This window comes from Pseudoalteromonas sp. KAN5, from assembly GCF_022846535.1.
GTDB lineage: Bacteria > Pseudomonadota > Gammaproteobacteria > Enterobacterales > Alteromonadaceae > Pseudoalteromonas > Pseudoalteromonas haloplanktis.
On sequence record NZ_AP025589.1, the window covers coordinates 1,903,161 to 1,960,831 of the forward strand.

At 41.2% G+C, this 57,671-nt stretch carries 50 protein-coding genes, 14 tRNA genes and 2 pseudogenes (2 of these 66 cut by a window edge); 26 read left to right on the top strand and 40 right to left on the bottom strand.

The window, feature by feature from the left end; genetic code table 11:
* The 5 genes in view from rsxC to nth are tightly spaced (at most 37 nt apart) and all read left to right on the top strand, a layout consistent with a single transcriptional unit that may run on beyond the window.
* Positions 1 to 919, top strand: the 3' portion of a protein-coding gene (gene rsxC, locus KAN5_RS08385) for an electron transport complex subunit RsxC (RefSeq protein ID WP_244390901.1). 1,634 nt of this gene lie to the left of the window's left edge; 919 of the gene's 2,553 nt are visible here — the last part of the coding sequence; its start codon lies off the left edge, out of view; it ends in the stop codon at positions 917 to 919.
* Positions 919 to 1,977, top strand: coding sequence for an electron transport complex subunit RsxD (rsxD, locus tag KAN5_RS08390; protein WP_244390902.1), 1,059 nt, complete (start codon positions 919 to 921; stop codon positions 1,975 to 1,977). Before rsxC ends, rsxD begins: the two co-directional genes overlap by 1 nt.
* Positions 1,974 to 2,609, top strand: a complete 636-nt coding sequence (rsxG, locus tag KAN5_RS08395) for an electron transport complex subunit RsxG (RefSeq protein ID WP_016707859.1) — start codon at positions 1,974 to 1,976, stop codon at positions 2,607 to 2,609. Before rsxD ends, rsxG begins: the two co-directional genes overlap by 4 nt.
* Positions 2,606 to 3,304 carry an electron transport complex subunit E gene (locus tag KAN5_RS08400; RefSeq protein ID WP_016707860.1) on the top strand — a complete coding sequence of 233 codons (699 nt, stop codon included), beginning with the start codon at positions 2,606 to 2,608 and terminating at the stop codon, positions 3,302 to 3,304. The genes rsxG and KAN5_RS08400 overlap by 4 nt, the downstream gene beginning before the upstream one ends.
* 37 nt (positions 3,305 to 3,341) lie before the next feature.
* Positions 3,342 to 3,974: an endonuclease III gene (nth, locus tag KAN5_RS08405; RefSeq protein WP_244390903.1), complete on the top strand. Its 633-nt coding sequence runs from the start codon at positions 3,342 to 3,344 to the stop codon at positions 3,972 to 3,974.
* Positions 3,975 to 4,304: 330 nt separating this feature from the next.
* Here the strand turns inward: nth and KAN5_RS08410 are convergent, their stop codons facing one another.
* On the bottom strand, positions 4,305 to 5,036 hold the full coding sequence (locus KAN5_RS08410; RefSeq protein WP_244390904.1) for an LA2681 family HEPN domain-containing protein: 732 nt from the start codon (positions 5,034 to 5,036) through the stop codon (positions 4,305 to 4,307).
* Positions 5,037 to 5,265: 229 nt separating this feature from the next.
* Here KAN5_RS08410 and istA point away from each other — a divergent pair, with 229 nt between their 5' ends.
* On the top strand, positions 5,266 to 6,816 hold the full coding sequence (gene istA, locus KAN5_RS08415) for an IS21 family transposase (RefSeq protein ID WP_029216306.1): 1,551 nt from the start codon (positions 5,266 to 5,268) through the stop codon (positions 6,814 to 6,816).
* A gap of 11 nt (positions 6,817 to 6,827) precedes the next feature.
* Positions 6,828 to 7,583, top strand: a complete 756-nt coding sequence (istB, locus tag KAN5_RS08420; RefSeq protein ID WP_016710687.1) for an IS21-like element helper ATPase IstB — start codon at positions 6,828 to 6,830, stop codon at positions 7,581 to 7,583.
* Between the two features lie 28 nt (positions 7,584 to 7,611).
* On the opposite strand, the gene KAN5_RS08425 is transcribed toward istB, so the two are convergent.
* From KAN5_RS08425 to KAN5_RS08435, 3 genes are all read right to left on the bottom strand, one after another.
* Positions 7,612 to 8,637, bottom strand: coding sequence for an LA2681 family HEPN domain-containing protein (locus tag KAN5_RS08425; RefSeq protein WP_244390905.1), 1,026 nt, complete (start codon positions 8,635 to 8,637; stop codon positions 7,612 to 7,614).
* A 370-nt stretch (positions 8,638 to 9,007) separates the two neighbouring features.
* On the bottom strand, positions 9,008 to 10,450 hold the full coding sequence (locus KAN5_RS08430) for a DUF4041 domain-containing protein (RefSeq protein WP_244390906.1): 1,443 nt from the start codon (positions 10,448 to 10,450) through the stop codon (positions 9,008 to 9,010).
* Positions 10,451 to 10,453: 3 nt separating this feature from the next.
* Positions 10,454 to 10,768 (bottom strand): hypothetical protein, encoded by a 315-nt coding sequence (locus tag KAN5_RS08435; protein WP_138534034.1) that lies wholly within the window; start codon positions 10,766 to 10,768, stop codon positions 10,454 to 10,456.
* A gap of 334 nt (positions 10,769 to 11,102) precedes the next feature.
* Between KAN5_RS08435 and KAN5_RS08440 the strand changes: the two are divergent.
* The 4 genes and pseudogenes from KAN5_RS08440 to gloA all read left to right on the top strand — a co-directional run.
* Positions 11,103 to 11,380 (top strand): annotated as a pseudogene (locus tag KAN5_RS08440) (hypothetical protein); the annotation flags it as partial.
* A gap of 96 nt (positions 11,381 to 11,476) precedes the next feature.
* Positions 11,477 to 13,387 (top strand): aminotransferase class V-fold PLP-dependent enzyme, encoded by a 1,911-nt coding sequence (locus KAN5_RS08445; protein ID WP_016707863.1) that lies wholly within the window; start codon positions 11,477 to 11,479, stop codon positions 13,385 to 13,387.
* Between the two features lie 121 nt (positions 13,388 to 13,508).
* Positions 13,509 to 14,537: a serine hydrolase domain-containing protein gene (locus tag KAN5_RS08450; RefSeq protein ID WP_244390907.1), complete on the top strand. Its 1,029-nt coding sequence runs from the start codon at positions 13,509 to 13,511 to the stop codon at positions 14,535 to 14,537.
* Positions 14,538 to 14,598: 61 nt separating this feature from the next.
* Complete coding sequence (gene gloA, locus KAN5_RS08455; protein ID WP_016707865.1) at positions 14,599 to 14,997, top strand: lactoylglutathione lyase; 399 nt, start codon at positions 14,599 to 14,601, stop codon at positions 14,995 to 14,997.
* A 57-nt stretch (positions 14,998 to 15,054) separates the two neighbouring features.
* Here the strand turns inward: gloA and KAN5_RS08460 are convergent, their stop codons facing one another.
* The 4 genes from KAN5_RS08460 to KAN5_RS08475 form a co-directional block, all read right to left on the bottom strand.
* Positions 15,055 to 16,203 (bottom strand): ABC transporter permease, encoded by a 1,149-nt coding sequence (locus KAN5_RS08460; RefSeq protein WP_244390908.1) that lies wholly within the window; start codon positions 16,201 to 16,203, stop codon positions 15,055 to 15,057.
* Positions 16,200 to 17,126, bottom strand: a complete 927-nt coding sequence (locus tag KAN5_RS08465) for an ABC transporter ATP-binding protein (RefSeq protein ID WP_244390909.1) — start codon at positions 17,124 to 17,126, stop codon at positions 16,200 to 16,202. The genes KAN5_RS08460 and KAN5_RS08465 overlap by 4 nt, the downstream gene beginning before the upstream one ends.
* Complete coding sequence (locus KAN5_RS08470) at positions 17,123 to 18,073, bottom strand: HlyD family efflux transporter periplasmic adaptor subunit (RefSeq protein ID WP_016707868.1); 951 nt, start codon at positions 18,071 to 18,073, stop codon at positions 17,123 to 17,125. The genes KAN5_RS08465 and KAN5_RS08470 overlap by 4 nt, the downstream gene beginning before the upstream one ends.
* A gap of 113 nt (positions 18,074 to 18,186) precedes the next feature.
* Positions 18,187 to 21,060 (bottom strand): pitrilysin family protein, encoded by a 2,874-nt coding sequence (locus tag KAN5_RS08475; protein ID WP_244390910.1) that lies wholly within the window; start codon positions 21,058 to 21,060, stop codon positions 18,187 to 18,189.
* A 98-nt stretch (positions 21,061 to 21,158) separates the two neighbouring features.
* Here KAN5_RS08475 and KAN5_RS17560 point away from each other — a divergent pair, with 98 nt between their 5' ends.
* Positions 21,159 to 21,347, top strand: a complete 189-nt coding sequence (locus KAN5_RS17560; protein WP_347881515.1) for a hypothetical protein — start codon at positions 21,159 to 21,161, stop codon at positions 21,345 to 21,347.
* 148 nt (positions 21,348 to 21,495) lie between these two features.
* Here the strand turns inward: KAN5_RS17560 and KAN5_RS08480 are convergent.
* The 7 genes from KAN5_RS08480 to KAN5_RS08510 all read right to left on the bottom strand — a co-directional run bounded on the left by KAN5_RS08480 (position 21,496) and on the right by KAN5_RS08510 (position 22,580).
* Positions 21,496 to 21,571, bottom strand: a tRNA-Glu gene (locus KAN5_RS08480).
* 93 nt (positions 21,572 to 21,664) lie between these two features.
* Positions 21,665 to 21,740: transfer RNA gene (locus KAN5_RS08485), tRNA-Glu, on the bottom strand.
* Between the two features lie 93 nt (positions 21,741 to 21,833).
* Positions 21,834 to 21,909 (bottom strand) — tRNA-Glu (locus tag KAN5_RS08490).
* A 93-nt stretch (positions 21,910 to 22,002) separates the two neighbouring features.
* Positions 22,003 to 22,078, bottom strand: a tRNA-Glu gene (locus tag KAN5_RS08495).
* A gap of 93 nt (positions 22,079 to 22,171) precedes the next feature.
* Positions 22,172 to 22,247, bottom strand: a tRNA-Glu gene (locus tag KAN5_RS08500).
* 142 nt (positions 22,248 to 22,389) lie between these two features.
* A tRNA-Glu gene (locus KAN5_RS08505) sits at positions 22,390 to 22,465 on the bottom strand.
* 39 nt (positions 22,466 to 22,504) lie between these two features.
* Positions 22,505 to 22,580, bottom strand: a tRNA-Ala gene (locus KAN5_RS08510).
* A gap of 767 nt (positions 22,581 to 23,347) precedes the next feature.
* Here KAN5_RS08510 and KAN5_RS08515 point away from each other — a divergent pair.
* From KAN5_RS08515 to KAN5_RS08550, 8 genes are all read left to right on the top strand, one after another.
* A tRNA-Val gene (locus tag KAN5_RS08515) sits at positions 23,348 to 23,423 on the top strand.
* A gap of 37 nt (positions 23,424 to 23,460) precedes the next feature.
* Positions 23,461 to 23,536 (top strand) — tRNA-Val (locus KAN5_RS08520).
* A 38-nt stretch (positions 23,537 to 23,574) separates the two neighbouring features.
* A tRNA-Val gene (locus KAN5_RS08525) sits at positions 23,575 to 23,650 on the top strand.
* A 150-nt stretch (positions 23,651 to 23,800) separates the two neighbouring features.
* Positions 23,801 to 23,876, top strand: a tRNA-Val gene (locus tag KAN5_RS08530).
* A 38-nt stretch (positions 23,877 to 23,914) separates the two neighbouring features.
* Positions 23,915 to 23,990 (top strand) — tRNA-Val (locus tag KAN5_RS08535).
* A gap of 386 nt (positions 23,991 to 24,376) precedes the next feature.
* Positions 24,377 to 24,452, top strand: a tRNA-Val gene (locus KAN5_RS08540).
* Positions 24,453 to 24,490: 38 nt separating this feature from the next.
* A tRNA-Val gene (locus KAN5_RS08545) sits at positions 24,491 to 24,566 on the top strand.
* A 561-nt stretch (positions 24,567 to 25,127) separates the two neighbouring features.
* Entirely contained in the window at positions 25,128 to 26,798 is a 1,671-nt protein-coding gene (locus tag KAN5_RS08550; protein WP_016707871.1) for a tetratricopeptide repeat-containing response regulator, read from the top strand.
* Positions 26,799 to 26,840: 42 nt separating this feature from the next.
* Here KAN5_RS08550 and msrB read toward each other — a convergent pair whose 3' ends face one another.
* The 9 genes from msrB to KAN5_RS08595 form a co-directional block, all read right to left on the bottom strand.
* On the bottom strand, positions 26,841 to 27,281 hold the full coding sequence (msrB, locus tag KAN5_RS08555) for a peptide-methionine (R)-S-oxide reductase MsrB (protein ID WP_016707872.1): 441 nt from the start codon (positions 27,279 to 27,281) through the stop codon (positions 26,841 to 26,843).
* An 8-nt stretch (positions 27,282 to 27,289) separates the two neighbouring features.
* Positions 27,290 to 27,799 (bottom strand): peptide-methionine (S)-S-oxide reductase, encoded by a 510-nt coding sequence (locus KAN5_RS08560; protein ID WP_016707873.1) that lies wholly within the window; start codon positions 27,797 to 27,799, stop codon positions 27,290 to 27,292.
* A gap of 61 nt (positions 27,800 to 27,860) precedes the next feature.
* Complete coding sequence (locus KAN5_RS08565; RefSeq protein ID WP_016707874.1) at positions 27,861 to 28,301, bottom strand: hypothetical protein; 441 nt, start codon at positions 28,299 to 28,301, stop codon at positions 27,861 to 27,863.
* Between the two features lie 25 nt (positions 28,302 to 28,326).
* The gene (locus tag KAN5_RS08570; protein WP_016707875.1) at positions 28,327 to 28,824 is read right to left on the bottom strand and encodes a DUF2919 domain-containing protein; all 498 of its coding nucleotides are present in this window, start codon (positions 28,822 to 28,824) and stop codon (positions 28,327 to 28,329) included.
* Positions 28,821 to 29,165, bottom strand: a complete 345-nt coding sequence (locus tag KAN5_RS08575) for a DUF3392 family protein (RefSeq protein WP_016707876.1) — start codon at positions 29,163 to 29,165, stop codon at positions 28,821 to 28,823. The genes KAN5_RS08570 and KAN5_RS08575 overlap by 4 nt, the downstream gene beginning before the upstream one ends.
* On the bottom strand, positions 29,158 to 31,179 hold the full coding sequence (gene ligA, locus KAN5_RS08580; protein WP_029216072.1) for an NAD-dependent DNA ligase LigA: 2,022 nt from the start codon (positions 31,177 to 31,179) through the stop codon (positions 29,158 to 29,160). Before ligA ends, KAN5_RS08575 begins: the two co-directional genes overlap by 8 nt.
* A gap of 96 nt (positions 31,180 to 31,275) precedes the next feature.
* Positions 31,276 to 32,040, bottom strand: coding sequence for a cell division protein ZipA (gene zipA, locus KAN5_RS08585; protein ID WP_016707878.1), 765 nt, complete (start codon positions 32,038 to 32,040; stop codon positions 31,276 to 31,278).
* Positions 32,041 to 32,080: 40 nt separating this feature from the next.
* On the bottom strand, positions 32,081 to 35,476 hold the full coding sequence (locus KAN5_RS08590; protein WP_244390911.1) for an AAA family ATPase: 3,396 nt from the start codon (positions 35,474 to 35,476) through the stop codon (positions 32,081 to 32,083).
* Positions 35,477 to 35,543: 67 nt separating this feature from the next.
* Complete coding sequence (locus KAN5_RS08595; protein ID WP_138555439.1) at positions 35,544 to 36,275, bottom strand: RNA methyltransferase; 732 nt, start codon at positions 36,273 to 36,275, stop codon at positions 35,544 to 35,546.
* Positions 36,276 to 36,445: 170 nt separating this feature from the next.
* Between KAN5_RS08595 and KAN5_RS08600 the strand changes: the two genes are divergently transcribed.
* The 3 genes from KAN5_RS08600 to KAN5_RS08610 are packed head-to-tail and all read left to right on the top strand — an operon-like array spanning position 36,446 to position 38,871.
* Positions 36,446 to 37,543 carry a YjgN family protein gene (locus KAN5_RS08600; protein WP_244390912.1) on the top strand — a complete coding sequence of 366 codons (1,098 nt, stop codon included), beginning with the start codon at positions 36,446 to 36,448 and terminating at the stop codon, positions 37,541 to 37,543.
* Positions 37,544 to 38,581: a M48 family metallopeptidase gene (locus KAN5_RS08605; RefSeq protein WP_244390913.1), complete on the top strand. Its 1,038-nt coding sequence runs from the start codon at positions 37,544 to 37,546 to the stop codon at positions 38,579 to 38,581.
* Positions 38,578 to 38,871, top strand: coding sequence for a hypothetical protein (locus KAN5_RS08610; protein ID WP_016707883.1), 294 nt, complete (start codon positions 38,578 to 38,580; stop codon positions 38,869 to 38,871). The genes KAN5_RS08605 and KAN5_RS08610 overlap by 4 nt, the downstream gene beginning before the upstream one ends.
* Before the next feature lie 62 nt (positions 38,872 to 38,933).
* Here KAN5_RS08610 and speB read toward each other — a convergent pair.
* The 3 genes and pseudogenes from speB to KAN5_RS08625 form a co-directional block, all read right to left on the bottom strand.
* Positions 38,934 to 39,858 (bottom strand): annotated as a pseudogene (gene speB / locus KAN5_RS08615) (agmatinase).
* 1 nt (position 39,859) lies between these two features.
* A complete protein-coding gene (gene speA, locus KAN5_RS08620) occupies positions 39,860 to 41,773 on the bottom strand; it encodes a biosynthetic arginine decarboxylase (RefSeq protein ID WP_016707886.1) in 1,914 nt (637 codons plus the stop codon).
* Positions 41,774 to 41,968: 195 nt separating this feature from the next.
* Positions 41,969 to 42,430 (bottom strand): GNAT family N-acetyltransferase, encoded by a 462-nt coding sequence (locus tag KAN5_RS08625; RefSeq protein WP_016707887.1) that lies wholly within the window; start codon positions 42,428 to 42,430, stop codon positions 41,969 to 41,971.
* A 246-nt stretch (positions 42,431 to 42,676) separates the two neighbouring features.
* Here KAN5_RS08625 and KAN5_RS08630 point away from each other — a divergent pair, with 246 nt between their 5' ends.
* The gene (locus KAN5_RS08630) at positions 42,677 to 44,068 is read left to right on the top strand and encodes a hypothetical protein (protein WP_016707888.1); all 1,392 of its coding nucleotides are present in this window, start codon (positions 42,677 to 42,679) and stop codon (positions 44,066 to 44,068) included.
* Here the strand turns inward: KAN5_RS08630 and KAN5_RS08635 are convergent.
* On the bottom strand, positions 44,059 to 44,679 hold the full coding sequence (locus KAN5_RS08635; protein ID WP_244390914.1) for a sulfotransferase: 621 nt from the start codon (positions 44,677 to 44,679) through the stop codon (positions 44,059 to 44,061). The genes KAN5_RS08630 and KAN5_RS08635 overlap by 10 nt on opposite strands.
* A 536-nt stretch (positions 44,680 to 45,215) precedes the next feature.
* Here KAN5_RS08635 and cysZ point away from each other — a divergent pair.
* The gene (gene cysZ, locus KAN5_RS08640) at positions 45,216 to 45,944 is read left to right on the top strand and encodes a sulfate transporter CysZ (RefSeq protein ID WP_244390915.1); all 729 of its coding nucleotides are present in this window, start codon (positions 45,216 to 45,218) and stop codon (positions 45,942 to 45,944) included.
* Positions 45,945 to 46,006: 62 nt separating this feature from the next.
* On the opposite strand, the gene rlmM is transcribed toward cysZ, so the two are convergent.
* From rlmM to hemA, 12 genes are all read right to left on the bottom strand, one after another.
* Positions 46,007 to 47,092: a 23S rRNA (cytidine(2498)-2'-O)-methyltransferase RlmM gene (rlmM, locus tag KAN5_RS08645; protein ID WP_244390916.1), complete on the bottom strand. Its 1,086-nt coding sequence runs from the start codon at positions 47,090 to 47,092 to the stop codon at positions 46,007 to 46,009.
* Positions 47,093 to 47,130: 38 nt separating this feature from the next.
* Complete coding sequence (locus KAN5_RS08650) at positions 47,131 to 47,499, bottom strand: DUF423 domain-containing protein (protein WP_016707892.1); 369 nt, start codon at positions 47,497 to 47,499, stop codon at positions 47,131 to 47,133.
* A gap of 11 nt (positions 47,500 to 47,510) precedes the next feature.
* Entirely contained in the window at positions 47,511 to 48,143 is a 633-nt protein-coding gene (locus KAN5_RS08655; RefSeq protein WP_244389546.1) for an alpha/beta family hydrolase, read from the bottom strand.
* Between the two features lie 3 nt (positions 48,144 to 48,146).
* On the bottom strand, positions 48,147 to 49,043 hold the full coding sequence (locus tag KAN5_RS08660; protein WP_016707894.1) for a transcriptional regulator GcvA: 897 nt from the start codon (positions 49,041 to 49,043) through the stop codon (positions 48,147 to 48,149).
* Between the two features lie 101 nt (positions 49,044 to 49,144).
* Positions 49,145 to 49,999: a 3-deoxy-8-phosphooctulonate synthase gene (gene kdsA / locus KAN5_RS08665; protein WP_016707895.1), complete on the bottom strand. Its 855-nt coding sequence runs from the start codon at positions 49,997 to 49,999 to the stop codon at positions 49,145 to 49,147.
* A 10-nt stretch (positions 50,000 to 50,009) separates the two neighbouring features.
* Positions 50,010 to 51,263, bottom strand: a complete 1,254-nt coding sequence (locus tag KAN5_RS08670) for a DUF819 family protein (RefSeq protein WP_016707896.1) — start codon at positions 51,261 to 51,263, stop codon at positions 50,010 to 50,012.
* A gap of 17 nt (positions 51,264 to 51,280) precedes the next feature.
* A complete protein-coding gene (locus tag KAN5_RS08675) occupies positions 51,281 to 52,108 on the bottom strand; it encodes a tetratricopeptide repeat protein (protein WP_016707897.1) in 828 nt (275 codons plus the stop codon).
* 123 nt (positions 52,109 to 52,231) lie between these two features.
* The gene (locus KAN5_RS08680; protein ID WP_244389548.1) at positions 52,232 to 52,606 is read right to left on the bottom strand and encodes a SirB2 family protein; all 375 of its coding nucleotides are present in this window, start codon (positions 52,604 to 52,606) and stop codon (positions 52,232 to 52,234) included.
* Between the two features lie 34 nt (positions 52,607 to 52,640).
* On the bottom strand, positions 52,641 to 54,179 hold the full coding sequence (locus KAN5_RS08685; RefSeq protein WP_036980702.1) for a response regulator: 1,539 nt from the start codon (positions 54,177 to 54,179) through the stop codon (positions 52,641 to 52,643).
* Between the two features lie 53 nt (positions 54,180 to 54,232).
* A complete protein-coding gene (gene prmC, locus KAN5_RS08690; RefSeq protein WP_138555431.1) occupies positions 54,233 to 55,075 on the bottom strand; it encodes a peptide chain release factor N(5)-glutamine methyltransferase in 843 nt (280 codons plus the stop codon).
* Between the two features lie 2 nt (positions 55,076 to 55,077).
* The gene (gene prfA / locus KAN5_RS08695; protein ID WP_016707901.1) at positions 55,078 to 56,163 is read right to left on the bottom strand and encodes a peptide chain release factor 1; all 1,086 of its coding nucleotides are present in this window, start codon (positions 56,161 to 56,163) and stop codon (positions 55,078 to 55,080) included.
* A gap of 7 nt (positions 56,164 to 56,170) precedes the next feature.
* The gene (gene hemA, locus KAN5_RS08700) at positions 56,171 to 57,427 is read right to left on the bottom strand and encodes a glutamyl-tRNA reductase (RefSeq protein ID WP_029216073.1); all 1,257 of its coding nucleotides are present in this window, start codon (positions 57,425 to 57,427) and stop codon (positions 56,171 to 56,173) included.
* A gap of 83 nt (positions 57,428 to 57,510) precedes the next feature.
* On the opposite strand from hemA, the gene lolB reads away from it, so the two are divergent.
* Positions 57,511 to 57,671 carry the start of a lipoprotein insertase outer membrane protein LolB gene (lolB, locus tag KAN5_RS08705; protein ID WP_029216074.1) on the top strand. Its footprint extends 427 nt past the window's final position, so 161 of the gene's 588 nt are visible here — the first part of the coding sequence; the start codon lies at positions 57,511 to 57,513; its stop codon lies off the right edge, out of view.

Below are 57,671 nucleotides of genomic sequence, written 5' to 3' on the forward strand. Positions count from 1 at the left end.
GCGCAAGGAGCAAGCTCGTAAGTATAAAGAGCAAAAAGCGGCAGCATCGACCACTGACGGTGATAAAGCAGCCCCTGCCGATGATAAAAAAGCCGCCGTAGCGGCAGCCATTGCGCGTGCTAAAGCTAAAAAGGCAGCCTCCTCTACTACGGACAGCGAAACAGCTGCGCCAGCTGATGATAAAAAAGCCGCCGTAGCAGCGGCCATTGCGCGTGCTAAAGCCAAAAAAGCAGCAAAAGCCGAACAAGCTGATTCACTAGAGGTTGACCAAACACAAAGCGAAACAGCTGCGCCAGCTGACGATAAAAAAGCCGCCGTGGCAGCGGCCATTGCGCGTGCTAAAGCCAAAAAAGCAGCAAAAGCCGAACAAGCTGATTCACTAGAGGCTGACCAAACACAAAGCGAAACAGCTGCGCCAGCTGACGATAAAAAAGCTGCCGTGGCAGCGGCCATTGCTCGCGCTAAAGCCAAAAAAGCAGCAAAAGCCGAACAAGCTGATTCACTAGAGGCTGACCAAACACAAAGCGAAACAGCTGCGCCTGCTGACGATAAAAAAGCTGCCGTGGCAGCGGCCATTGCGCGTGCTAAAGCCAAAAAAGCAGCAAAAGCCGAACAAGCTGATTCACTAGAGGCTGACCAAACCCAAAGCGAAACAGCTGCGCCTGCTGACGATAAAAAAGCCGCCGTAGCAGCGGCCATTGCGCGTGCTAAAGCTAAAAAAGCAGCAAAAGCCGAACAAGTATCTAGCGTAGAAAAAGACAATGCTGTAGATGAAACTGCACCTACAACTAAAAACCAAGAGCCAGGCACTGAAGCTCAACCAGAGCAAACAGCGCAAGATAAGAAAAAGGCCGCAGTTGCTGCTGCAATTGCCCGAGCAAAAGCCAAGAAACTACAACAAGAAGGAAGTGATAAGTAATGAAGCTTACGATGGCCTGCTCGCCGCATAGTCACAGCCATAAATCACTGAGCAAATTGATGCAAACAGTGATCTTAGCCTGTATTCCTGGACTTATCGCGCAACTGTATTTTTTTGGAACGGGCGTATTAATTCAGCTGATTTTAGCCTTGCTCACAGCCAGTATTAGTGAAGCTGTTATCATGCGTATTCGCAAGCGCCCAGTGTGGCCTACACTAAGTGATGGTAGCGCTTGGCTTACAGCCGTATTGTTAGCACTGAGCATTCCACCGTTGGCACCATGGTGGATTATTGTGATTGGTAGCTTTTTTGCCATTGTAATTGTTAAACAGCTCTATGGTGGACTTGGCTTTAACTTATTTAACCCTGCAATGGCTGCGTATGTATTGTTGCTAATTTCATTCCCAGTACAAATGACGACTTGGATGCCGGTCAATGATCTTCTCGCTAATTCTATTAGCTTTAATCAGCAACTAAGCGTTATTTTTAATGGTTTTACCAGCGCAGGCTTTAGTGTTGATCAACTAAGAGTCGGTGTAGATGGCGTAACAATGGCAACGCCGCTAGATACCATTAAAACAGATATCGCCCATGGTTTAACTATCACTGAAAGTATGCAAGCCGCTATTTTTAATAGTTGGTTAGGCCAAGGTTGGGGCTGGGTTAATCTTGGCTTTTTAATCGGCGGCTTATACTTGATTAAAGCAAAAGTTATAAACTGGCATATCCCAGTAGGCGTCATTGCATCCATTGCTGTATGTAGCGCAGTGGGTTATATCGCAGCACCGGGGACTGAACCTGGCGTTGTATTTCACTTGTTTAGCGGCGCCACTATGCTTGGGGCATTCTTTATAGCGACTGATCCTGTTTCTGCAGCCACGACTAACCGCGGCCGATTAATTTACGGCGCATTAATTGGCTTATTAGTGTATTTAATTCGTACATTTGGCGGCTACCCAGATGCAATGGCCTTTGCGGTATTGTTGCTTAACATGGCTGTGCCACTAATTGACTACTACACCCAACCACGTACTTATGGCCATGGGGTAAACAAATGATCATTTCATCAATGACCAAAAACGGCGGTATTTTAGCCCTGTTTGCACTGATCACTACCGGCGCAGTGGGAGTCATTCATACTCTAACTGCAGATAACATTGCAGAGCAAGAGCGCAAACAGCTGTCGCTACAATTGCAAGATGTGTTGGACCCTCATTTTTACGATAATACCCTTTATCAAGATTGCGCCATCATCGATGATCCGTTAATCGGTGATCAGCCACAAACAATTTATCGGGCGCGAAAAGATGGCCAGCCTGTCGCTTTGGTTATACGCCACGTCACGCCAAAAGGTTACAGTGGTGATATCGAGTTATTAACTGCGGTATTTGCAAACGCAGATGTGGCCGGTGTGCGTGTTACTAAACACGAAGAAACGCCAGGACTTGGTGACAAAGTGGAAATAAAAAAATCGTTGTGGATCACCTCATTTAAAGGTCAAACACTACACAGTGAAGACGATCAACGCTGGGCCGTTAAAAAAGATGGCGGCAGTTTTGATCAATTCACTGGCGCTACTATTACGCCACGTGCTGTGGTTGGTTCAGTAAAACAAGCTGTGCTATTCTCAAAAAATAATTTCGATGCGGTATTTAATGCAAGTAATGCATGCCAAGTAGGTGAATCATGAGCCAATTAAAAGAGTTATTTAACGAAGGGATGTGGAAAAACAACCCTGCCCTCGTACAATTACTTGGTTTGTGTCCGCTGTTAGCTGTCACCTCAACGGTTACCAACGCAATGGGACTTGGCCTTGCAACATTACTGGTATTAGTTGGCTCAAACGTGACTATTTCTGCAGTGCGAAACTTCGTACCAAAAGACATTCGCATACCTGTATTTGTAATGTTTATCGCAGGCTTCGTAACCATAGTACAACTACTAATGAATGCCTATACATTTGGCTTATATCAATCACTGGGGATTTTTATTCCGCTGATAGTAACTAACTGTGCCATTATCGGCCGCGCCGAAGCTTATGCCTCTAAAAACCCTGTTCATTTATCAGCGTTTGACGGCTTAATGATGGGCTCAGGCTTTATGGTGGTACTTGTTATACTTGGCGCAATGCGCGAACTAATAGGTCAAGGCACCTTATTTGATGGCGCCGATTTACTACTAGGCCCATGGGCATCAGTGTTACGAATTGAAGTATTTAGTTTTGATAACCAATTTTTACTCGCGATTTTACCACCGGGCGCATTTTTAGGTTTAGGATTACTAATAGCCGCTAAAAATGTCATCGACGCACAAATAAAAGCAAAGCAAGTAGCACCACCTGTGGCCGAAAAAGGCCCGCGAGCAAGGGTCACCAGTTTAACTTAAGGGGAAGCGCACAGTATTTACTGTGCGTTTAAGTTGCATGAATAAAGAAAAACGTTACGAAATACTCTCTCGCCTGCGCGAGCAAAATCCGCATCCTGAAACTGAGCTTGAATATTCAAGCCCGTTTGAGCTACTAGTAGCGGTAACACTATCAGCACAAGCCACCGATGTAGGTGTTAATAAAGCCACCCGTAAGCTCTTTCCCGTAGCCAATACGCCACAAGCCATTTTAGACTTAGGCCACGATACGCTGCGCGATTACATTAAAACCATCGGTTTGTTTAACTCTAAAGCCGCCAATGTGTACAAAATGTGCCAGATTTTAGTAGATAAACACAACAGCGAAGTTCCTGAAAACCGCGAAGCCTTAGAAGCCCTCCCTGGCGTTGGCCGTAAAACTGCAAACGTCGTACTCAACACCGCCTTCGGCTGGCCGACAATCGCGGTAGACACCCATATTGACCGCGTCTCCAATCGCACTAAATTTGCCATGGGTAAAAATGTTGTTGAAGTAGAAAAGAAGCTCGAAAAAGTAGTGCCTAAAGAATTTAAAGTCGATGTACACCATTGGCTCATTTTACATGGTCGTTATGTTTGTACAGCCCGCAAACCAAAATGTGGCAGTTGTATAATTGAAGACTTGTGTGAGTTTAAAGATAAAGTAGAGTAAGTTAGTGACTACTTTGAGCAATAAGCGGAAGTTCGCGAAACACGTTTTTGGACAAAAATGAGTTAGAGCCGAAGGACGGCTTTGTGCCAACTGCTGCCATTCAACAATAACTTAACAACATAAATTCAATTGTGAGAACGGACGTTAAACTAATTTTTGGAAAGAAATGTTTTAGAACAAGCGCTTCAATGTCTAAAATACCAATAGCGAACCTAATGGACATTACTCAAATCAACCAAGCTTAATATTGTGCTAAGTCCGATACGACTCAGCACACAGAACTAAAAATGTTGAATACAAAACTAAAAGCTGGAGAAGAGATATAACTCCTTATCTCAAAGGTATATCACGAGGTAAAGCGATACCTTCTTGATGTTCCTTTTTCATCTCTGAATCTAAATTGATTGCTAATGATAGATACATTATGGAGTTTCTGACTAACTTTATTAATGAAAATAGTCGAACTTCAAGGTCATCAACCGTTATATGAAGTGTATGAGAAGAAAGCTTTTGTTTTTCATATCGTTGAGAGTTTAAGCCCGCAAGTTTATCTTCAAGCTTTTTTTGCTTAGCCCTATTTTTTTGTTCTAAATCCTTGTTTTTCGACCTTCGAGCGTTTGCAATTTTCTGGTTTATTTCGTCTAACTTGGTTTCCAGTTCTGAATAACCACTATTGAAGCGCTCAGTTGATAGCTTATTTACGATATCGAAGTTAGTTATCAAGTGGTATGACTCTGCGTCAACAACAACCAAAGAGCGATGTTCCATAGCGTTTCTAATTTCGCTAAATTTTTCAGCACTCGGATTAATCCATTTTGAGACTGATTCAAACCCTTTTACATCTCTCAATTCTTGTAGGATAAAGAAAAGAGCATTGATGAAGTGGTTTTGACCACCTTCCAACTTCTCGTTTGGCTTCCAACTTTTACTATTGAGCTTTTGGAATAGCTTATCAATGTAGATCTTATTGTCTTTTGATATGTCATTCAAATCAAAGAAGCGGTGAATGAAATAAGCAATTTTATCGAAAAGGGAATATAGGATTTTGAATGCAGATTTCAAATGACTGACTTTTGCATATTCTCCCTAGCTTTGATCACCCAATGGCATTAACTTTGATCGCTTATTCTCATTAAGCTTTGATCACGAAAATTACTTGATAATGATCACTTTTGTGTTCTTAATAATTTTGCCGATCAAAGCTTAATGCCACTCGTTACCGAGTTCACGTTTTATCATTTTTGTAGGTATGTTAAACCGTTATCTAAATCGTTTGATGAGGATAACAATCATGTCAACAAGACCTATATCTATGAGTAAATTACAGGCTATTTTACGGCTGAAATATTCAGCTAAATTATCCCATCGAGAGATTGCCAGAAGCTTAAATATCTCCCCTGGTACCGTCGCTAATTACGTTAAAAAAGCCAATGAGTTAGGCTTAAACCAATGGCCGTTACCTGAAGATAAGCAACACGGTGCTTTTCTTAATACAAAAATCAGGGACTTCTCAACCCGTCAAAAAAGATACCCAACACCTGATTGGCTCGCTATCAACAGGGATTTAAAGCAGCATAAACATTTAACGTTGCAGTTAGTATTCGATGAATTACTTGAGAAAATCGGTGAGCCTTATTACAGCTACAGCCACTTCTGCCGCGCCTACCGGGAATGGTTGGGAAAACAACGGTTATCGATGCGTCAACATCATAAAGGTGGTGAAAAGCTGTTTGTGGATTATTGTGGCCCCACATTGACCATCACATGCCCTACAACGCAGAAGACACGGACTGCTCAAGTGTTTGTTGCCGTACTCGGCGCATCAAATTATACCTATGCTGAAGCAACGTATAGCCAACAACTTGAAGATTGGGTGATGAGTCATGCCCGTTGCTTTGCGTTTTTAGGCGGTGTACCAGCGCTTGTTATTCCCGATAATCTCAGAAGTGCTGTCAGTAAACCCTGTCGCTACGAGCCAGATTTAAACCCCACGTATCATCAATTAGCTGAGTATTTTAACGTCGCTGTCATACCTGCTAGACCTTATAAACCCAAAGATAAATCGAAGGCTGAAGTCGGTGTACAAATTGTTGAGCGTTGGATCATGGCACGTCTGCGTAACCAAACCTTCTACAGCTTAGCGCACCTAAATCAAGAAATAGCAAAGCTACTTGATGTAATGAACAATAAGGTTATGAAGCAATATCAACAGTCACGTAAACAGCTATTTGATAGGGTGGATAAAAGCGCATTAAAGCCATTGCCAGAAAAGCCCTATCACTATACACAAATTAAAACGGTGCGAGTACACATTGATTATCATGTTGAAATAGAAAAACATTATTACAGTGTGCCGTATCAATGGGTTAAGAAACAATTACGCGCACATATAACCAATCAGCTAGTACAGCTTTATCATGACGATACCTTAATCGCACAGCATCCGCGCTCACACCGTTTAGGTGGGCATACAACACAGTCTCATCATATGCCTCTGGCGCATCAAAAACAGCATGAGCAGTCACCGATAAATTTACGCTCATGGGCATTAAGTATCGGGGAGTATACCCACCAAGTTATTGAGTTACAGCTCAGTGGACGGCGTCACCCCGAGCATGCTTATCGCGCCTGTTTAGGGGTGTTGAGTTTAGCTAAAATCTATTCAAAAGAGCGGCTTGAGCAAGCGTGTTATCGCGCAATCGTGATGAATACGACCACACTCAAATCAATAAAGCAGATGCTGAAGAAAGGGTTGGATCAACAACCGTTACCCACACAGCAAACAGAGCCAGAAAAGCCAATTACACACAGCAACATACGTGGTACAGATTATTACCATTAAGGAATGAAAACATGATAGATACCATTAACCAGCAACTTCAACTACTCAAGTTATCGGGTATAAAGCAAGCACTCAAGCAGCAGCTTGAACAGCCAAATCTATATCAAGAACAAAGCTTTATAGAGCGCATCAGTTTATTGCTAACACATGAAATTGACTCGCGTGAGCAAAGAAAAATCGACCGACTCGTACGCCACGCTAAATTCCGCTTACCGGCTCAGTTAAATCAACTGATTTACTCGCCGACACGCAATATAGAAAAAGCACAGATACGTAACTTAAGCCAAAATAGCTGGCTGAACTTACACCAAAATATCTTAATCACTGGCGCAACAGGCTGTGGAAAAACCTACCTCGCATGTGCATTAGGGCATGAACACTGTTTGCAAGGAAAAAGTGTTTACTATATTCGATTGAAAGAACTACTTGAAAGCCTGTTTCTAGCACAAGCAGATGGCAGTTACCGGAAATTACTGGCGAAGCTAATAAAGTATGATCTACTGATTTTAGACGACTGGGGTCTTGAACCACTGAGTGCGCAACAACGAGGTGACTTACTCGAATTAATCGATGCGCGGTATGGATATAAATCACACATAATTATAAGCCAGCTCCCGCAGGAAAACTGGCATGAGATGATAGGAGAATCAACTCACGCTGACGCCATTTTAGATAGGCTAATTCATGGTTCGATTAAGTTGAACTTAAAAGGAGAATCGATACGAAAACAACTAAATAAATTGACTGATGATGATCAGTTAAGCTAATTTAAAAATGGCTCTACAAAATGATAAATCAGGTGATCAAAGCTGATGAGAATCGGTGATCAAAGTCATGAGAATACGCAACTTTCAAATTATCAATCGCACCACAACGAGTATCTACGTGCTGAAAGGTCTTGTTAGAGTAATGAATTTCATCATTTTCAATAGACATTGCTTGATACATTAAGTATCTCGCATAACAGTAATCATTTTTAATCTCATCGTAGTTTCCGTGATAAGTCAGTTCATCAGTTTCACTGAGTAAATCATTGAAGCGTTGAGTAAATGAAGATAAACCAAGTACATCTTGATAAACTATCTCAGACTTACATACATCATTTAAATCGTTGATAAATAGCCGATTATCAGCACACCATGATAAGTATTTCTTCTGTTTGTTAGATTCAAATTGCTCTTTAAATTCATCAAAATAGTTAAATGAATCATTTTCATAATTTTCGTGATACCAGCTTCTAAAATGATGAAGCCGTCCACCCTCATCAATTGGGATACGCTGTTCTGGTTCAAGCAACTCCTCAAAAGGTTTGAGTTCTTCTAACAGTTTCGCAGCAGTATAGTAATGATATTCTCTATGTCCTGAGTCATAGATAGAATCTGCTATAAACAGTTCATTTCGAGCCTTTGCAACGTAGGCAATCGGATTATTGTCTAATCGTATTGCTTCATCATAAAGTTCAATACAACATAATGCTCGCCCTTGTGAAGAAAGGTGATTGGCTAAGTTTGTACAGATCATTGATTTTAACCTTATGGTATTAGGTGAAACCTCAACGCTGTTTATCATTGCTAATGCTTTTCGATAGCAAACAGCTACTTTTACTATCTCTTGTGAGTACCACTTGGACGTTCGAGGGTGATATAAGGCAGAATAACAATTAGCCAATGCGTAATAGTATTGAGCTTCATAAAGTGCTGAATCGAACTGGTACTCATGTGCTTCGTGCTCATCTACGTAGACTTGCAGTTTTACTAAATCACCTGATAGCAGCAGGTCATCTGCTTTTAGTAAAAACTCTACCAACTGTTCATACTTCATCCTAAACCCTTACCTAAAATATCAGCTCTCATATTGCACCTTAACTTAATGAATTTCATCTTAAATTTTCAATAATCCGTCCAACTTTTCATTCTTTTCTTTTGGTATAAAAAGTAAATGAAACATAGCTTTACCTATTCTAAATGCACTAATAACATATAAATATTCTAAGGTTGAACAACTAAGCAGTGTGCAACGCTACAAAAACTTACCACTGCACTTAAGGCTCTTTATAGATTTCTTAATGGAATTTACTGAAACATAAACTGGACACTTCACTTTGGCCGAAGTTTAACGTTGCTAGCACGCAGTGGGGCAATGGTGAGCCAGCGCTGAACTGGCTGACTCGAAGGTGGAAAAAACTATTAAATCATGCGGCATCACTAAGACGGAGGCTTTCGTAATAGTCTTCCGCCAGAGCGGTCATTTTGAACTCAGCATCTACTCCAGCGATTTTCTCAACGGCATCTTTAATTTCCTCTAGATCGACACTGAAGAACTCCTTACGAAGGTTAATTGCATTAACACGTTGAGAATGGAATTCACGATGCAAAGCTGTTTCGAGTGCAGGTGCATCATCAGTATAAATCATGGCATGTACGTCAAATGGGAATGGTACACTGGCATCACCAAGCTCTTTAACTCTGTCCATTGGCTCAAGCCTGCGTGTTAAGCCTATCTTGTAAACATCTTCTCCAAAGGAACCAATGTTACTTATCACGTACACATGGCCCTTACGAGTTTGTTCCGCCATACTCTTGGCACGTTCTTCTTTGGCTTCAGCTTCGGCTAATTGCTGCTCTAGAATGGCTATTCTTTGTTCCATTTCACTACGTTCTTGTTCATTAGCTTGAGCAAGCTCTTGCTGAGCTTTATCAAGAAGGCTTCGATACATTTTTTCTTCTTTCTCAGCTTCAGCAATAGCTTTTTCAAACTCCTTTATTGCTCTCTGCTCTTCACGAATTTGCTCTTTGATGAGCTTCTGCTCGGCAATTTCTTCCTGCTTCTTCAGGGTATATTGATACTGAAGCTTACATTCTTCAAATTTTAGTTCGATGTAGTCAATATCAAAGCCACACTCCATTGTCGCAGCTGACTTTTCTAGATTGTTTGCTAGTTTCTCAATTCGCTCCAGCGTACGACCAAATGAGCTTGGAGAAACCTTGCCAATAAGCATGTCACATTCAATATTGAACGCAGTTAGCATTAGCTTAACTTGACCATTGAGGATTTTTTTATTCAAAGACTTATCATTAGAAATAACGGTCGTTTCTGGGAAGGTGACTGCGGTCTTAGCTTTAATCATGTCTTTTTGTTGCTGCCGTATGTCTTTGATCTCTTCAGAATAGCGAGTTGATGTTTCGTAGAGATATTGTGGCATTTCAAAATGGCCATGAGCAGTATATTCATCGAGTCGTGAATACAAGTCTATCCCACCCATTAGCTCGTTCAGATCCTGTTCGCTCTTTTCAATATTGGCATTAAGTTCATTTAGAGCGTTTTGGGCTGCGTCAAGAGACTGTTGCTGCTCTAGAATACTAACTTTAAGAGAGTCATCTTGTCCTTTCAAAGCTTGTAGGTCGGCAGTTTCAGCGTTAATTTTGGAAAGCGCCTGCTTTGCTATCTCAGTAGTTTTCTGTAGTGATTCATTTGCTTTCTTTAATGTCTCGTGCTCTACTTTGGCTTTCGTTAACGCTTCATCAATTGACTTGTACTGTCCAACTTTTTTATCCGCAGAGCGTTTCGCCACTATATAGGTCAGCAAAACTGCTAACAAAGATATGCCTGCTAATATTAGTAAATTACTATCCATTGTTTACTTTAAAACCTCTTGTATGAATTGTTTTCTAAGGGCGGCTCGTTCTTCGCAGCGGTCTTGGTACTCTTCATTTGCATTTGATAGCGCATTTTTAAATGCTTGCTTTGCTGCGGATTGTTGCTGTCTTACTTGCCGCTGTAGTTCTCGCTGAGCTTCACGCACACCTCTTTCATGCTCTCTAAGTGCTTGAGCTTCAGCACGTTGCCGAGCTTTCTCTCTACGCTGAGCTTCGCGGGTGGCTTGTTTGTTGGCTCTATCTATAGCTTTAACAACCTTTATAGCCGTCCTTAAACCATTTCCTCGTCTGGCCAATGCATTTCTCCTTTAAGCAAATCAGAATTATGCTTCCGATGCTAGCACAACAAAATTGTAAGGGTTACATTGAAATCAAATAGATTGCATAAAGTCTATAGCTACGAGAGCACTAAGGTTTAAAATATCTATGTTTCTCAAGGCAGATTAGCCCCCTTGATTTGGGTTAGAAAAAATATTCCAAATGATAGTATGGAGAGTAATGGCTCATACAGTCGCTGACTCATTTTGGGGCAGAAGTGAGTTAGAGCCGACTATATATGGCACAAATCAGCCTAGCCTTGTGCAATTAGACACATTTTAAATCTACCTTTATTACCCTCCGGTTAGCCCTGTAGCAGTAGACACTCACATCGACCGCATATCAAATCGTACCAAATTTGCGATAGGAAAAATGTGGTTGCGGTTGAACAAAAACTTGAAAAAGTGATCCCTAAAGTATTTAAAGTGACGTGCATCACTGGCTTATTCTTCACGGCGTTATACCTGTGTGGCGCGTAAGCCAAAATGCATAGTTGTATTATTAAAGGTTTATGTGAGTTTAAGGATAAAGCTGCTCAGATAAATATCAAAACCTGTCGAGTATACTTAACAAGCGCGTTCGTGAAATAGCGCATTTAATCAAACATTTTCAAACTATTAATTTCACAAGTGTCAATCCTTTAGTTATGCTGTTGAGCATCATGAAATTTTATTGCGGGAATTCCTATGCTACCTTTACTTCGTATCTTGTTGATTGAGCAAGACCCTACCACCTTACAAGAGCTTTCGACTAATCTGTCGAAAACGATCCCTAATTTTGAGCGCAATGATATTCATATCGATATTATTGAACGCCTCGAGCTCAAGCAAGCGCTGGAGTCTGTAGAGGAAGATGGTGATATTCAAGCTGTGGTACTCAGTTGGGATCTAAGTAACAAAGTTGGTGAACGCACGTATAGTCGCTTTATTGAGCAATTAAAGGGGATCCGTCTTGAGTTGCCGGTTTATGTTATCGGTGACGACACCAAAGGCCTAGAAATAGTTAACGAGTCTGAGGAGATTGAGTCATTCTTTTTTAAAGATGAAGTGATTTCTGACCCAGAAGCGATTTTAGGTTATATGATCAACGACTTTGATGACCGCTCAGAAACCCCGTTTTGGACTGCATATCGTCGTTATGTTGGCGAATCGAACGATTCATGGCATACACCAGGTCACAGCGGTGGCTCTAGTTTTAGAAACTCCCCTTATATTAAAGATTTTTATCAATTTTATGGCCGTAATGTATTTGTTGGCGACTTGTCGGTTTCGGTCGATTCGTTAGGCTCATTGTCAGATAGCACCAATACCATTGGCCGTGCGCAAGAGTCAGCAGCGGCGACGTTTGAAGTCAAGCATACCTATTTCGTAACTAACGGCTCATCAACTTCAAATAAAATCATCTTACAGACGCTGCTGCGCAAGGGCGATAAAGTGATCATCGACCGCAATTGCCATAAGTCTGTACATTATGGCATCTTGCAATCTGCTAGTTTCCCTATTTATTTGTCGAGTATTTTAAATCCTAAATATGGCATCTTTGCGCCACCGTCGTTGGCCGACATTAAACAAGCGATTGAACAAAATACCGATGCGAAGCTGCTAGTTTTAACTGGTTGTACTTACGATGGCCTACTTAGCGACTTAAAACAAGTAGTAGAATTTGCCCATCAACACGGTATTAAAGTGTTTATCGACGAAGCTTGGTTTGCTTACTCTCTTTTTCACCCCAGCCTCCGCCATTATTCAGCCATTCATGCTGGCGCTGATTATGTCACGCATTCAGCGCATAAGGTGGTCTCAGCGTTCTCTCAGGCGTCTTATATTCATGTTAACGACCCTGATTTCGATGCCGATTTCTTTCGCGAAATTTACAGTATCTACGCCAGTACATCACCAAAGTATCAGCTTATCGCGTCTCTAGACGTGTGCCAAAAGCAGTTGGAGATGGAAGGCTATAAGCTACTCAATGCCTTGTTAAACCATGTAGCAGAGTTTAAACAACAAATGGCCTCGCTCAAGCATATTAAAGTACTTGGTAAGCAAGACTTTATGAATATATTTCCACACTTTAGTGGCGATAACATGGGCCACGATCCGCTTAAAATTCTCATCGACATCAGTGAATTACCTTATTCGTTAAAAGATATTCATAAATTCCTGCTCGATGAAATTGGCTTAGAAATAGAAAAATACACGCATAGCACCATTTTAGTTCTACTGACACTTGGCGGGACGCGTTCGAAGATCATTCGTCTGTATAACGCGCTTAAGAAACTCGATAGCGGTAAAGTGAAATTAGCAACATCAATGAGGCGCTCTCGCTTACCAGAGAATTTACCAGCCATAGATTTGGCTTGTATTCCAAGTGATGCGTTTTATGGCGAGCGTGAATCGGTGCCTATTAGCAAAAGCAACAACCGCATCTGTGCCGGTTTAGTGACGCCCTACCCTCCGGGCATTCCACTGTTGGTTCCAGGCCAACATATCACTGAAGAACACATTGAGTATCTAAAAGAGTTAGCTGGACAAGGCTTGACGATTCAAGGCAGTTTTGATGGTGAGATCTATGTACTTAAGGGCAAGGTTAAAAAGTAAAGCGATTCAATAATGACAATAGCAGCAATGTCCATGGCATTGCTGCTAAGCGTGTAATTGCGCGAGTTATATTTAAAGGTTAGGTTACTAAAACGTTGAGGACTAAACAGGAAGTGCAGTAATGCAACTAAAAAATAAAAAAGCACTCACATTAATGCGCATTGCGGCACTAATTATCACCTTCTCAAGTATATACTTTTTTGCGCCTTGGAAATTTGCTTTATATTACTTATCCCCTTTACCTGCAACCGTTCAAGCGCAGACGATTGAAGCTATCGAGCAAGGGGTTGATGGCATTATTGTGTATGTTCATAAGCAAGGACAACAACCGGAGTATTTTGCGCAGGGTTGGCATAATCGAGAGCAAAAAATACCCGCTTACCCTAGTGCACTTTTTAAAATTGGCAGTATCCGAAAGTTATATGATGCAGCGGCTTTAACTAAGCTTACCGCCGCTGGACGTATTGATGTGGATAAAACACTGGCCGATTACATGCCGTCGTTAATTGGCCGTGTTGAAAACGCAGATAAAATAACATTGCGAATGATGGTAAAGCATCGCAGTGGTATTCCCAATTATACAGACACAGATAACTTTGATTGGTCAATTACATACCCTGATCCGCTGGCATTAGTACTCGATAGACCCGCTGACTTTAGCCCGAATACTGATTACGGCTATTCAAATACGAATTATTTGTTGCTCAGAAGGATCATGTCTAATGTACTAGGTTATGATCATAACCTATTTATTAAAGATGAAATTTTAACGCCACTGGGCCTAACGCATACGTTTTCATCAGTGCATGAAATCAATTTAGCAGATTTGATGAGTGGCTATTATGTAGGTTATAAAAATGATTTTAAAGCACTCGATCAAGGCTATGTGGCAACAGCACACGATGTGGGTGACTTTATTATTGCTTTAAACAAAGGCACTTTTTTCAACGCACAAGAGCAAGCTTTATATGCTTCACTTTACGAATATGAGCACACTGGTTGGGTGTTAGGTTATTCAAGCATCGCTCGCTTTTACAAGGATATCGACACAGTTGTAGTGCAGTTTATAAATACTAACGGTAATGATACTGTGATGCTCACCGAAATAATTTATAATCGGATTATTGATATTTTAACAGCGCAGCAATAGTCACAAAGTAGCTGCGCTCTTAAGAATTATGTGAATTTAAAGCAAAATCAAGGGGATTTAAATGCGTTTACTACACACCATGCTACGGGTTGCTGATCTAGATAAATCAATTGCGTTTTACACGCAAGTACTGGGCATGAAAGAGCTACGCCGCGCGGACAACGAAGAATACCGTTACACACTCGCCTTTGTAGGCTACGGCGATGAAAAAGACAGCACGGTATTAGAGCTGACTTACAACTGGGATACCAACAGCTACGATTTAGGCAATGCTTATGGTCATATTGCTATTGAGTTTGATGATATCTATAAAGCCTGTGCAGATATCAAAGCCGCAGGGGGCAATGTTAGCCGTGAGCCCGGCCCTGTAAAAGGCGGCACCACAGAAATCGCCTTTGTAAAAGATCCCGATGGCTATGCAATTGAACTGATCCAGAAAAAAGACAACAACCAGTTTTAACTGCATGAGACTGTAATGATGAAAGGTGCCTAAACCAAGGCACTTTTTTGAAATGACTTAATCTAATGTTTTCTTAAAGCGCATTGCTGCTACCAGCAGCCCGATTACTGTAAAAGCAAATAACCACAGTAAATCCATAGCCATATTTAGAAGCTCAACATCTCTGAGTACAATACCACGAATTAGTCGCATAAAGTGCGTTGCAGGTAAACACTGCGCAATCCACTGCGCAGCAATCGGCATTCCCTCATAAGGAAACATAAAACCAGATAACAAAATTGACGGTAATAAAATAAATACGGTCATTTGCATTGCTTGTAATTGGTTTTTAGCGATTGTTGAAAGCACTAAACCAAGTACTAAACTGGCACAAATAAAAAGCAAAGTAGCTAGGGCTAGCGCGGCTAAATTCCCCCCAAATGGAATGTTAAACAGTATGTGCCCCATACCTAAAATAATAAACAACTGCACAAAACCAATAAATACATAAGGGATCACTTTTCCTAGCATCAGTTCTAATGAGCTCAAGGGCAATGTAATTAATAACTCCATATTACCGCGTTCTTGTTCTCGCACTATCGCTGCAGAGGTGAACATTATCATGGTCATCGTTAATAAAACTGCGACTAAACCGGGAACAATATTAACAGCAGTTCGTTGTTCAGGGTTATAAAATAAGGTTACTTCAAACGTCGGGAAAGTACGATTGGCGGGTTTATCTAAAAGCTCGTTTAATGGCATCATTCGTAGTGCCTTGATACTTGATGCGATTACCGTATCCGAGCCATCAACAAGCCACTGCGCTATTGGCCGAGTTACTGTTTCACTTACTGACTCTGGTAAGCCAAGCCCAACGCTTGGGTGTTGTACTAAGCGATTATCAACATCTTTAGGAATAAACAAAACGGCCCGTACCTTCGCACTGGCTATCGCTCGTTGTGCCTGTTCCAAGCTAGTAAATTGCTGCGTAAAATTCACCACATTAGTGGCTTGCACAGTTTGTATCAATACTCGGCTTAACGCGGTTTGACTGTGATCTACAACTCCCACAGGAATATCTTTCACATTGGTATTTATGGCATAGCCGAATAACATTAATTGAATAAGCGGGATCATCACCACCATGCCAAACGTCATTTTATCGCGTTTTAGTTGCAATAACTCTTTGTTGAATATAGCAAATACCCGCCATAGTGAAGCCCTCATTGTCTACCCTGCCCGGTGCAGGTGACAAACACATCTTCTAAACTGGGTCGTACCTGATGAAGTTGCCAATCTCTGTTAACAAATTTTTGAGTACGCAGAAACTCTAATGGCTGCGAAATATCTTTACGCACTAATACTCTTAATTGTGCGCCTAATTGTGTAGCAGAAAGTACTTCGGGTAAGTTTGCTAAGTCACTTTTCAACTGCCGCGTTTGTGCACCCGACACTTCAATGACATGTGCATCCATGTCTGCCATAAGTTGCTTTGGTGTACCATCAGCACGTTTTACGCCAGCTTCCAGAATGGCCAGTTTATGGCAACGCTCTGCTTCGTCCATATAATGCGTGGTGACTAAAATGGTGGTGCCTGTACTACTCAAATCAAACAATGTTTCCCAAAAATCACGACGGTTTTGTGGGTCAACTGCTGATGTAGGTTCATCTAAAAATAGAATTTGCGGCTTATTCATCACCGCAGCCGCTAACGATAAGCGTTGCCGCTGCCCACCACTCATACTCGCTGCTAGTTGCGTGGCCCGTTCATCTAAGCCATATAAATGTAACAGTTCATCAATGCGAGTACGACGCTCTGCACTAGAGAATGAGTATAAGCTGGCGATAAAATTTAAATTTTCATACACGGTAAGATCGCCGTATAAAGAAAACTTTTGGGTCATATAACCAAGTTTAGTTCGTAATTGCTCTGCATCACGGGGGAGTTGTAAACCCAGTACTTCAATGTGTCCATTTGTCGGTTGTAGTAACCCTGTAAGCATGCGTATTGCGGTTGTTTTACCACAGCCATTAGGGCCTAAAAAGCCATATATCTGGCCTTTTTCAACTGCAAGATCTAATTGGTCGATTGCTTTTAGATCACCAAAGTATTTGTCGAGTTGTGTCGCTTTGATCACGCACTGCGTCATGGCAAAATCACTTGCGCAGGTACACCACTTGCAAGCTCGACTGCCGACTTATCTAATTGCACTTCGGCTAAATACATCAAGCGTGCACGTTCTTCTTGGTTCAGTGCATAATACGGCGTAAAAGCGGGCTCACTTGAGATCCACGTTAACTCACCTGTGAACTGTTGGTTAAGACCATCAACCGTTACGCTCAGTGCCATCCCTTTTTTTAATTTAACCCTGTATGGTTCAGGTATATACACCCGCGCATAAGGCGCGCCCGATGCTAATACAATTGCCACTGGGCTACCTTTGGTTACTCGCTCACCAATATTCCACGGTAAATTATCTAAATAACCATCACGAGTGGCAGTAATTGTTAAATCATCAAGTTGCTTTTGTTGTGCTTTTAGTTCAGCAATACTGGCTTGCAGTTGCGCTTTTGCTATTTGAATATCTTCAATGCGGGCACCATTGGCCAGTTCGTTTAACTGCTGTTGTGCACTTTCTAAATTAGCTGAGTTTTCATCTTTGTTGGCGATAGCTCTGTCCAACGTTTCTTGACTGGCAAGCTTATCTTTAACGAGTAATTTAGCGCGTTGAAAATTCGCTTCACTTTGCGTTAGTGCAGCTTTGGCTGCCGCTACTTTAGCATTGGCTGCAGCAACTTCTTCTACCCGCGCGCCATTGAGTACTTTATCGAGATTTGCTTGTGCTTGTTGTCGTTGTGCATCTGCTTTATCAACCAAAGCTTGCTGTAATACTGAATCAAATTGCGCAATCACTTGGCCTTGTTTGACAACTTGCCCACTGATAACAGGTAACGCAATTAATACTTCACTGCTTGTTGCTGGGTGGATCACTCGCTCACGTTCTAAAGTGCCTAAGGCAATATTTGAGTCTTGATCATTACAGGCTGATAAAAATAATAGACTGATTAATAAAAGTAACAAACGATGGAGTAACATGATAATTCCCTTAACATTGTAAACTAACTATAGATTAATGTGCGTTCAACCTCCATCAGAGAAAAGACTAAATTTAGGTTTTAAGCGGCTGTTAAGCCGCTTAAAACTGCTGCTTAAAGTGTGTAATCAACTACTTTCATACCTAACTTTTCAAGCTCGGGTTTAAGTGATTTTGCATCACCTACTACTACATATACCATGTCTTTGGTATTGAGGTGCTTTGCAGCCAAGGCGTTAATTTCTTCTTTACTGATTGTACTGACTATTTCATTGCGCTCTTTGACAAAACTAGGCTGTAAATCATGTTCAAGGATTTGCGCTAAAAAGCTTAGCTTGGCATTTGGTGTTTCGTATTTTAACGCATCTTTTTGGTTAATTGCTTTACGCATGAAGCTTAGTTCATCATCGCTTATTCCATTTTGCGCATAGTTATTTAGCTCTTTGGTAAATTCAACAATAGACGCGGCGGTAGAATCCGCACGCACAGCTGCTGATGCGGTAAAGCCACCAGAAGTTGCATCTCCCCAAAAACTGGTGCGTGCTCCGTATGTGTAACCTTTGTCTTCACGCAGGTTTAAATTTATACGGCTGTTAAAGTTACCACCTAATGCGAAGTTCATTAAGTTTGCTTTAAAGAACTCACCGGTAATATCTTCTATCATATCGCGCTTACCGATACGGATTTCTGATTGCGGCGCATCTGGTTTATCTACAAGGTAGATGACATTACTTGCGACCTTTGGTTCTTCAAAATGGGCTGAAGGCGCTGGCGCTTTACCTTCCCAGTTATCAAGGGTTGCGGCTACTTTTGCTTGTAGTGCTTGCTGTTCTAAATCAGACACTACAATAACTTCACTGCCTTGCGGTTTAAAGTTTGAGTTATAAAAACCTTTCACATCATCTAGGCTGATCGCTTCGATACTGGCAAGAGTTCCCCCATTTGGTAGTGCTGCAATACTATCGCCATACAATAATTGACTGTAAGCATTACTCGCCAAATACCCAGCATCTTTTAGAGCATGCTGGATATTTTGAATACTTTGTTGTTTATTACGGTTAAAGTCTTCTTCACTGAAAGCCGGGTTAAAGAGTTTTTCTTCAACCAATGCCAATGTCGCATCAAGGTTTTTAGTTAAACTTGATACAAAGATATTAGTATGTGTGCTGTTTGCAGAAATGCGAATATTGCTGCCTAATTTTTCAAGCGCGCCACTCATTTGTTCTGTGGTGTAGTTTTGCGTTGATTCACTGAGCATCGCTGCGGTTGTAGCAGCTAACCCCACTTTTTCAGCTTGTTCACTGTATTGCCCACCAGGCACTTTGATTAATATGGACGTAGTAGGTGTTTCGATACTTTGGGTTCCAAGCACAGCAATACCGTTTGCTGTTGTTGTCTGCCACAATGTAGGTACTTCTACAGCAGGGTTAACACCCGCTGTAGGCTGTTTACTGCGGTCAAAAGTATCAACAGCTTTACGAGCAACTAAATCATCAGCACTGGTTGTTGAAGGGCCACCAAAGTCATGCGAAATGGGTGTGAAGTTATCTTCTGCCGCAATCAGCTGACGTTGGCCCTCAGGCACAACACTCATTATCACTGCCGCTTTGCCTTTCACATATTGATTAAATACACGCATCACATCTGCTTTCGTAACACTATTGTAGCGCGCAAGATCATCCTGAATAAAATTAGGGTTACCTGTAAAAGTTTCAAATGCAGCTAACTGAGAAACTTTCCCTGCTACACTTTGTAAGCCAAAAATAGCGCCTGACTCAATTTTAGCTTTGACTTTATCTAAGTCATCTTGTGTTACGCCACGTTGCTCAAACTCAGTAAACGAATCTCGAACAATTTTTTCAATGTCTGCTAGGGTTTTCCCTGAGGCAGGGTTCGGTAAGGCATAAATACTTAATGAGCACGCCAGCTCACGACACGGATGACTAACACCCGCTTGAACTGCAAGCTGTGTTTTAACCAAGTTTTTATAAAGTAATGAGTTATTACCACCACCAATGATCTCAGCGAGGATATCAAGTGGTGCTTCATCTGCAGCACGTGCATAAGTAGTTGGAAAATTCATACTTAGCAGAGGCAAATGAACTTTATCTTCCATTGAAATATAACGGTCAGCCTCAAGGGTCACTGCAACTTTTTCGGCATCAACAACTTCTGGCCCACGTGGGATGGGGGCAAAGTATTTACTTACTAATGGTAAGACATCTTCAGCGTTAATGTCGCCACCAATAGTGATCGTTGCATTGTTTGGACCATACCAGCGTAAAAAGAATGCTTTTAAATCATTTACATTTACGCGATTTAAATCATCCATAAACCCAATCACTGGCCAAGAGTATGGGTGACCATCTGGGTAAAGTGCCTGAGACACTCGCTCGTTTAAGCGGCCATATGGGCGGTTATCAACTCGCTGACCACGTTCATTTTTAACTGTTTCACGTTGTACTTCAAATTTTTCTTGGGTTACTGCATCGAGTAAAAAGCCCATACGGTCAGCTTCTAACCACAACATTTTTTCTAGTTGGTTTACCGGCACAGTTTCAAAGTAATTAGTGCGGTCTGAATTAGTAGTTCCATTGAGTGTTCCACCCGCTTCAGTAATAATTTTAAAGTGCTCTTCATCAGCAACATTTTCTGAGCCTTGAAACATCATGTGTTCAAAAAAGTGGGCAAAACCAGATTTACCTAGTTCTTCACGGGCAGATCCAACATGATATGTGACATCTACATGCACTAAAGGGTCTGAGTGGTCTTCATGCACAATAACGGTAAGGCCGTTATCTAATTGATATTTTTTATAGGGGATACTGATCTCAGCAGCATTCGCCGCAACTGATTCAATTAAAGTAATACCTGGATAGGCAGACTGTACCGCACTCGCTTTTTCGTTGGTATTATTTACTGAGCTATTACTACAAGCAGCTAAACCTGTTGTCAGTAGTACCGCAACGGCTATTTTTGTTAATTTCATTTTATCATCCATTTTTTAATAACCCATTGAGTTTATGGCTTTATTAAAAATGGAACAAGCGCAGCAAAATAAACAATTGCAGCAATTTGTAACTAAGTGTGAACGGTCAGCGGTCAGCGGTCAGCGGTCAGCGGTCAGCGGTCAGCGGTCAGCGGTCAGCGGTCAGCGGTCAGCGGTCAGCGGTCAGCGGTCAGCGGTCAGCGGTCAGCGGTCAGCGGTCAGCGGTCAGCGGTCAGCGGTCAGCGGTCAGCGGTCAGAAAATTTTAACTTATCTTGGATTACAGTAAAGATTTAGATGTGATTATTTTATAAATAATGAAGATAACTATGAAATGTTATTTAGCACTGTTAATTTTTAAGAGTTAGCACTCTTGATAACATGCGAATAGAAAGTCCGGCATTACACTGCTTTATACATTACTTAAAATAAGTAAGTGGCGTCCCCAAGGGGATTCGAACCCCTGTTACCGCCGTGAAAGGGCGGTGTCCTAGGCCTCTAGACGATGGGGACACAGAAATGTGTCACTAGGACAACTGAATAGTTAAACTCGATTCAGACGAGCTTCTTAATAACACTGCACTTTCCTATTAAAAAATAAGTAAGTGGCGTCCCCAAGGGGATTCGAACCCCTGTTACCGCCGTGAAAGGGCGGTGTCCTAGGCCTCTAGACGATGGGGACACAGAAATGTGTCACTAGGACAACTGAATAGTTAAACTCGATTCAGACGAGCTTCTTAATAACACTGCACTTTCCTATTAAAAAATAAGTAAGTGGCGTCCCCAAGGGGATTCGAACCCCTGTTACCGCCGTGAAAGGGCGGTGTCCTAGGCCTCTAGACGATGGGGACACAGAAATGTGTCACTAGGACAACTGAATAGTTAAACTCGATTCAGACGAGCTTCTTAATAACACTGCACTTTCCTATTAAAAAATAAGTAAGTGGCGTCCCCAAGGGGATTCGAACCCCTGTTACCGCCGTGAAAGGGCGGTGTCCTAGGCCTCTAGACGATGGGGACACAGAAATGTGTCACTAGGACAACTGAATAGTTAAACTCGATTCAGACGAGCTTCTTAATAACACTGCACTTTCCTATTAAAAAATAAGTAAGTGGCGTCCCCAAGGGGATTCGAACCCCTGTTACCGCCGTGAAAGGGCGGTGTCCTAGGCCTCTAGACGATGGGGACACAGAAATGTGTCACTAGGACAATTGATTAGTTAGACTCACATCCTGAGCTGTTAAGGTAATTGCGATTAATACAAATTAAGACTCGAGCCTAATTTGTTCGCTATTTTCTCGGTTAAACCGCCTTTAACTAAAAAGTTAAGTGGCGTCCCCAAGGGGATTCGAACCCCTGTTACCGCCGTGAAAGGGCGGTGTCCTAGGCCTCTAGACGATGGGGACACAGAAAACTGCTACCCTAGGACAAACACTTAAACAAATTGGTGGAGCTATGCGGGATCGAACCGCAGACCTCTTCGCTGCCAGCGAAGCGCTCTCCCAGCTGAGCTATAGCCCCAACTTATTATTTTGCTAAACAGTTACGCAGTTAAAGCGTGCTGTGTATCGCTGAGTGCGGGGCGCATTCTATGCAGCCACCCAAATAATGTCAACATTTTTTTCAGTAACTTTATTCAAATGGTTTATTTTTCAGCAAACTGAATAACGAATAAACCACACTGTTTAAAATACGCGCAAAGCCACTGTTTCGAAACAGAATTTGAAGCTAAAACGGAAAAACAAAGTTACCTTGATTGTTTAAGCTGCTCTGATCAGCAGAGTAATATGTTATACATTTATATGCAAAATAAAGTGACTGTGTTTTTGTACTTTTTAGCCATTAAGTGTCAGGCAATTATTAGAGAATATAAATAAAGGATAGCTTCCCTACCCTAATACGTTTTAGTTAATGTTGTTTCTTATTTTCTTTTATGAGTAAACAGAACTGCCAAAATGCTTTCAGTAATATTCGCCAGCCCAGATTAAGCATAAACAGCTTTAATACGCTTCTAGTTAACAACTAAGAAAGCTAATGCTCAAAAACACAGGAACTCAGCAGAGAACTATTTTCACACAGAGATTGAAATAGCACGTCATAAAATACATAAACTGATTTTACTTATGTAATAAACACAGTGAATTGACTATAAAACAATCTCAATACAGGTTCGTTGATTATAAAAGCTGCATCTAAAACATTTTTACTCATTCAAGTGTTGACACATTTACAACTCTATCTATAATAGCGCCCCACAACAACGCAGCAATGAGTTGTTATTCAGATGTGGGTGATTAGCTCAGTTGGGAGAGCATCGCCCTTACAAGGCGAGGGTCACTGGTTCAAGTCCAGTATCACCCACCACTTTAATTTAAAGTGTTACGCATCTGATATTCTATCCGGGTCGTTAGCTCAGTTGGGAGAGCATCGCCCTTACAAGGCGAGGGTCACTGGTTCAAGTCCAGTACGACCCACCATTCTTAGAATGGTGAGAATATAATATAAGTTTATATGTGGGTGATTAGCTCAGTTGGGAGAGCATCGCCCTTACAAGGCGAGGGTCACTGGTTCAAGTCCAGTATCACCCACCACATATAAAATCTATTATATTAATTGTAATATGGGTCACGAACTCAGTTACAAAAAAGAGAGCATCACCGCTATTTACAAGTAACGGCGAGGGTCACTGGTTAAAGTCCAGTACTATTATTTTTAATAGTCACGTTTTAAAGTTGTAATATGGGTCGTTAGCTCAGTTGGGAGAGCATCGCCCTTACAAGGCGAGGGTCACTGGTTCAAGTCCAGTACGACCCACCATTCTTAGAATGGTGAGAATATAATATAAGTTTATATGTGGGTGATTAGCTCAGTTGGGAGAGCATCGCCCTTACAAGGCGAGGGTCACTGGTTCAAGTCCAGTATCACCCACCACATATAAAATCTATTATATTAACTGTAATATGGGTCACGAACTCAGTTACAAGAAAAGAGAGCATCACCGCTATTTACAAACGGCGAGGTTCACTGGTTAAAGTCCAGTACTATTTTTTAATAGTCACGTTTTAAAGTTGTAATATGGGTCGTTAGCTCAGTTGCAAGAAAAGAGAGCATCACCGCTATTTACAAGTAACGGCGAGGGTCACTGGTTAAAGTCCAGTACTATTATTTTTAATAGTCACGTTTTAAAGTTGTAATATGGGTCGTTAGCTCAGTTGCAAGAAAAGAGAGCATCACCGCTATTTACAAGTAACGGCGAGGGTCACTGGTTAAAGTCCAGTACTATTATTTTTAATAGTCACGTTTTAAAGTTGTAATATGGGTCGTTAGCTCAGTTGGGAGAGCATCGCCCTTACAAGGCGAGGGTCACTGGTTCAAGTCCAGTACGACCCACCATTCTTAGAATGGTGAGAATATAATATAAGTTTATATGTGGGTGATTAGCTCAGTTGGGAGAGCATCGCCCTTACAAGGCGAGGGTCACTGGTTCAAGTCCAGTATCACCCACCACATATAAATCCTTTCGTAAAATCAGTCCGTTAGCTTAGTTACTAAAAAAAGCATCACCGCCATTTACAAGTAAGCGCGAAGGTCACTGATTCAAGTCCAGTATTACCCACCACATATAAATCCTTTCGTAAAATCAGTCCGTTAGCTTAGTTACTAAAAAAAGCATCACCGCCATTTACAAGTAAGGGCGAAGGTCACCGGTTCAAGTCCAGTATCACCCACCACATATAAATCCTTTCGTAAAATCAGTTCGTTAGCTTAGTTACTAAAAAAGAGCATCACCGCCATTTACAAGTAAGGGCGAAGGTCACTGGTTCAAGTCCAGTATCACTCACCACATATAAAACACCTTAATAATCCTATTAATAGTAGAACTTCTAAACTCGCAAACTCTTTACAAACATCAACCTATTTAAATATTTTCTTTAATAGATAATTATAGCAATCACATTTTATTGATGATCGAATTAAATTTGGTTGCGGTATTAAATTTTAAATTCCCTTGTCAGCGACTAGACTGTTTATTATAGTCTCTGATACGTTCATGTGGTCACAAGTCTAATGCCAGCAAAGATTTTTTCTAATGCCAAAATATTAATAGTGGAAGAGCAACCTCTTGCCCAAAGCTATATGAAACAATCGCTCGAAAAACTAGGCTTTCGGCAGTTACGCTTTGCTGAGCATGCTAATTCAGCTAAAGAGCAGTGTCTCACAGAACAATTTGACCTCATTGTGTGCTCGTTTAATCTGAGTAAAAATCAAGATGGCTATCAGCTATATGAAGAGCTACGGGTAAAACGCCTAATAAAACATTCTACCGGCTTTATTTTCATTTCTGCTGAAACTAGCGGCTCGCTTGTTCATAGCGTTTTAGAGCTGCAGCCTGACGACTTTTTAGTCAAACCTTTTACAGTATATGATCTCAAGACACGTATAGAACGAATTTTACTACGTAAGAATAACCTCCAAACAATATACAACTTCATTGACGATGGTAATGACTCAAAAGCATTAAAAGAGATCAACACTGCGCTTGATAAAAAAGGCAATGCTTATAGTGCGATCTTATTACGTTTAAAAGGCGATGCCCTACTTCGCTTAAAACGTGCTGATGTTGCAAAGGATTTTTTTAAGTCCGTATTAGATATTCAGAAGTTCGCTTGGGCCAAAGTTGGATTAGTGGAAGCGTTAATTGCAAATAATGAGCACATTCTTGCACAAAGAATGCTCAAGACAATGCTGCAGCGTCATGAAACACGATTAGTTGCACTGGATTTACTTGGTAAGTTAGAAATCAAACTGAATCAATTTGAGTTAGCTCAAGATTTTTTAAGCCAAGCAGTTGATATTGCACCACGAAATATAGAGCGTCAAAAGTCACTGAGCCATGTTTCCTTGATCAACCACGACTATGAAAAGAATTATATTACGCGAAAAGACATCGCTAATTTTGCTAAGCACTCAATCCACGATCACCCTGATGTGTATTTAAATGCAGCGCGTGCAGGTATTGACTTTGCTCTTACAACAGATCAAAGCGACCAAATTCAACGTATTTCTAGACAAACAAATAAATATTTAACAGACTTAAAAAGCCAGTTTCCTAATAGCCATAATCAAGCACAGATTGATGTTTTAAATGCCCGCCTGCACTACCTAAAGGACGAGCATCAAAAAGCCAAAATGCTGATCGAACAGCTTGATGATGACGATAATCATATTCGCTCGGTGGATGGCGCACTTGATAAAGCAAAAGCATTTCATGAGCTGGGGTTTCATCATAAAGCGCAATCACTGTTCAGCCAGATTATCAGCCATTGTGAGCGTCACCCAACGGTCAGTGATCCTATCTATTTACGGTATATTCAACAGCAACAAAGCGAGCGCCGCGATATAAAAATGGGGCCGAAAGAACTAAACAACCATGCTGTGACTCAGTTTAATCGTGGCCAATTAAATACCGCGCTTGAAGCCTTTACTCAAGCATTTAGGATCATGCCTCGTAACCCCAGCATTGCATTAAATTTATTACAATGTCTATTTGATAGTAACAAGCAAAATGGCCACACATTAAATCTAGTAATGGCAAAAAAATGCTATGCGCTTCTCAATTCAACATCATTAGATAATGAGCAACAGCAACGCTTCAATAAAATAGTTATGCAAGCGACAGCAATGGGACTGACGCTTGCCAGTTTAGAAGAGCCAGATAAAAAAAATAAACAATTATAATAACGTTAGCTAAATTTAGTTACTTTGTATGAGTAATTTAAGTTACAGCTTTTGCAATGATACAGCGTTAATACAATACCGTAAGCCACTTGGCATTGGGCCATCAGGGAATACATGCCCCAAATGCGCATCACACACATTGCACACCGTTTCTATTCGTTGCATGCCGTGGCTTTTATCACTGTTATACGCGATTGAATTAACTTGCGCAGGTTGAGTAAACGATGGCCAACCAGTGCCACTGTCAAACTTCTCATCGCCATCAAACAGTAAGTTATCACAGCATATACAGGCGTACTTACCTGGTTCAAACAAAGTGCAGCTGTCAGAGCTGTGCGGACGCTCAGTGCCTTTATTGCGAGTAACATAAAAAGCTTCTTCGCTTAATTGTTCTCGCCATTGTTGCTCTGTTTTGACGACTTTGCGGCTCGGCTCTGGGTTGCCATTTGTGGCAAAGTTTAAAATATCATTCCAATTCAACATAACTGACCTCATTGACTAAGATGGGCTAATTTACTGTAATCTACATTATCACGGTATCGCGCTAATAGCATTGCGAGCTTAGGGTTTATTCGCACTTCACAAAAGGGTTTGTTTGGGTTTGAAAAATAATAATTCTGATACTGACTTGGTGAGTGTTTAAACTCCCCTGCGCTGAACACTTGCGTGATCAAAGGAGCAAGATAATCAGCCTGCTTTAAATTTAAGCCCTGTAACGCAGCATCATATTGCTCGTCGCTATAAACATAAATAGCCGAACGGTACTTATTACGCATACTGTGAGTACTGGTCGCGCTGTGGGTATCAATGTGAATAGCGATTAAATCAATCAGACTGATTTTTTCTGGATCAAAGTAAAGCCTTATTGCTTCGCTAAATTGACTACCTTGCTCTGTCGTTTTAAACCAGCCTTGCTCCACCTTAACAACCCCTTTTAGTGCACTAAAAATCGCCTCCGTACACCAATGACAGCTACCACCAAGGCCAACTTGCTGCTGCATGCTATACCTCCTACGGTTTTATTGTTGAACTAACTAATACCGTGGTAATCAAGGTTTAATTTCATACGATGGTAATTGACAGCTTTTCATGTTCTGTAAAAAGGCTATTAAAGTAATCTAAAAGTTCAGCTTGAGAAGCAGGTAAGCCTATCGTGCATTGCTGCTGTTCGCTGGAAAAAATAGTGCATTGGTCATCCCGACACTGTATTTTCTCAATACTATCAATTACCAACCACTGTGGGCCATGAACCCTGTCGAAAAATCCTGACAAAGTAAACAATAAAAGGTGCTGTTGCTCTCGCTGAATAAATTTATCTAAAGGATTACGTGCTTTAAAGAGTAGCGTAAGGCGATAACAACATGAACTAAATACAAACAGCCATAAAGCAATTAAAAATATGAACCAAGCCTGTTGTAATAACTCAGTAAATACACTCAACAATACTAATACTACACCAAAGCAACCGACGATCAGCGCCAATCGTTTATTAATTGCTTGCATTGCAGCTCCTCTTAATTTGCATTTGTTAATGGCGTTTATTATCAGTTTCTGGATCAGGCCAATCATTAAAAAATACCGTTAGATAACGGCTTTTCGCTAAATACAGTAACACCCACAATACAGTCACCATCTGTAAGGCTAAAAACATCGAAAATTGATAATAACTATGCGCCGCTTGAATAACTAACCAGCTTAAATCTATTGCAGCGCAAACCAATAATGGCCAGCGCATAAAACGCCATATTCGCGCAAAGCGTGCCGCACTAGCGGCATTTTTTTGCGGCCTACGCAGACAAAACACCACTGCCGGAATAATCGCGATTGCACCGATGGCCAAAGCACTGAAAAAATCACTCTTCGATCGAAATACCAACGACATCAAATCAAGCTCAGGACGGCGGCTAAGTGCCGCAATGATCCAAATAAAATATGCTCGCAGCAAAATCAACAAACTCAAATGAAATGCTATCGGTGTACGGTATGTGCCGTATTTATCCCAATACTCAGGTCCATACCTTTTCATAGCTGATTTTTCCTATCAGCTAAAATACCGAGTAGGATAAATGCAGTGATCGTGGTAACTGCAAGCCAACGCGTGCCAAAAAGCATCAGTAACTGACTAATTAACGGTGTCACAAATACCACTAATAAGCCAAAGCCGAACCCAGTTACCAATACAAAAGCAGCCACCCTCATAATAAAATGACGCCTTGCTACAAATCGTTTCGTGGTTTTAATGATCTCATTGGCATACAGAGACACAATACAAACCACCAACAATAAAGCAATATTATACAAGTACGGTTTTAGCCACTGACCGAAAGTCAGTGCTAAGTCCTGAAAAAGTGTAATAACACTATCCATTATGTTGCGCCAGTAACGCGATTAAATCATCTTCGCTTAGTATATTAATTCCTAAGTCTTGCGCTTTCGTTAACTTAGAGCCTGCTTTTTCACCCGCAATTAAGGCGTCTGTTTTTGCAGAGACACTGCCAGAGACTTTTGCGCCTAATTGTTGTAAGCGAGCTTTAGCATCATTACGGTTAAGCTCGTTTAAAGTGCCAGTTAACACATAGGTTAAGCCCGCAAGTGGCTGTGAGTCTTCACTTGGAGGAGTTAACTCAGGCCAATGGATCCCCTGCTCAACTAATGCATTTACAACGTCTAAATTATGTTGTTCAGCAAAAAAACCACGAACATGCTTGGCAACAATTTCACCCACATCACTGACTTCAACTAACGCTTCTGTGGTTGCCGTGGTGACCTTTTCTAGGGTCAAAAAGTGATTGGCTAGGTTTTGTGCCGTCGCTTCACCAACTTCTCGAATACCTAAAGAGTATAAAAACTTAGCTAATGTTGTTTGTTTCGCATCATCAAGTGCTGCAACTAAATTTTTTGCAGATTTTGGCCCCATACGTTCAAGTGACTCAAAATGCCCTTGCTTAAGAATAAATAAGTCTGCTGGGGTTTTAATAAGCTCTCTGTCCACCAGCTGCTCAACAATTTTATCGCCAAGGCCATCTATGTCGAGTGCTTTTCGTGAGGCAAAATGCTTAATTGCTTCTTTGCGTTGTGCTTGACATACCAAGCCACCTGTACAACGCGCAACAGCTTCACCTTCGATGCGCTCAACATGGGAGTCACAAATTGGACACGTAGCCGGAAACTCTATTTCCTTCGCATCTGCTGGGCGGCGCTCTACTACCACTTGAGTAATCTGCGGGATCACATCACCAGCCCGGCGGATGATCACCGTGTCGCCAATTTTAACCCCTAAACGGTCTATTTCATCACGATTATGCAAGGTTGCATTCGATACTGTAACCCCACCAACAAACACCGGTTCTAAACGGGCAACGGGTGTAATTGCCCCTGTGCGGCCTACTTGAAATTCAACATCAAGTAACTGAGTGATCTCTTCTTGAGCTGGGAACTTATACGCAATAGCCCAGCGCGGCGCACGTGCCACAAAGCCTAAACGTTCTTGCATGGCTTTGTTGTTAATTTTGATCACCACACCATCGATTTCATATTTCAGCGCACTGCGTCGCTCAAGAATGTCATGATAGTAATCTAAAGCAGCCTGCTGCCCTTCTACTAATTTAGTTTCTGGACAAAGTGGTAACCCCCAATCTGTGAGCTTAGCCAATTGCTGATAATGATCACTTGGCAACTCTCCATTGGTAACAACACCAATACTGTAGGCATAAAACATCAGCGGACGTTTAGCGGTAATTTTTGAATCTAATTGACGTAAACTACCTGCAGCGGCATTGCGGGGGTTAACAAACACTTTCTCACCACGCTTTGCAGCCTCAGCATTAAGTTTTTCAAACCCCGCGCTATCCATAAATACTTCACCACGGATTTCAATTTCCTCGGGAAAATCATCACCGCGTAACTTTAATGGCACATTACGAATTGTTTTTACGTTAGTGGTAATATTCTCACCGGTGTGACCATCACCGCGAGTTGCGGCCTGCACAAGCACACCATTGCGGTATAAAATAGAGACCGCTAAACCATCAAGCTTTGGTTCGCAGCAAAATGTCAGCTCGTTATTGTCCATCAAGCGCTCTTTAATACGACGGTTAAAAGCGCTGAATTCTTCTTCACTAAAAGCGTTATCTAACGACAACATAGGAACTTGGTGTGTAACTTGCTCAAATTTGGCAAGCGCAGCTCCACCTACTTTCTGGGTGGGAGAGTCGGCGCTCATGTACTGGGGATTATCAGTCTCAAGTACACTTAATTCCCGTAACAGGCGATCATATTCGGCGTCTGGAATACTCGGTTTATCAAGCACATAATAATTGTGATTATGATCTTCTAATTGCTGACGAAGTTGCGTAATTTGCGCTAACACTAAAGTGGACATACTGACCTCAAAAAACATAAAAAAAGCCACTTTAACGAGTCATCATTAAGTGGCTTATAAAACTCTTAACTAATTAATTTTATACATAGCAAATGATTAAACTGAGAAACGTCTCACTTTTTCAACATACTCGCGCACGCTATCAACCGTCATTGCTTCACGCTGTGAATCTAAAATAGTGGCGCCAAATTCATCCGCTAACTTTTTAGCTGCACTGTGTAACATATTAAATGCTGCAAGGCCGTCACCATCACACGGTAAGGTCATAAATAAGCTGATCCCAGCAGTACTAAATTGTTCCATATTATCAATATCAAACGTGCCTGGGTTGTACATGTTAACTAAGCGAAATAACACAGGTCCGTGGCCGGCTGGATCTAAGTGACGATTAAAAAAACCTTCTTCAGAATATTTAAAGCCAAGGGTGTTAACAGCTGGCAATAATTTACTGCCTTCCATATTTAAGCCTTCCGGCATTTGAATATGCACGATGATAAAATCACTGGCTGCAGGCTGTTCAGGCTCTTGCTCAGGCTCAGTAATGACCTCATCCTGAGGCTCTGCAGGGGCAACTACTGCCTCCTCCGGCTCTGGCGCTGTAAATGAATTAGCCTGGGGCTGCTTGTCTTCTGCGCTAAAGCTTAAATCGCCAAACTGCGGTTCGTCACGCTCAGCATGAGAGACTGGCTCAGGTGCACTTTGACGCTCAATAGGTGCTTGATGATCCGCAGGCTCAACCCGTTCGTCATTTGTCGCAGTGGGTGCATCTTTCTTACGCACTGACCATAGGCCATGTATTAATAATCCACCAATGACTACTACACTGATAATGATTAAAACCCATCTTAATTGTTCGGCCATCCCCTCACCTTTTATTATCTATTTACTCAAATATTAATAATTATGCGTGTGCCATTTGCACCGCTTGTTCTATATCTACAGCAACCATACGCGAAACGCCTGGCTCAGCCATTGTTACACCCGTCAATCTACCAGCCATTTCCATGGCAATTTTATTATGACTGATATAAATAAATTGCACCGATTGTGACATTTCCTCAACTAATCGGCAAAACCGTCCAACATTCGCATCATCCAATGGCGCATCTACTTCATCCAGCATACAGAACGGAGCTGGATTGAGCCTGAATATTGAAAACACTAATGATAATGCGGTCAGCGCTTTTTCTCCACCACTTAAAAGGTGAATTGTTGAATTTTTCTTGCCCGGTGGGCGTGCCATTATACTAACACCACTTTCTAATAAGTCATCACTGGTTAATTCTAGGTATGCACTGCCGCCACCAAATACTTTTGGGAACAACTGAGCAAAGTCGCGGTTAACTTGATCAAACGTTGCTTTAAAACGCGTTTTAGTTTCACGGTCAATCTTGCCAATTGCCCCCTCAAGAGTCATCAAGGCTTGAGTTAAATCTTCAACTTGGGCATCTAAATACTGACTTCGCTGCTGCGCTTGTTCAAACTCATCAATTGCCGCTAAATTTACAGCCCCCAACTCAGCTAAATTCTGCGTCACTTTATTAAGCTGACCTTGATGTGTACTTATGTTGGCATTGTCAGGAAGGCGCGCCAATACCTCTTTCAAGTTTTGCTGTAATTCATCAAGCGGCTCAAGCGCTGCTTGTGCTTTCACTAATAAGCTTTGCTCCTCAAGGGCATGTTGTTGTAATTGCTCTTGCAATAACACCATTTCCGCCTGTGATGCTTTTAGCGTTGATTGCTTATCAGCAAGTGCTGTTTTAGCCTCACTCAATGCAGTTTGCAAATTTTTGAGCTTAATGTCACTTTGTTGGTTTTGCTCTAACAATACTATGATTTGCTCTGCCACTTCTTCTAACGGCATAACAAGCTCTTCTATTTGTGCTGTTAATTCCAGCACAGCCTCATGAGCCGATTCACACGCAGTAATAGCATGTTGTAGCTTAGTGTCACTAAGTTGGCATTCACTACGCGCCTTTTGTTCACTCAGTGTCGCTTGATGAGCCTGTGTTTTATAACGCTCTAACTGTGTATTGGCTTGTCGAAATTGCTCATCACTTTGTTGTTGCCGCAATTGTGCAGCATCGCGATTAGCCGTGATTTCGTCGCGTTGCTTTGCCAGCTGTTCGATATGCTGCTGTTGAGCTGTTAGCTTATCTTCAAGGTTAGCGTATTCAACATTTAACTGTGTAAGTTTGTTTTGTAACTTGTGCTGTTGATGTTGAAATTGCTGTAACTGCTCTTTCAACATATCGCGACGAGTACTGCCAGAAGCCACTTGTTGAGCAAGCTGATGAACCGCAGCTTTTAATGTTTCACTTTGTGTATTAAGCTCTTCACATACTTGCTGCTGCGCTGTTACTGAGGTGTTTTGTATCGTAAGCTCGCTATTGATCTGCGCAGTTAACTGTGTCGCCTCAAGTAACTGCTTATGCTTTACAAGCAATGAATTATCAGCAGTTTTATCCGCTTGCTGCTGCCAGTTTCGGCCATGAATATTACCATCACTATCTATCACAGCCAGCCAGTATTGATCGGCTAAATCATCACCACTGAGGCGCTCTCTATAAGCAATTCTATGTAATAAATCAGGGTAAATTCCTTGCTCTATAAATGTGGCCAGTGAACCTTGAGGTGCGACATCAACAGTGGGCCATATTCCATTAGCAGTGGCCGCAGCGGTTACATTTAACTGTTCAAGCCCTTGCAGTGCCTGCTCAACTAAATGTTCATAGCCACTGCGCACAACTAACTGCGCTAATAAATTACCTTCGGCGTGCGCTTTCGTATCCCCAAGCATTGAATTCAAGCCCGCTATTTTAGCCTTCGTTTCGTTGAGCTGCTGAGTAAGTGTTTGCTGAGTATCTTTATAGCTACGCAAGGTCGCTTGAGCATCCTGCGCGCTGTTATGTACTTTATTTAGCGCGGTTTGTTTTGCTGCAAGCTCCTGAGTTAACGACTGCATTAGTTGCTGTTGTTGTGATACTTGCTCAGCAATTGGATTATCGGCAAGCTCTGCTAACTCGCTAGCCAACGCGGTTTGCTGATCTTCAATATAATGCTGATTTTGCGTGTAGTGTTCAGCAATATTCTGTTGCTGGCTATAGTGCGCGTTTATCGTTTGAAACTGTTCGTTAATAGCTTGCCAATCAGCGATTGCTTGCTCTTTTTCTGCCTGTAACTGAGTAACCGTTTCTGTCATTTCAGCAACCTGCTCTGTACAAATTATGGTATGTTCAATTGCCTCTTGTAAGGTATTTTGTTGCTCATTAGCGTAATCTTTTTGCTGCTGTTGTAGTTGCTGATTTTGCAGTTGCAATTGCTGTTGTTTAAGCAAATTGTGATTAAACGCTTGTTGTTGCTGTTTTAAACTAATTTGTTGTTGCTCAGCGCGAGTAAGTTCAGTGTGCGTTTTATGTTGGGTTTGCTGCGCATCATTGAGCTTTTCCAGCTGATGTTGAACTTGGTTTTCAAGACTTGCCAGTACATCATCATGACCTGAATGGGCGAGCTTAAAAAAGCTAATTTGCTCATTTAACTGGGTCATTTGATCGGCTTTTGCAACTTGCTGTTGATGCAGTTTCTGCCATTTTAATACAGCTAACTGACCTTTAAGAGTTCGCTCTTGCGCTTTTAGCTCTCGGTATTTTTTTGCCTCTACCGACTGTACCGCCAACTTATCAACTTGGGCTTGTAATTCTTTACGTACATCAAGTAAACGCTCAAGGTTTTCGCGAGTGCTTTTAATTCGAGTTTGCGTTTCACGGCGACGCTCTTTGTATTTTGAAACCCCCGCGGCTTCTTCCAAAAATACGCGTAAATCAGCTGGTTTGCTTTCAATCAAGCGTGAGATCATGCCCTGCTCGATAATCGCGTAACTACGCGGACCAAGGCCAGTGCCTAAAAATATATCCGTAATATCGCGCTTACGGCACTTACTCCCGTTAAGAAAATATAATGATTGTCCATCGCGCGTCACTAAGCGCTTGATAGCCACCTGATTACGATCCGCAAAGGTATTGGGTAAATGCCCTTGCGTATTATCAAAAATAAGTTCGACAGATGCTTGCGATATCGGTTTGCGATTAGTTGAGCCATTAAAAATAACATCGGTCATAGCATCACCGCGCAAGTTTTTCGCAGAGCTTTCACCTAGCACCCAGCGCACCGCATCAATCACATTAGACTTGCCGCAGCCGTTTGGGCCTACAACACAGGTCATTTGATCAGGAAATGGAATTTTAGTGGGCTCTACAAAGGATTTAAAGCCCGCTAATTTTATGCTGCTCAGACGCATCTAATTGGTTTACCGATTATTATTGTTATCTGCTTGAGGTTAATTTAACCCACTTTAGGTCAAAAGGTTAAGCTTGGCGTTTAAAATTATCTAAAATAATCCCTGTTGCCATGGCAACATTGAGTGATTCAGCCGCGCCAAATGCTGGAATAGTAATCTTATTAGTAACAAGTGCGGCGCATTCAGCGCGAATACCATGAGATTCGCTGCCCATTAGTAATACTCCAGTTTGCGTGAGTGTTGCTTGGTGCAGATTTTCACCTTCTAAAAAAGCACCATAAATAGGTAAATTAAGCCCATTTAAATAAGTAGGCAGATCAACTTGGCTAACAGCAACTCGAACAAACGATCCCATTGTGGCACTAATGGTTTTTGGATTGTATGGGTCGGCGCTGTCTAAACTTGTAACAATGTGCTTTATGCCATACCAGTCAGCCACGCGAATAATTGTCCCGAGATTCCCCGGATCTGACACACCATCAAGTGCTAATATCAAGCCTTCTGATGCTGGCAAGCTAACTTTAGGCATAGCAACAATCGCTATAGCCGCATTGTTTGACACCAAAGTGCTGGCTTTGGTTAGGCTGTCTTCATCCGCTTCAACCATAGTTACATGAGTAAATTCACTTTGAAACTGCGCAATAAAAGCCGCTGTAGCAAATACATCAACAATCGCCAAGCCACTTGCCAATAACTCAAGTACGTTTTTCTCACCTTGTACAAGGTATTGATTATATTGCTTTCGGTACTTTTTTTGACCTAATGCGCGAATTAGCTTGAGTTGGTTTTTTGAAATCATAACAGCCTCATAAAATGACGTCGTGAGTATAACAGATATAACCGAAAGTTCTAAAATTGAAAAATAAACAATTTATAACGTTTTATCAGTCGTTACAGTAGATTGTGATTGATTAAAAAGCGTTTTTTAAGTACCTTTTATGACTAAAATAAAAAGGAACTGGAAATAAAATGGAACCCACCACACATTCAACTGAATCACCCTCAACTGCAACAAGCTCAACTATTTTTCAAGGCCGAGTCCAATTTAGTGGTCAAGCTGGTGAATTTTTTGGTATTTGGACAGTTAATATTCTGCTGAGCATTTTAACCCTCGGTATTTATTCGGCATGGGCTAAAGTACGCACCTATCGTTATTTTTATGGTAACACCCAAATCGATGGCCATAGTTTTGATTACTTAGCCACCCCAATACAAATTCTCAAAGGTCGTATTTTAGCGGTGGTAGTATTTGTAATTTATAGCCTTGTTGTACAGTTATTACCATTAATTGGACTTTTATTCGCACTCGGTTTTTTATTGGCTATGCCTTGGATAATCAACCAAGGCCTACGTTTTAATATGCGTATGACCCGCCATCGTAACGTACGTTTTGCATTTTCTGGCAACTACGGCGACGCATTCGTTAACTTTGTACTATTGCCTATCGCCAGTGTATTCACATTGTATTTATTACTGCCTTACGCGCTAAAACGTATGGATCAATATTTACATGAAAATATCAGCTACGGTAATAAAGCTATCAATGTGAATCTCAAAGGTGAAACCTATTATATGGCTACACTTATTACAATCGGAGTCGCCATCGCAGGCCTAGTGATCTTTGGTATTTTTGCAGGGCTTAGCGGTGTTGCGATGAGTGTAGGTAATGTTGATGCAAAGAGCTTAAGTATCTCGACAATATTTTTTCCATTACTGATCATGGCTTTATATATTGCGTTTCTGACCTTGATCAGTGCAGTTTATCAATCAATTATTCGTAATCATATTTTTAACAGTAGCGAGTTTAGCGATGTGACCAGCTTTAAATCAGATTTAAAAGCTGCTGACTACGCAATGCTTCTGTTTACTAATACATTAGCAATTATCCTTAGTTTAGGTATGGCTTATCCATGGGCAAAAATACGTAAAGCACGGCTACTCGCAAAAGCGACAGAGGTGACCATCTACAGCGGTGCCCTTTCAATTATTGATACGGCACAACAAGAGCAATCATCATTTGCTGAAGAAGCGGCAAATGTGTTTGATATTGATATTTCGCTTACTTAAATGAGTGATTTTCCTATCACTGGCTGCTATTACTACCCTAATAGCAGCCAGCATCAACAATGCAGCGCTAGTATCACTGGCGAATACTTGCAACTTATTGACTCTCAGCAACAAGTTATACTGTCTTCACCACTTGCAGATTGCCAGTCAGAAAGCCCTTTGCCGGGTATTGCATCCGCAATCAGCTTTTCTGAAGGGGGCCGCTTTGTGCCCCAGGATATACATTTTCGCTGGCCGTTTGCTCCAGATAAACAGGGACTTACTGAACGCTTAGAAAAAAATAAAGCGCTTATTTTACTGTCAATTATCTTAACGCCACTGCTATTGTGGTTTATTTTATACCGAGGCATCCCAGCCATCGCGGTATATAGCGTAAGCTTAGCCTCACCTAGTACCGTTGAAAATATGGGAGAGCAAGCTCTCACTGTGATTGAGAAAGTTGCTTTAGAGCCAACAATGCTCACTGAAGACCAGCAATCAGCATTACAGTTACAATGGCAAACGATGCTCAAGCAGCTGAATTTAGATGCCGCTAAATTTAGACTCTCATTTTATAAATCAGACTACTTGTCGACTAATGCGTTTGCACTGCCACATGGCCGCGTTGTTGTTACCGATGAGCTTGTTAAGCTCTTAAATGATAAGCCGGACGCACTACGCGCAATTTTATTACATGAAATTGGTCATGTTGAGTACCAGCATGGTATTCGCCTGACCGCCCAAGCGGCAGCTAGTAGTATTGTACTCGCGGTTATTTTTGGTGACTTAGAAGGTATTACAGAGGTGGTTTTGGGTTCTGGCTCATCTTTTTTACAGCAAGCATTTTCACGGGATATGGAACGCGAAGCCGATCAATACGCCATCGAAAAATTAATTACATTAGGTTACTCTAGTCATGATTTTGCTGATGCAATTGAAGCCCTGCAAACACGCTTAGATGAAAAGGCTAAACTTGATGATAGCTGGTTAGAATACTTATCAACACACCCAAGCTCACAAGAGCGAATTGATTATGCGAGGCAATATAAGCCAAAATGACACCTGAGTTAACGCTAATTATTTTAGCCGCTATCATGATTGTGCTAGGATATGGTTTTATTTACCCACGCTTTGCGGGGAATGATTTTAAAAAAGTATCGATACAGGATTTATTTGCCACAGCGATCACTTTAACCATCGCAGGCAGCCTTTATTACAATTCGCACATAGCATTTAATTGGCTATGGTTTGAAATGAATTGGTTTTGGTTCACCTTTTTAACTTATCTGGTCATTGAAGTACCAGTCTGTTTACTTTATGCCAAAAAGCATAATATGAAGTTTTCATAACACCTTTATTAGCATACAAAAAAAGCGCCAAATTGGCGCTTTTTAATCTGAATTAAAACATATTAATATTTGTGCTTTAGTGCCCATAAATGCAAAAGTTCACTGGCAATAGTGGCTGCGGCAATGGCAGTTAATTCACTTTGATCATACGAGGGGGACACTTCAACCACGTCCATACCAATCATATTAATGCCTTTCAGAGCACGTAATACTTTAAGTACTTTGTCACTGGTTAAGCCGCCACAGACTGGCGGTGCCAGTACCTGGCGCGAATGCCGGATCTAAGCAATCTATATCAAAGGTGATGTACACAGGTAAATCACCCACTCTCGCTTTAATCTGCTCAGCAATCGTTTGCGCCGATAAATCATTAGCGGTCATCGCATCAATCACTGCAAACTCATGTTTGCTTTGGTCAAAATCAGTACGAATACCTATTTGAATGCTGTGTTCAACATCAATCAACCCTTCCTTTGGCGCATGATAAAACATGGTACCGTGGTCATAGCGAGAGCCATTACTGTAGGTATCTGTGTGGGCATCAAAGTGCACCAACGCCATTTTACCAAAACGTTTAGCGTGCGCGCGCAATAAAGGTAAGGTTACAAAATGATCGCCCCCTAACCCTAAAATTGTTTTGCCTTGGCTTAAAATACCTGTGGCCGCTTGTTCAAGCTTAGCGGTAAAGTACTCAGCATCACCAACTGGGTAAGTAAAATCCCCGGCATCCGCTACTTTTAAACGTTCAAATAATTTGAACGTCCACGGGTATTTTGTTTCTTCCCATGCTAAATGCACTGACGCTCTACGAATCGCATCAGGGCCTAACCGCGCACCTGGCCGCCCCGAGGTTGCCATATCAAATGGCAAACCCAAGACAACAACATCCGCATTGATATCAGTGATATTTTGTACCATTGGCTGACGTAAGAACGTCATGCCATTGGAATACAATGAGTGATCTGGATGATCAAACAAGGTGCCCATATTAAAGCTCTTCTAAATAAGTATAACCGTCTAAACCCGCTTGTAATTCATCAAGCACGCTTTGTTGCTCAGCTTGTGGTAGTTTTGCAGCCACCAGCTGTGCATATGAAGATTGAAAACCTTCAACATCTAAGTGCACATAGCGCATCATATCTGCCACTGTGTCACCTTGATTAATTTCTACGATACTTGCTTCTCCTTGGTCATCCATAGTGATCATCGCACTATGTGTATCACCGAATAGGTTATGCATATCACCTAAAATCTCTTGATAAGCACCCACTAAGAAAAAGCCCATTAAATACGGTTTTTCTGCACTAAATGCAGGCACTGGTAAAGTGCTCTCAATGCCTTGACCATCAACGTAATGATCAAGTGCACCGTCTGAGTCACACGTAATATCTAATAATACCGCACGACGTTGTGGTGCTTCAGTCAGACCACTTAATGGTAATACTGGAAACACTTGATCAATTCCCCACGCATCAGGCAGTGACTGAAACAATGAGAAGTTAACAAAAAACTTGTCCGCTAACCGCGCATTAAGTTCATCAATAATCGGACGATGAAAACGGTTTTTATTATCCATGTGTTTATTAAGTTCATAACAGACACGTAGGTTAATTTGTTCTGCCCATGCACGTTGGGTTAAATCTAATAAGCCCATCGCAAACTGGTTATGCGCTTCAGCTAAATCACCTTGGCTATCATGGTATATCTCAATTAATGCACGGTCGTCCGTCAACACATGCAGTTGCTGCCATGAGGTCCACATATTTTTTAACAGTAGCGGTGCGTCTTCAGCAGGAGCCTGAATTTCTTCTGGCACATAGCTTTCAGTGCCGATAACGTTCGAAATAAGCACAGCATGATGCGCAGTTAATGCACGCCCTGACTCTGAAATAATAGTCGGGAACGGCTGCTCGTATTGCTTACAGATATCACCTATGGTGTACACTATATTATTCGCATACTCTGCCAAACTGTAGTTCATCGAGTTGTGAGATTGGCTACGAGTACCGTCATAATCAACCGCTAAACCGCCGCCTACATCTAAACACTCAATATGAGCACCAAGTTTACGTAGTTCACAATAAAAACGCGCAGCTTCACTCACACCTAAACGTACATCGCGAATGTTGGCCATTTGCGAACCTAAATGAAAATGCACTAACTGTACTAAATCAAGCTGATCAGTTTCTTTTAAGCGGTTCACAACATGTAATACTTGTGAAGCCGATAAACCAAATTTTGATTTCTCACCGCCACTGGCTTGCCACTTACCTTTACCTTGTGATGCTAAACGTACGCGTATACCAATGCGTGGTTTGACGTTAAGCTCTTTAGCTTGGCTAAGTACCATATCCAGCTCAGACAATTTCTCAAGCACGATATACACTTTATGGCCTAACTTTTCACCAATTAGCGCTAAACGCACATACTCTTGATCTTTGTAGCCGTTACACACAATCACTGCACTGGTTTTTTCAGCTAAGGCTAATACCGTTAATAACTCCGGCTTACTACCTGCTTCTAACCCTAGTTGTTTCTTTTCAATATTGGCTTGGCTGGCAACAATTTCTTCAACCACTTCACGTTGTTGGTTTACTTTTATCGGATAAACAAGCAAATAATCTTTAGGGTAACCATAGCTTTCAATTGCGGTATTAAATGCCGCACATAAACTGTGTACGCGATGATGCAAAATTTGTGGAAAACGAACCAAGGCTGGTAAACTTAAGCCTTTGTCTTCTAGTTGTTTAGCGATATCAATAAGTGCAATGGTTTGCTCTGGGGCATCAGCCTTTGGCGCAACATACACATCACCTTGATCATTAATACCAAAAAAACCTTGGCTCCAATGACGAACATTGTAACTCGTGCGAGCTTGTTCTAGTGATGTTGTCTCTTTCATTTATCTTTCTCTTTTATTTAATGAATGCCTTGCGGCTGTTGCGCGCATTAAAAGAAAAATAGCTTATCAAGTCCAACAAGTATTTTTGCTCGTAACGAGTGAGTTTTAGTGTCGATAGAATGGCAAGGTGTATGAAGCATAATTTGGGGATCAGCCTATGTTAATCCCCACATTATTTATATCTAAAAAGAAAAGTTATTGATTCAAGCCTAGTTCCATAAATAAGCTTTGCGGATTTTCAGTGTAGCTACCAAACGGGCCGCAATGTTGAAAGCCTAAGTTTTCATAAAGGCTAATTGATTTCTTTTGTTTTGGTCCAGTTTCCAGCCGGATCAAAGGAATTTGCTCCTCACCTGCATGATGCAGTAAAATTTGCATAATGCGCCGAGACAAGCCTTTGCCACGATAACTTGGCTTCACATACAAGCGGCGTATTTCACCATAGGGGACGGTATCGAACTGTTTAACAATTGCGCCACACGCGACAATACCATCTTCATTCTTTAAGCCAATCGCATAGACATTTGGCTGGCCAAGTTCTTCAACTGATAACGATTGGGCCGTAGCAACCGGATACAGAGAGTTTATAAGTCTATCGATATCCGAGAAAACATTAATCACATCCTGATCATTAGGGGTTAAGTCGACTAACTGCATAAAAGCTCTAATTTATAATTATAATTTGATAGCAAACTATACCTAATTGCGACAAATGAACAACCCAGAATCTCAGATTTATCGTTTATTTATACCTTTATTTGTTACTACTTTTGTCTTGTGACTGTATTTTAATACTCTGTTAGTTACTGTATATATTAAAGTTTTATAAAATAACAAGCTGTAACATCAAGTTCTATCGTGCAGCGCCGATAAGTTATATAAGGTATCGTTAAAGGAATAACAATGAAACTAACTAATTTTAACCAAATACAGCAGATAGCGTTACAGAAAATGTCTGCTAATCGGGCCGCTGAATTTAAAACTGCAACGACTCTTATCGAACCACAAGGTAACTTATCAAAACTGGAAAGCGCAGCAAGTACGCCCTTGCATGACCCCTTTAAAGGCCGTAGGTTTAACTTAGACTATACGCCCTCTTCCTATTTGGGTATGAAACATCACAGTATCGTTTCTAGTAATACCATTAACATGGGAGAAGCAATCACACAGCCGAGCTACCGCTATGGTGATTTTACAGATCACGATGACATTAATGCTTTTTTAGATCAGGTGGATCGTCTAGATGGGGAGTTGAAAAATATGTTTCAACACCTAAGGCCAACCGCTGAATTACTTGAACTCGTACAAAAGATGAGTGATGAAGAACTTACTGCATTTACCCAATTTGCTGTCAAAACCTCAAGTCATTTATTTGGTCTAGAAAACAACAATATTAGCGAGCAATTAATTTCTTCTTTAAGCAAACTCTCAGATGATGCCCTAAGTAGTACAATCTCAACGATGGGTGAACTATTACAGCAAGGGAATGATTATGAAAAGCCAATGTCACCAATCGGTGAGAATAAACATGGTAATGAAACATTAGAAATGATCAGCATGCCTGAAAACATTAATTGGTTTAAATCAAACTATAGCGCCAACACAGCAAAGTATGAGTTAGCAAATAACTATGCCGATTTATTAATTGAAAAAACTCTGAGCGAAAGCCAGCTTATCCAATTAAACGACCACCTGTCTGACAGTACACTTGAGCAAAGCAGCAGTGTGATCGACATGATGAGTCTGTTGAAAACCCATCAAAACGATGATGTATTAGCCATGCTCAATGACGTTGATAAAGCCAGTGAGCCAAACTTATTAGACTATCTTGCACAACAAACTAATTATCAAGCGAATAAACAATATTACCAAATGGACAACGGTAAGTTTGTCGCCCAACAAGACAATATAAGCTCAGACTCTAATAGACGTGAGCTTTATAACAATATCCTAAGCGCCTATAACGACATTGGCATGGGCTGGATAAATGATACTCTAGAGCAGTTCACTGGCACGCCTGCACAAATTCAAAACGAATTATGGCAAACACTACTTGATGATAAAGAGAAAATGCCTGAACAGTTTATCCACTCTGATTCAGTTGAAGCCTGGGCACTAAAAAATATTGCCCGTATCGAAAACGTATTTCACATAGCTCAAATGAATAAAATTTATGATTATAATAGCGAGCGACTCGTGCCTGACTTGATCGGCCAACTTACCTTTTACAGCAGTGGCAACGTTCGCAGTTCAGTAGATAGTGAAGAGCCACAATCAGCTGAAAATCAACCGTAATCAAAAAACTTACGGTGCTCTGCGCCTGCCAAGTTGGCATTCACTTTATTGGGGTGTTTATATTCACGCCAGTTGGCGACATTTCGGCCAACATTTAATTTCGCAAAATTAGTATCGCCATCTGTCGGCATACCCAAGAACTGTTTTAGTTTTAACAAACTACCCGGCTCGCTCACATCAAGGGAGAGAAAATTATCACGACCTTTAAAATATTCTAATACGGCATGTTGATGTTGTGTATAACAAGCTGCTAACTGACACTCAGTCAGTGGGTGAATATTAGGAAATGTTTGGTGAAAGCTGCGTTTTAAGACTGGGCTAAAATGGCCTGTTTTAAGGCACAAATGCGGTGCCATTTTTTCAAGCAACATAGCTATTGATGGCAGCCATTGCTCTAAACCTCGGCTTAAATAAACGAACCTTGAGTTGGGGAATAATGTGTCTAAGTGCATATAATCACTAAAACAGGGCGCATCAGATACTGCATCAGCCTTTTCAAACGCTTTTTTTGTAAACGCAGTATGAGCAACTAACAACCCCATTTCTAATAGCGCAACACTAATACTCGTTGTGCCTGTTCTGGGCAGCCCGATAATAAATACCTTAGACATTAAAAGTGACTCATTTATAAAGTAGCCGTTAGTATACACCCAACCAGCTCAAAAATTTTGGTATTCATGATCACTTTAAGGAACAATATGGTTTATCTTGTTTAATAGGTGCAATTGCAAAATAGGCACAAGTTCAGCCATTAGGTTGATAACGGTATCGTTAGTTTTATCTAATCCTAGCCATCCATCTGTGCTCATAATATCAATTGACGTTATATTAAACACATCAATATTTAGCCTATCCCACAAACCACAAATGCGAAATATTCCAAACTTAGTATCAATGCGCGTAATATTAAATGTATCCAGACGACCTCCTTGTTTTTCGGTATTTAAGCTATTGTATAACTTAAAACTCAATAAGCTATTACGTCATCATGCACAATGTTATTTAACTTCGCATTTGTCTCTGAGGCGATCCAATTATCTTAAGTAAGCAAAGCGTAATCTTAAACACTTTGTTACGCAAAAATACTGTTCAAAAAAGCTGAGCAATTTATACTGTGGGCAATGTTGTTATGATCTGAGGTTTTCACGTGCAGTTTACGCAAGGTATGGAGTATTTTTTTTCGGGCTTTAAATTGATCACTCAAAAAGGCCTAAAGCGCTTTGTGTTCATTCCTTTATTGATCAATATAGTGCTGTTTGGTAGCTCATTATTCTTCTTATACGGCTGGCTTACTGAAGGTTTTGCTTATTTAACTAATCTGTTGCCAACATGGCTAAGTTGGCTCGAGTGGCTAATGTGGCCAATTGCTGTATTAGTTATTTTATTTAGCTACAGCATGGTGTTTACGGTGATCACTAACTTTATTGCTGCACCGTTTAATGGCTTACTCAGCGAAAAAGTTGAATTATATTTAACGGGTCAAAAAATAAATGATGATGGTTTAGCCGATATCGTTAAGGATGTGCCACGCATGCTTGGCCGCGAGTGGACTAAGCTTTGCTATTACTTACCACGCGCAATCGGCTTTTTTATTTTACTCTGGATACTCCCTGTAATTGGTCAGGTACTGTGGGTTATGTTCACCTGCTGGATGTACGCAGTGCAATATAAAGATTATGCGTTTGATAACCATAAAATCGGCTTTCGAGAAATGAAGCAAGATCTAAAGCAAAAACAAGGTTTATCGTATGGATTTGGGTTGGCCGTCATGCTATTGACTGCAATACCTATCATAAACCTGATCGTAATGCCCGTTGCAGTTTGTGGTGCAACACGGTTATGGGTTGATAATTACCGGCCTCATTACCGCAATTAAAGGAAGTTACTAAAAAGCACAGCCAAGGCTGTGCTTTTTGCATTTTAACTGGACCATACTTTTTAGCTGTATAAGCTCTGTGGCACTTTAGTCACGTTCAAATGAACGGTGATCTCTTCTCTGTCATGATAAAGGTGCTTAGCTTGTAATTCATAACTGATACCGTATTTATCGAGCTCTTCTTTGATCATCGTTAAACACTCATAAACACTGTCAAAACGTTTTTTCATGGGTAGCTTTAAATTAAATATTAGCTCTTTCGCATAAGCGTTGACCGCCCAGTCAATCATCAGGCTAGTTACTTTAGTTGGCTTTTCTACCATGTCACATACCAACCAAGTGATATTTCTTTTCTCAGGACGGTACTTAAAGCCATCGACACGAAAATGCTTAACTTGGCCTGTTTCCATTAAATCGTCATTCATTGGGCCGTTATCAATAGCACTGACAAACATACCACGACGCACTAATTGATAGGTCCAACCGCCAGGGCAGGCACCTAAATCAACACTGCGCATACCAGCTTGTACACGAGCTTCAACCTCATTTGGCGGGATAAATACATTAAATGCCTCATCGAGCTTTAACGTTGAGCGACTTGGCCCATCACTTGGCATCCGCAAACGTAATATTCCCATAAAAAATGGCGAATTATTATAGCTATAGGAATGACCAACATACGCCGTGTTATTCGATAAAAACATCACATGCATTACCGGGCGATTCGCTTTTGGTTCGCGTAGCACGGTATTTTGTTTCTCTAACGCTTTTTTAAGAGGAGTTGATATTTTTTTGCAGAAGGTTAACAGCTCTTTGCCTTCGTTGGTATCTGGTGTTTCTACACGCAGCTCTGAGCAAAGCGGAAAATCGACGGCTGCTTTTACAATTTCGCCAACCCGGTCTTCAACAGCCATATTTTCAAGTAAAGTGCCTGCAAACCATTGACGAGCAAAAACCATATTTTTGAAATCAACTTTTTTGATGATTTCGTCGCTATGCTGTGCTTCAAAGCATTCATAAATAACATAGCCGGTATTTGGCTTTGCTTTTACATACCCTGCAAAACCTTGCTCTGCGGCATGAAATGTTATTTCAGCAGCGGCATCATTTTCAAAACCACTGCGACAGTAAATCACTACACTTGACATAAAAACCCTTTAATTGCGCACTTGCGCGATATTCTCTATTAAAACTTGAAGCGTGCCACTTGCACTAATAAAATAGCCCAACCAATGATCAAGCAGACTCCGCCAAGCGGCGTAATTGGCCCTAGCCACTTTTGCCCGGTGATTGCTAATAAATATAAACTGCCACTAAAAAGCACAATACCTGTGATAATAAACCAACCAGCCCAACTTAAGTTAATTCCCCACTTAATTAAAATGGCAACCGCAATTAACGCAAGGCCATGCACCATCTGATATTCTGCCGCAGTTTTAAATACGCCAATTGCGTATTCAGACACTCGGCTTTTTAAACCATGGGCTGCGAATGCACCCAACACCACAGCCAGCATACAAAATAAGCTACCTGCCATTAAAAATAGTTTAATCATAATTGTTCCTGCTAAATATACTGCTTAATAAAACTCACCGCCTGATCTGCCGCGATTTGCTGATTGCCTTCTTGCGTAAAACCACTGCGTTTACGTGGTTTTAATGAATGATCGCCATCTGGCAGCCACACAAAATCAGGACGCTTATCAAGCTGCATCTGAGTTAACTCTTCACGGGTGCCAAATGTGTCTCGCTCACCTTGGAGCACCATAAACGGGTACGCTATTTTACCAAAGTGATCAATACGTAACTTGTCAGGCTTACCTGGTGGATGAAATGGATAACCAAATGCCAATACACCTGCAATGGCCGGTGTTGAGGTTCGCGCTTCACTGGCAAGCATTGATGCCATACGCCCGCCCATCGACTTACCACCAATAAACAGCGGTAGTTCAGGCTGTGCCATGGTTAATATTCGCTCAAAATAATCCAGTAATTTAGGAGCCCGATCCGGTGGTCTGCGTTTGTTAGTTTGCTTGGCGATTTGCATATATTCAAAATCAAACAAGCCAACATCAATACCCTGCGCTGCAATTAATTGCGCAATCTGTTGCATAAATTCAGAATCACTTCCTGCACCCGCACCGTGGGCAAACATAAACTGCGCTTTCGCGGGTGACTGACTTTTGATCCATTCAATCATTATTTAATACTCTTGCTCTTGTTCAACGAGGCTTAACATCCATTCTTTAAACGACACGATTTTACCTAGCTCAGATTGCGTTTCGCGGCTGACTAAATAGTAAGCGTTTTTACTTTCTAAACTATGATTAAATGGAATGACTAAGCGTCCAGCGTCAATGTCGGGTTTAGCAAGTACGCTATTGCCAATAGCAACACCTTGGCCATGTACGGCGGCTTGTAGCACCATGGATGAGTGGCTAAAAATGGGCCCCTGGTTTACTTGCACGTTGCGTACACCTGCGGTCTTCATCCAGGTTTTCCAATTTTTTCGCGTGGTATCATGCAATAAAGTATGATGCGCTAGATCACTGGGTTGATTTAATGGTTTTGGCCCAGTTAATAGCATGGGGCTGCACAGCGGCACTAAATATTCGGTATGAAGTTTATGGGTTTGCACCCCACTCCAATGACCACGTCCATAATAAATAGCAACATCGACATCATCAGTCAGTGAGTTTTCATCTTGATCTTGGGCTTTTATTCGCACATCAATTTCAGGGTGCAATTCATTAAATAAGCTCAATCGCGGTACTAACCATTGAATAGCAAAGCTTGGAGTCAAACTAACTGTTAATGACCCTTTTGCGCCACGTGCTAACAACTTTTCTGTGGCATCAATAAGCTGAGTAAATATTTCTTTAATATCTAAAAAGTACCCTTGCCCTTCTTCGGTCAGTAATAATGAACGATTTTTACGTAGAAAAAGCTTTAAACCAAGGTGCTCTTCTAAGGTTTTAATTTGATGACTCACCGCCGCCTGCGTGACATATAACTCTTCCGCCGCTTTGGTAAAGCTCAAGTGACGAGCTGCAGCTTCAAATGCTTTTAAGGCGTTTAATGGGGGAACACGACGAGACATAGCAACCAAACTTAGAATTAGTTTTTCTTATGGGTGAATTATATATTCAAGGCAATAAAAAAGCGACCTAAGCCGCTTTTTAACTATTTATGAATCACGCATTATAAATCGCTGGCACTTGTATCAAGCGGTGCAAAGCTTTTAACTAAATCATCAACCGCTTTCATTTGACTTAAATAGCCTTCCAGCTTACTTAAAGCCAATGCACATGGGCCATCACATTTCGCTTCATTAGGATTTGGATGCGCTTCGATAAATAAACCGGCAATACCTAATGCCATACCGCTACGGGCAAGTTCTGCCGCTTGTGCACGGCGACCATCCGCTGAATCTGCACGTCCGCCTGGGCGTTGTAATGCATGCGTTGCATCAAAGATAACCGGCGCCATTGGCTTCATGTCATCCATGCCAAGCATATCAACCACTAGGTTGTTATAACCAAAACTCGAGCCACGCTCACACAGAATAACATTGTTATTCCCCGCTTCATTAAATTTAGTAATGATGTGACGCATTTCATGTGGGGCTAAAAACTGCGGTTTTTTAACGTTAACAATCGCACCAGTTTTCGCCATTGCTACTACTAAATCAGTTTGTCGTGCTAAAAAGGCCGGTAATTGAATAATATCAACTATTTCAGCGACGGGAGCGGCTTGATGTGGTTCATGCACATCGGTGATCAAAGGTACATTGAAGGTTTTTTTAATTTCTTCAAAAATTCGTAAACCTTCTTCCATACCCGGTCCACGATATGAGTTGATTGATGAGCGGTTTGCTTTATCAAACGAGGCTTTAAACACATAAGGAATATTAAGCTTAGTGGTCACTTCAACATAATGCTCAGCAATACGCATCGCTAGATCGCGTGATTCTAAAACATTCATGCCACCGAACAGTACAAACGGCTTTTCGTTTGCCAATTCAATATCATTAATTTTTATTAAATGGTTATTCATTTTTCATTCCTTAAGGTGCAACTGCTTGCATCATTAATCCACAAATATACGCCATGTAAGTCCCCACGCCATAACCAAGTACGGCTAGTAACACGCCAACTGGTGCAAGCGACGGGTGAAATGCTGATGCCACTACAGGCGCTGATGCAGCGCCGCCGACATTCGCTTGCGAACCAACCGCCATATAAAATAACGGTGCTTTAATTATTTTAGCAACAATTAACATTAAGCTAGCATGGGTGAGCATCCAAATTAAACCTATCACAAAATACATTGGCGATTCGACTATTGCAGTGATATTCATATGCAAACCAATAGAAGCAACGAGAATATATAAAAAGCAAGAGGCGACTTTTGATGCTCCAAACGCTTCAATGTGGCGCACTTTAGTAAACGACAATGTAATACCAATGGTCGTCGAAATTACGATCAACCAGAAGAATTTACTGTTTAAGCTGTACTCTTGTGCCCATGGGAAATTAGCCCCAAAATAAGGCCCTAAGAAGTCGGCGCAAAAATGAGCAAGTCCAGTAATACCAAATGCAATAGCAATGATCATCATATAATCATTCATTGTTGGCATACGGGCATGCTCTGCTTGGTATTTTTCAACCCGGTTTTTTAACTCTTCAATTGCGCTAGTATCAGCACCAGTTTTTGCATCTATAGCTTTGTGATTAGCAGCCATTAGTAGTAATACTGCCATCCATAAATTAGCGACGATCACATCAACCGTAACCATAGCAGAGAATATATCACCCCCTACTTCAAACATCTCTTTCATCGACGCTTGGTTTGCACCACCACCAATCCAACTACCTGCAATGGTCGTCATCCCACGCCATACTGCATCTGGACCATGGCCGCCAACAGCTTCCGGGTACACTGCACTCATGACCAAAATAGCCAATGGGCCGCCAATAACAATCCCCACAGTACCGGTTAAAAACATAATTAATGCTTTTGGACCTAGGTTAATAATCGCTTTTAAATCAATACTTATAGTCAGTAATATTAAACAAGCAGGCAGTAAATAACGTGATGCAACAAAATACACATTAGATGAATGACCATCAACAATGCCAAACGTGTTAAGTAGTGAGGGTAAAAAATAGCACAGTAGTAATGCTGGGACATATTTGTAAAACTTTTTCAGTGCACTATTTTGACTGTTCGATGTTTTAAAAATAAAGCCTAATATTACTGCGAGTAAACCAAAGACAACTGCGTCATTGGTGATCAGGGCCGTATGGGCGTCAGCCATGTAAATTCCTTAAAAAGTTAATGGTGAGTTTTGTGATTATCTTCAAGTTCTTCAAGTTGATGCTGGATAATTTCAATCGCAGGATCATCTGGGCACTCATCGATAAAAAATTGTAAGTCGTCACGTGCCATTTTCGGACAATCTAACTGGTTAAGTAAATAGCCTCTGTCGCGCCTTTCGTACGGGTCATCGCCTATTAGCTCCATTAACATCTCAACGCAGCTCAAAGCATGACCAAACTTATTGCTCGAAATGAACGCCCACTTTTGTTGCGCTAAATAAAGTTTGTACACTTCTTCGTCAAAAATAAGCTCAAGAGGCTCTTGCTCATCACCATTTTCTTCACTGGCGTTTTCAGGAATGATATACCAACTTTGCTGCCCAGAGCTTGGCTCCAACAAATACCCTTCTTCATCACTGATGGCAACATGGACATTTATTTCACTATTATTAATTGTCACATTGGCATCAAAGTCAGCATGATTAAGTAAGTGGCAAAGTAAAATTGCTAACGTAGTTTCTGAGCCACTGCGCATACTTAACATATAGCTAAAGCTATTAAGGGTATATTCGGGAACTTTCAGGCTAGACACGCTAAATAACCACTGTGTAAAAAACATGTCAACTATCGCGTCAAAACGATCGTGAATGTCGTCGTGTTGTTGGCACAGTTCGGTGACTTGCGTTTCAAAGTCGTTTAAGGTGGCAAAGCTATCACTTAAATCGGCATGGGGATCCCACTTCGCTTCAGCGCTGATGCAACGATACAACGCTTGGGGTGCGAATGTGTCAAAAGCCTCATCTTGATAGGGTTCATTTTGATCTTCAAACCAAGGGGTGGTCATTTATACGGCAACATCTTAAATAGAAAATGAACGACTAGTTTACCTAGTTTTTAAAGCAGATACCAACGCCGTAGTTAAGTTTACTGTGCAAAGGCAAGAAATAGCCATTGCACAGTCATAACTTTAAAGAAATAAAGCCGTTTTAGTAACAGCCAGTTTACCAATTAGCGCTATCACCACTGTTGTTGCAACTAAAAACAACACTTTAACGCTGGTTTTTTGCTGTTTACTGGCAATAATGCCCAAAGCGATATAAGCAATTACAAGTACAATTTTTTCGAGTAACCACATTTGTTCTAACGGATTTATTTTAGCAATCGCCATTAAACTGATGGCTGAAATAAGTAACAAGGTATCTGTGGCATGACTGCCAATAAACACCAATTTATTTTTAGCGATAGCACCACTGCCTAATCGAGAAAATGAACGAATATAAAATAAAACAATGCTTAAAACTGCGATTGCCATGTGTGTGTGTTTTACTGCTAAATAATCCATATGCCCCTAACTACTCATTAATGTTAAAAAATTTTTAATCTGGAAAACGCGCCAATATTTGTTCAAGTTCTTCAAGGTGTGCATTAAACACATCAACTAACTTAGGCTCAAAGTGCTTGCCTTTTTGTTGGTTAATTTCATGAACGACATCATCAACAGTCCACGCCTGTTTGTAACAGCGTTTATGGCGTAGTGCATCATATACATCAGCAAGTGCGACAATGCGTCCAAACACATGAATATCAAAACCTTTAAGCCCTTGTGGGTAACCCGTACCATCCCATTTCTCATGGTGATCACGTGCAATCTCAGCTCCCGCATTAACAATTTCTCGGCGCGAACCTTGTAGAATTAAATAGCCTTTTTGGGTGTGAGTTTTCATCACTTCCCACTCTTCATCGGTCAATTTAGCGGGCTTATTTAAAATAGCATCTGGAATACCGACTTTACCAACATCATGCAATGGCGAAGCTAAGCGCACAAGCTCTGCCTCGCGCTTTGATAAGCCATAACCCAAAGCTAATGTATTACAAATATGTGAAACCCGTTTAACATGATTCCCTGTTTCAGTAGAGCGCTGCTCGAGCGCTTCACTTAAACGAAGTACGAGTTCTTGTTGAGTCGCTTCAATTTCCGATTGCAATTGCACATTCTCATACGCAAGTTGTACATTTTGCGAAAATATCTCAATTAAATGCCGCTGTGTGTCTGTTAAATATTTAGGGATCCCAGAAATAAATAACATTGAATTATGGTTATGCTCACTGCAACAGTATGCAAACAGATAATTATCTTTATAAACTATGGTTTTATCTCTGAGCGCTTGTCTACACGCCGAAAGTTGCTCCGTATTAAGCACTTCTTCAATTGCTTTACCTTCACTGCGCTCAAAATCGCCTCGTCCAGAAAAAACGACCAACTTATGTTGATTATCCTGTGGATTTCCTGCGACTAAACTCGTTGCATACATGGCTTGGTCAACAGTGCCTAACAACGACGTTAGTTGTTGCATTACCCCTTCAATAAAGTGATCAAGTGAATGGGCTGAAAAGATATCTCTGGATGCTGTTATTATTTTTTCAAGCCCTTGGCGAGACTGCTCAATTGATAAAATGTCACGATAAGAACGCAGGCTCGACATTACCACTGTAAATAACTTTTGTGCTGTGAGTTCCGTTTTCGATTTGTAGTCATTAATATCGTAGTTAACGATAACTTGCCGTTCTGGAGCTTGGCCTGGCTGGCCTGTACGAAGGATAATACGAATATGATTATTTTTTGCAACTTCACGAATGTATTGCGCAACTTTTAAACCTGCGTCATCGGTTTCCATTACTACGTCAAGTAGCACCACGGCTGCATCTGGGTTTTCATCTATTTGTATCTTCGCTTCACTGCCTGAGTATGCGCTAATAAACTCTAAACGTTTATCTTGAAATTCAAAATCACTTAATGCTAGCTTTGTTACAGCATGAACCTCGGGCTCATCATCAACTATAATAACTTTCCATGTTCCCTTTATCACTTCACAAACCTCTTCTTGCGGTTCGTCCGAAAATAAAAAATCATCCATCATACTGAGTCCTCAAAGGCATTTATGCTGCTCTCGCACCGTAATTTTTATAGTTATCCAGGCCACTGTGCAAGCGTTACACGATCATTATCTGCTAAATCTTTAACTGTAAGTATATTTGTATACGCCATTTGTGCAAAAAAACTATGCACTTTAGTACTTTGTTGATATCCATGCTCAATTAAAAGCGTACCATTTGGGACTAAAAAATCGCGAGCTTGAGTAATAATATATTTAATGTCTGCCATTCCGTCATCATCGGCCACCAGTGCAGATAGCGGTTCAAAACGCACATCACCTTGGCTTAAATGAATATCATCATGTTCAATATACGGCGGGTTACTAACTATTAAATCAAACTGTTGTGCAGCAACATGACTAAACCAATTACTTTGCACAAAGTTCACGTTAGTAAAACCCAATCGCTGTTTATTTGTATTCGCCAGTGAAACTGCATCAGCCACTCTGTCAACACCAGTTATTTGCCAATCAGGCATTTCGCTGGCCAATGCAAGGGCTATTGCGCCAGTACCAGTGCCTAAATCAAGTACTTTGGCAGTTGTGGGGAGAGCTAAACCTAGAGCATGCTCTACCAGTGTTTCAGTATCAGGACGCGGGATCAAGGTGGTTGGGTTAACTTGCAAAGGCAAGCTCCAAAACTCCCGCAACCCCGTAATGTGAGCTACTGGTTCGCCATTTAAACGCCGCTGACAATACTCGTCAAATTGCTGTTGCTGCGCATCACTAAGATGATGTTCTGGCCAACTAAATAAATAACTTCGAGGTTTTTGTAACACATCGAGTAATAACACTTGCGCATCAAGTTTTGCGCTATCACTGCTACTTTGCAACAACAAAGTAGCTCGTGTTACAGCGCTTTCAACCGTGTCTGTCACAATTATTCATCGCCCATCGCAGCAAGTAAGTCTGCCTGATGCTCTTGCATTAATGGTTCGATAACACAGCCTAAATCACCTGCTACAACTTCATTTAAACGATACAGTGTTAAATTAATACGGTGATCAGTTATACGTCCTTGCGGGTAATTATAAGTACGAATACGCTCTGAACGATCGCCACTACCAACTAAGTTACGACGCTCGGAAGCTTCTGCAGCGTGGCGTTTTTCATCTTCAGCTTGTTGCAGGCGTGCAGCAAGAACTGACATCGCTTTCGCACGGTTTTTATGCTGTGACCGCTCATCTTGACACTCAACCACAACACCCGTTGGTAAATGAGTAATACGAATAGCTGAGTCTGTTTTATTTACGTGCTGACCACCAGCACCTGAGGCGCGGAAGGTATCAACTTTTATGTCTGCTGTATTAATTTGAATTGCTTCAGCTTCCGGAATTTCAGCCATCACCGCCACTGTACAGGCTGATGTATGAACGCGCCCTTGTGATTCGGTCTCTGGTACACGCTGTACTCGATGCGCACCTGACTCGAACTTAAGTTGACCGTACACCCCTTCACCACTGATATTTGCAATAACTTCCTTATAACCACCATGCTCACCTTCATTGGTGCTGACCACTTCCACTTTCCATTTTTTGGTTTCTGCATAACGGCTATACATACGAAACAGATCACCGGCAAAAATTGCCGCTTCATCACCACCTGTTCCAGCACGAACTTCCAAGAATACGTTATTATTGTCTCGTGGATCTTTTGGTAACATCAGCACTTGTATTTGCTCTTCAATTGCCAAAATCTGTGCTTTCGCTTCTTTATATTCTTCTTGCGCCATTTCTCGCATGTCAGGATCTGAATCTTTAAGCATTTCTTCAGCCGTTGCTACATCATCCTGTGTTTGCTGATAGGCAAGGAATGCTTTAACAATTTCTTCTAACTCTGAATACTCTTTAGAAAGTGTACGAAAGCGATTTTGATCGCTGATCACAGACGGGTCACTTAGCAGCGCTTGTACTTCTTCATAACGCTCAACTAAGGTTTCTAACTTACGATATACGGACTCTTTCATGTAACTGCTATTCCTGATCAATACCTAACATTTTCTTTAATTGGCTTAACTGAGCAACTTCACCTTTTTTTGCCGCATCTTGAATTGCACGGGTAGGTGCGTGCATCAAACGGTTGGTTAATTTGTTGGCCAGCTCTAAAATAATTTTTTCTGCGTCTTTACCGGTATTTAATTGGCTAATTGCCTTATCAACCAGTTCAGACTTTATATCATGTACATCTTGACGATATGAACGGATCAAGTCGACAGAGTCGAGAGAACGCATCCACATTACAAATTCGGTACAGCGCTCAGTTATAATATCCTGCGCTTCATCGGCGGCTTGCTCTCTTGAGGCGATATTTTCGCTTACTATTGTCTGTAAGTCATCAACCGAATACAAATAGGCAGCATCTAATTCACCCACTTGACTTTCAATATCACGCGGCACTGCAATATCAATAAATAACATAGGCTTATTACGGCGCTGTTTAAGTGCTTGCTCAACTACACCTTTACCAATTATCGGTAATGTGCTGGCTGTCGAGCTAATTACAATGTCAGCTTGATGTAAACGCTCTGGTAATTGCGCTAATGCAATGATATCTGCATTCACTTCCTCAGCTAATAAGCGCGCTCGTTCAATGGTGCGATTGGCTACTGTGATCTGTTGCGGATCATTTTGATATAAATGTTTAGCAACTAATTCTATGGTTTCGCCGGCACCAATTAACAATACCTTCGTTTTATCTAATTTACCGTATATATGTTTGGCTAAATTAACCGCAGCATACGCCACCGATACCGCACTAGCACCAATATCCGTTTCAGTACGTACTTGTTTTGCGACCGAGAACGTTTTTTGAAACAAGCGATCAAACACTACGCTGACTGAGTTATGATTTTTAGCACTATTATAAGCTTGCTTAATTTGCCCCAGTATTTGCGGTTCACCGAGCACTAAAGAGTCGAGTCCGCACGCAACCCGCATTAAATGATTAATCGCCTCGTTATCTTGATGGCAATATACATTACTGCTCAGTTCATATTCATCCAAACCATGGAAACTGGCTAACCATTGCAACAGTATTTGGGAATTTTGCTGGGCAAGGCTACAATAGATTTCTGTTCGGTTACAGGTTGACACTATAACCGCTTCATTAAACTGATCGTGATCACTCAGTTGCTGTAATGCTTCTGACAATTGCTCAGGCGAAAAGGCAACCTTTTCTCGTAATTCTACAGATGCGGTTTTATGATTAATACCAAGTGCTACTATGGTCATAAGTGCCAAATATTGCTAAGCCGTGCGTGAAAGACGATAATTTTACCAAAAATCAGCGGAATATGGAAAGTAAGGAACGACATTTGATTCGACTATATTTGATTTTACTCATCTTTTTTTTATTTTTAAGTGGTTGCGCGCAGCAAATTCAGCCACAAACAGCCCTTTATGATGACTGGAAGTCGCAATTATCACAACAAAGCAATTGGCAAGTAGAAGGTAAACTCGCCTTTATTAGCCCAGA

Coding starts and splice junctions, on each gene's coding strand:
- KAN5_RS08685 (WP_036980702.1), bottom strand. CDS start 54,179: ATGGATGATTTTTTATTTTCGGACGAACCGCAAGAAGAGGTTTGTGAA.
- KAN5_RS08590 (WP_244390911.1), bottom strand. CDS start 35,476: ATGCGTCTGAGCAGCATAAAATTAGCGGGCTTTAAATCCTTTGTAGAG.
- hemA (WP_029216073.1), bottom strand. CDS start 57,427: ATGACCATAGTAGCACTTGGTATTAATCATAAAACCGCATCTGTAGAA.
- KAN5_RS08400 (WP_016707860.1), top strand. CDS start 2,606: ATGAGCCAATTAAAAGAGTTATTTAACGAAGGGATGTGGAAAAACAAC.
- KAN5_RS08470 (WP_016707868.1), bottom strand. CDS start 18,073: ATGTTACTCCATCGTTTGTTACTTTTATTAATCAGTCTATTATTTTTA.
- KAN5_RS08430 (WP_244390906.1), bottom strand. CDS start 10,450: ATGGATAGTAATTTACTAATATTAGCAGGCATATCTTTGTTAGCAGTT.
- KAN5_RS08625 (WP_016707887.1), bottom strand. CDS start 42,430: ATGCAGTTAGTCGACTTAACCCCTAATGATCAGGATGTGATTAATGTT.
- nth (WP_244390903.1), top strand. CDS start 3,342: ATGAATAAAGAAAAACGTTACGAAATACTCTCTCGCCTGCGCGAGCAA.
- KAN5_RS08600 (WP_244390912.1), top strand. CDS start 36,446: ATGGAACCCACCACACATTCAACTGAATCACCCTCAACTGCAACAAGC.
- KAN5_RS08450 (WP_244390907.1), top strand. CDS start 13,509: ATGCAACTAAAAAATAAAAAAGCACTCACATTAATGCGCATTGCGGCA.
- KAN5_RS08610 (WP_016707883.1), top strand. CDS start 38,578: ATGACACCTGAGTTAACGCTAATTATTTTAGCCGCTATCATGATTGTG.
- prfA (WP_016707901.1), bottom strand. CDS start 56,163: ATGAAAGAGTCCGTATATCGTAAGTTAGAAACCTTAGTTGAGCGTTAT.
- KAN5_RS08595 (WP_138555439.1), bottom strand. CDS start 36,275: ATGATTTCAAAAAACCAACTCAAGCTAATTCGCGCATTAGGTCAAAAA.
- KAN5_RS08650 (WP_016707892.1), bottom strand. CDS start 47,499: ATGATTAAACTATTTTTAATGGCAGGTAGCTTATTTTGTATGCTGGCT.
- KAN5_RS08630 (WP_016707888.1), top strand. CDS start 42,677: ATGAAACTAACTAATTTTAACCAAATACAGCAGATAGCGTTACAGAAA.
- msrB (WP_016707872.1), bottom strand. CDS start 27,281: ATGTTGAATTGGAATGATATTTTAAACTTTGCCACAAATGGCAACCCA.
- istA (WP_029216306.1), top strand. CDS start 5,266: ATGTCAACAAGACCTATATCTATGAGTAAATTACAGGCTATTTTACGG.
- zipA (WP_016707878.1), bottom strand. CDS start 32,040: ATGGCCGAACAATTAAGATGGGTTTTAATCATTATCAGTGTAGTAGTC.
- speA (WP_016707886.1), bottom strand. CDS start 41,773: ATGAAAGAGACAACATCACTAGAACAAGCTCGCACGAGTTACAATGTT.
- KAN5_RS08655 (WP_244389546.1), bottom strand. CDS start 48,143: ATGATTGAATGGATCAAAAGTCAGTCACCCGCGAAAGCGCAGTTTATG.
- KAN5_RS08460 (WP_244390908.1), bottom strand. CDS start 16,203: ATGAGGGCTTCACTATGGCGGGTATTTGCTATATTCAACAAAGAGTTA.
- KAN5_RS08670 (WP_016707896.1), bottom strand. CDS start 51,263: ATGGCTGACGCCCATACGGCCCTGATCACCAATGACGCAGTTGTCTTT.
- KAN5_RS08550 (WP_016707871.1), top strand. CDS start 25,128: ATGCCAGCAAAGATTTTTTCTAATGCCAAAATATTAATAGTGGAAGAG.
- KAN5_RS08635 (WP_244390914.1), bottom strand. CDS start 44,679: ATGTCTAAGGTATTTATTATCGGGCTGCCCAGAACAGGCACAACGAGT.
- ligA (WP_029216072.1), bottom strand. CDS start 31,179: ATGTCCACTTTAGTGTTAGCGCAAATTACGCAACTTCGTCAGCAATTA.
- rsxG (WP_016707859.1), top strand. CDS start 1,974: ATGATCATTTCATCAATGACCAAAAACGGCGGTATTTTAGCCCTGTTT.
- rsxD (WP_244390902.1), top strand. CDS start 919: ATGAAGCTTACGATGGCCTGCTCGCCGCATAGTCACAGCCATAAATCA.
- KAN5_RS08605 (WP_244390913.1), top strand. CDS start 37,544: ATGAGTGATTTTCCTATCACTGGCTGCTATTACTACCCTAATAGCAGC.
- KAN5_RS08425 (WP_244390905.1), bottom strand. CDS start 8,637: ATGAAGTATGAACAGTTGGTAGAGTTTTTACTAAAAGCAGATGACCTG.
- KAN5_RS08570 (WP_016707875.1), bottom strand. CDS start 28,824: ATGAAAAGGTATGGACCTGAGTATTGGGATAAATACGGCACATACCGT.
- KAN5_RS08680 (WP_244389548.1), bottom strand. CDS start 52,606: ATGGATTATTTAGCAGTAAAACACACACACATGGCAATCGCAGTTTTA.
- KAN5_RS08475 (WP_244390910.1), bottom strand. CDS start 21,060: ATGAAATTAACAAAAATAGCCGTTGCGGTACTACTGACAACAGGTTTA.
- KAN5_RS08565 (WP_016707874.1), bottom strand. CDS start 28,301: ATGCAAGCAATTAATAAACGATTGGCGCTGATCGTCGGTTGCTTTGGT.
- KAN5_RS08675 (WP_016707897.1), bottom strand. CDS start 52,108: ATGACCACCCCTTGGTTTGAAGATCAAAATGAACCCTATCAAGATGAG.
- KAN5_RS08575 (WP_016707876.1), bottom strand. CDS start 29,165: ATGGATAGTGTTATTACACTTTTTCAGGACTTAGCACTGACTTTCGGT.
- KAN5_RS08560 (WP_016707873.1), bottom strand. CDS start 27,799: ATGCAGCAGCAAGTTGGCCTTGGTGGTAGCTGTCATTGGTGTACGGAG.
- KAN5_RS08660 (WP_016707894.1), bottom strand. CDS start 49,043: ATGTCTCGTCGTGTTCCCCCATTAAACGCCTTAAAAGCATTTGAAGCT.
- KAN5_RS08465 (WP_244390909.1), bottom strand. CDS start 17,126: ATGACGCAGTGCGTGATCAAAGCGACACAACTCGACAAATACTTTGGT.
- rlmM (WP_244390916.1), bottom strand. CDS start 47,092: ATGTCAAGTGTAGTGATTTACTGTCGCAGTGGTTTTGAAAATGATGCC.
- gloA (WP_016707865.1), top strand. CDS start 14,599: ATGCGTTTACTACACACCATGCTACGGGTTGCTGATCTAGATAAATCA.
- kdsA (WP_016707895.1), bottom strand. CDS start 49,999: ATGAATAACCATTTAATAAAAATTAATGATATTGAATTGGCAAACGAA.
- KAN5_RS08445 (WP_016707863.1), top strand. CDS start 11,477: ATGCTACCTTTACTTCGTATCTTGTTGATTGAGCAAGACCCTACCACC.
- istB (WP_016710687.1), top strand. CDS start 6,828: ATGATAGATACCATTAACCAGCAACTTCAACTACTCAAGTTATCGGGT.